56 protein-coding genes and 1 tRNA gene (2 of these 57 cut by a window edge) are annotated in these 55,580 nt (G+C 70.5%); 18 read left to right on the top strand and 39 right to left on the bottom strand.

From position 1 onward, the window contains the following. From N1032_RS03495 to N1032_RS03455, 9 genes are all read right to left on the bottom strand, one after another. Positions 1-340: the 5' end (the start) of an HpcH/HpaI aldolase/citrate lyase family protein gene (locus tag N1032_RS03495; RefSeq protein ID WP_259537461.1), read on the bottom strand. 530 nt of this gene lie to the left of the window's left edge; the window shows 340 of its 870 coding nt (coding positions 1-340); the start codon lies at positions 338-340; the stop codon falls past the left edge of the window. Then, positions 337-1,548: a CaiB/BaiF CoA transferase family protein gene (locus tag N1032_RS03490; protein WP_259537460.1), complete on the bottom strand. Its 1,212-nt coding sequence runs from the start codon at positions 1,546-1,548 to the stop codon at positions 337-339. The genes N1032_RS03495 and N1032_RS03490 overlap by 4 nt, the downstream gene beginning before the upstream one ends. Next, positions 1,545-3,788 (bottom strand): formylglycine-generating enzyme family protein, encoded by a 2,244-nt coding sequence (locus N1032_RS03485; protein ID WP_259537459.1) that lies wholly within the window; start codon positions 3,786-3,788, stop codon positions 1,545-1,547. Before N1032_RS03485 ends, N1032_RS03490 begins: the two co-directional genes overlap by 4 nt. Then, positions 3,785-5,239 (bottom strand): ADP-ribosylglycohydrolase family protein, encoded by a 1,455-nt coding sequence (locus tag N1032_RS03480; RefSeq protein ID WP_259537458.1) that lies wholly within the window; start codon positions 5,237-5,239, stop codon positions 3,785-3,787. The genes N1032_RS03485 and N1032_RS03480 overlap by 4 nt, the downstream gene beginning before the upstream one ends. Further along, positions 5,236-6,378, bottom strand: coding sequence for an ADP-ribosylglycohydrolase family protein (locus tag N1032_RS03475; protein ID WP_259537456.1), 1,143 nt, complete (start codon positions 6,376-6,378; stop codon positions 5,236-5,238). The genes N1032_RS03480 and N1032_RS03475 overlap by 4 nt, the downstream gene beginning before the upstream one ends. An 87-nt stretch (positions 6,379-6,465) precedes the next feature. After that, positions 6,466-7,758: an ABC transporter substrate-binding protein gene (locus N1032_RS03470; protein ID WP_259537455.1), complete on the bottom strand. Its 1,293-nt coding sequence runs from the start codon at positions 7,756-7,758 to the stop codon at positions 6,466-6,468. 34 nt (positions 7,759-7,792) lie between these two features. Then, complete coding sequence (locus N1032_RS03465) at positions 7,793-8,680, bottom strand: carbohydrate ABC transporter permease (protein ID WP_259537454.1); 888 nt, start codon at positions 8,678-8,680, stop codon at positions 7,793-7,795. Continuing rightward, positions 8,677-9,642: a carbohydrate ABC transporter permease gene (locus N1032_RS03460; RefSeq protein WP_259537453.1), complete on the bottom strand. Its 966-nt coding sequence runs from the start codon at positions 9,640-9,642 to the stop codon at positions 8,677-8,679. Before N1032_RS03460 ends, N1032_RS03465 begins: the two co-directional genes overlap by 4 nt. Further along, entirely contained in the window at positions 9,639-10,667 is a 1,029-nt protein-coding gene (locus tag N1032_RS03455; protein WP_259537452.1) for a LacI family DNA-binding transcriptional regulator, read from the bottom strand. The genes N1032_RS03460 and N1032_RS03455 overlap by 4 nt, the downstream gene beginning before the upstream one ends. 173 nt (positions 10,668-10,840) lie before the next feature. Between N1032_RS03455 and N1032_RS03450 the strand changes: the two genes are divergently transcribed. Genes N1032_RS03450 through N1032_RS03440 form a run of 3 tightly spaced genes read left to right on the top strand, consistent with a single transcriptional unit; the run spans position 10,841 to position 12,442 of the window. Continuing rightward, positions 10,841-11,434 (top strand): sulfite oxidase-like oxidoreductase, encoded by a 594-nt coding sequence (locus tag N1032_RS03450; RefSeq protein WP_259537451.1) that lies wholly within the window; start codon positions 10,841-10,843, stop codon positions 11,432-11,434. Beyond that, positions 11,428-12,159: an FAD-binding oxidoreductase gene (locus tag N1032_RS03445; protein ID WP_259537450.1), complete on the top strand. Its 732-nt coding sequence runs from the start codon at positions 11,428-11,430 to the stop codon at positions 12,157-12,159. Before N1032_RS03450 ends, N1032_RS03445 begins: the two co-directional genes overlap by 7 nt. Position 12,160: 1 nt before the next feature. Next, complete coding sequence (locus N1032_RS03440; RefSeq protein WP_259537449.1) at positions 12,161-12,442, top strand: DUF6510 family protein; 282 nt, start codon at positions 12,161-12,163, stop codon at positions 12,440-12,442. Between the two features lie 12 nt (positions 12,443-12,454). Here N1032_RS03440 and N1032_RS03435 read toward each other — a convergent pair whose 3' ends face one another. Genes N1032_RS03435 through N1032_RS03420 form a run of 4 tightly spaced genes read right to left on the bottom strand, consistent with a single transcriptional unit; the run spans position 12,455 to position 16,012 of the window. Continuing rightward, complete coding sequence (locus N1032_RS03435; RefSeq protein ID WP_259537448.1) at positions 12,455-13,735, bottom strand: ATP-binding protein; 1,281 nt, start codon at positions 13,733-13,735, stop codon at positions 12,455-12,457. Positions 13,736-13,740: 5 nt separating this feature from the next. Next, on the bottom strand, positions 13,741-14,493 hold the full coding sequence (locus N1032_RS03430) for an SDR family NAD(P)-dependent oxidoreductase (RefSeq protein WP_259537447.1): 753 nt from the start codon (positions 14,491-14,493) through the stop codon (positions 13,741-13,743). Positions 14,494-14,540: 47 nt separating this feature from the next. Next, a complete protein-coding gene (locus tag N1032_RS03425; RefSeq protein WP_259537972.1) occupies positions 14,541-15,467 on the bottom strand; it encodes an alpha/beta hydrolase in 927 nt (308 codons plus the stop codon). 14 nt (positions 15,468-15,481) lie between these two features. After that, positions 15,482-16,012, bottom strand: a complete 531-nt coding sequence (locus N1032_RS03420) for a beta-class carbonic anhydrase (RefSeq protein ID WP_259537446.1) — start codon at positions 16,010-16,012, stop codon at positions 15,482-15,484. Positions 16,013-16,449: 437 nt separating this feature from the next. Here N1032_RS03420 and N1032_RS03415 point away from each other — a divergent pair, with 437 nt between their 5' ends. Continuing rightward, positions 16,450-17,598: an FAD binding domain-containing protein gene (locus N1032_RS03415; protein WP_259537445.1), complete on the top strand. Its 1,149-nt coding sequence runs from the start codon at positions 16,450-16,452 to the stop codon at positions 17,596-17,598. A gap of 115 nt (positions 17,599-17,713) precedes the next feature. Here the strand turns inward: N1032_RS03415 and N1032_RS03410 are convergent, their stop codons facing one another. Both N1032_RS03410 and N1032_RS03405 read right to left on the bottom strand, forming a co-directional pair. Next, positions 17,714-18,085: a fluoride efflux transporter FluC gene (locus tag N1032_RS03410; RefSeq protein ID WP_259537444.1), complete on the bottom strand. Its 372-nt coding sequence runs from the start codon at positions 18,083-18,085 to the stop codon at positions 17,714-17,716. Continuing rightward, a complete protein-coding gene (locus tag N1032_RS03405; RefSeq protein WP_259537443.1) occupies positions 18,082-18,588 on the bottom strand; it encodes a fluoride efflux transporter FluC in 507 nt (168 codons plus the stop codon). The genes N1032_RS03410 and N1032_RS03405 overlap by 4 nt, the downstream gene beginning before the upstream one ends. Positions 18,589-18,764: 176 nt before the next feature. Between N1032_RS03405 and N1032_RS03400 the strand changes: the two genes are divergently transcribed. From N1032_RS03400 to N1032_RS03390, 3 genes are all read left to right on the top strand, one after another. Then, positions 18,765-19,925, top strand: a complete 1,161-nt coding sequence (locus N1032_RS03400) for a helix-turn-helix domain-containing protein (RefSeq protein WP_259537441.1) — start codon at positions 18,765-18,767, stop codon at positions 19,923-19,925. 109 nt (positions 19,926-20,034) lie between these two features. Then, positions 20,035-20,856: an alpha/beta fold hydrolase gene (locus N1032_RS03395; protein ID WP_259537440.1), complete on the top strand. Its 822-nt coding sequence runs from the start codon at positions 20,035-20,037 to the stop codon at positions 20,854-20,856. Then, a complete protein-coding gene (locus tag N1032_RS03390; RefSeq protein WP_259537971.1) occupies positions 20,856-22,523 on the top strand; it encodes an MFS transporter in 1,668 nt (555 codons plus the stop codon). Before N1032_RS03395 ends, N1032_RS03390 begins: the two co-directional genes overlap by 1 nt. Positions 22,524-22,611: 88 nt before the next feature. Here the strand turns inward: N1032_RS03390 and N1032_RS03385 are convergent, their stop codons facing one another. Both N1032_RS03385 and N1032_RS03380 read right to left on the bottom strand, forming a co-directional pair. Further along, on the bottom strand, positions 22,612-23,727 hold the full coding sequence (locus N1032_RS03385; protein WP_259537439.1) for an FUSC family protein: 1,116 nt from the start codon (positions 23,725-23,727) through the stop codon (positions 22,612-22,614). Positions 23,728-23,740: 13 nt separating this feature from the next. Beyond that, the gene (locus N1032_RS03380) at positions 23,741-24,448 is read right to left on the bottom strand and encodes a DUF1275 family protein (RefSeq protein WP_259537438.1); all 708 of its coding nucleotides are present in this window, start codon (positions 24,446-24,448) and stop codon (positions 23,741-23,743) included. A 160-nt stretch (positions 24,449-24,608) separates the two neighbouring features. On the opposite strand from N1032_RS03380, the gene N1032_RS03375 reads away from it, so the two are divergent. Then, positions 24,609-25,820, top strand: a complete 1,212-nt coding sequence (locus N1032_RS03375; protein ID WP_259537437.1) for a cupin domain-containing protein — start codon at positions 24,609-24,611, stop codon at positions 25,818-25,820. 48 nt (positions 25,821-25,868) lie between these two features. Here the strand turns inward: N1032_RS03375 and N1032_RS03370 are convergent, their stop codons facing one another. Then, complete coding sequence (locus N1032_RS03370) at positions 25,869-26,048, bottom strand: hypothetical protein (protein ID WP_259537436.1); 180 nt, start codon at positions 26,046-26,048, stop codon at positions 25,869-25,871. 218 nt (positions 26,049-26,266) lie between these two features. Here N1032_RS03370 and N1032_RS03365 point away from each other — a divergent pair, with 218 nt between their 5' ends. Continuing rightward, complete coding sequence (locus N1032_RS03365; RefSeq protein ID WP_259537435.1) at positions 26,267-27,103, top strand: alpha/beta fold hydrolase; 837 nt, start codon at positions 26,267-26,269, stop codon at positions 27,101-27,103. 91 nt (positions 27,104-27,194) lie between these two features. On the opposite strand, the gene N1032_RS03360 is transcribed toward N1032_RS03365, so the two are convergent. The 8 genes from N1032_RS03360 to N1032_RS03325 form a co-directional block, all read right to left on the bottom strand. Next, entirely contained in the window at positions 27,195-27,722 is a 528-nt protein-coding gene (locus N1032_RS03360) for an MmyB family transcriptional regulator (protein ID WP_259537433.1), read from the bottom strand. 70 nt (positions 27,723-27,792) lie between these two features. Further along, positions 27,793-28,647, bottom strand: a complete 855-nt coding sequence (locus N1032_RS03355; RefSeq protein ID WP_259537432.1) for a helix-turn-helix transcriptional regulator — start codon at positions 28,645-28,647, stop codon at positions 27,793-27,795. Between the two features lie 41 nt (positions 28,648-28,688). Next, entirely contained in the window at positions 28,689-29,555 is an 867-nt protein-coding gene (locus N1032_RS03350) for a helix-turn-helix transcriptional regulator (RefSeq protein WP_259537431.1), read from the bottom strand. 46 nt (positions 29,556-29,601) lie between these two features. Beyond that, positions 29,602-30,600, bottom strand: a complete 999-nt coding sequence (locus tag N1032_RS03345) for an amidohydrolase family protein (protein ID WP_259537430.1) — start codon at positions 30,598-30,600, stop codon at positions 29,602-29,604. Beyond that, positions 30,597-31,049: a cupin domain-containing protein gene (locus tag N1032_RS03340; protein ID WP_259537429.1), complete on the bottom strand. Its 453-nt coding sequence runs from the start codon at positions 31,047-31,049 to the stop codon at positions 30,597-30,599. The genes N1032_RS03345 and N1032_RS03340 overlap by 4 nt, the downstream gene beginning before the upstream one ends. A gap of 46 nt (positions 31,050-31,095) precedes the next feature. After that, positions 31,096-32,379 (bottom strand): FAD binding domain-containing protein, encoded by a 1,284-nt coding sequence (locus tag N1032_RS03335; RefSeq protein WP_259537428.1) that lies wholly within the window; start codon positions 32,377-32,379, stop codon positions 31,096-31,098. Between the two features lie 2 nt (positions 32,380-32,381). Continuing rightward, a complete protein-coding gene (locus N1032_RS03330; protein WP_259537427.1) occupies positions 32,382-33,785 on the bottom strand; it encodes an MFS transporter in 1,404 nt (467 codons plus the stop codon). A 44-nt stretch (positions 33,786-33,829) separates the two neighbouring features. Further along, positions 33,830-35,314: an aldehyde dehydrogenase gene (locus N1032_RS03325; RefSeq protein WP_259537425.1), complete on the bottom strand. Its 1,485-nt coding sequence runs from the start codon at positions 35,312-35,314 to the stop codon at positions 33,830-33,832. A 144-nt stretch (positions 35,315-35,458) separates the two neighbouring features. On the opposite strand from N1032_RS03325, the gene N1032_RS03320 reads away from it, so the two are divergent. Next, the gene (locus tag N1032_RS03320; RefSeq protein ID WP_259537424.1) at positions 35,459-37,225 is read left to right on the top strand and encodes a helix-turn-helix domain-containing protein; all 1,767 of its coding nucleotides are present in this window, start codon (positions 35,459-35,461) and stop codon (positions 37,223-37,225) included. Positions 37,226-37,330: 105 nt separating this feature from the next. On the opposite strand, the gene N1032_RS03315 is transcribed toward N1032_RS03320, so the two are convergent. Further along, positions 37,331-37,669 (bottom strand): hypothetical protein, encoded by a 339-nt coding sequence (locus tag N1032_RS03315; protein ID WP_259537423.1) that lies wholly within the window; start codon positions 37,667-37,669, stop codon positions 37,331-37,333. A gap of 92 nt (positions 37,670-37,761) precedes the next feature. Here N1032_RS03315 and N1032_RS03310 point away from each other — a divergent pair, with 92 nt between their 5' ends. From N1032_RS03310 to N1032_RS03300, 3 genes are read left to right on the top strand one after another with little or no spacing between them, the layout of a single operon-like run. After that, a complete protein-coding gene (locus N1032_RS03310; protein ID WP_259537422.1) occupies positions 37,762-38,094 on the top strand; it encodes an ArsR/SmtB family transcription factor in 333 nt (110 codons plus the stop codon). Then, complete coding sequence (locus tag N1032_RS03305) at positions 38,085-38,810, top strand: cation transporter (RefSeq protein WP_259537420.1); 726 nt, start codon at positions 38,085-38,087, stop codon at positions 38,808-38,810. The genes N1032_RS03310 and N1032_RS03305 overlap by 10 nt, the downstream gene beginning before the upstream one ends. Then, positions 38,743-39,201, top strand: coding sequence for a DUF488 domain-containing protein (locus N1032_RS03300; RefSeq protein WP_310795913.1), 459 nt, complete (start codon positions 38,743-38,745; stop codon positions 39,199-39,201). Before N1032_RS03305 ends, N1032_RS03300 begins: the two co-directional genes overlap by 68 nt. 68 nt (positions 39,202-39,269) lie before the next feature. Here the strand turns inward: N1032_RS03300 and N1032_RS03295 are convergent. The 7 genes from N1032_RS03295 to galU form a co-directional block, all read right to left on the bottom strand. Continuing rightward, positions 39,270-39,345: transfer RNA gene (locus tag N1032_RS03295), tRNA-Ala, on the bottom strand. A gap of 29 nt (positions 39,346-39,374) precedes the next feature. Beyond that, a complete protein-coding gene (locus tag N1032_RS03290) occupies positions 39,375-40,715 on the bottom strand; it encodes an acyltransferase family protein (RefSeq protein ID WP_259537416.1) in 1,341 nt (446 codons plus the stop codon). 67 nt (positions 40,716-40,782) lie between these two features. After that, a complete protein-coding gene (locus tag N1032_RS03285) occupies positions 40,783-41,052 on the bottom strand; it encodes a DUF7218 family protein (RefSeq protein WP_259537415.1) in 270 nt (89 codons plus the stop codon). Between the two features lie 47 nt (positions 41,053-41,099). After that, positions 41,100-41,981: an SDR family oxidoreductase gene (locus N1032_RS03280; RefSeq protein ID WP_259537414.1), complete on the bottom strand. Its 882-nt coding sequence runs from the start codon at positions 41,979-41,981 to the stop codon at positions 41,100-41,102. 159 nt (positions 41,982-42,140) lie between these two features. After that, positions 42,141-43,217 (bottom strand): hypothetical protein, encoded by a 1,077-nt coding sequence (locus N1032_RS03275; RefSeq protein WP_259537413.1) that lies wholly within the window; start codon positions 43,215-43,217, stop codon positions 42,141-42,143. A gap of 78 nt (positions 43,218-43,295) precedes the next feature. Beyond that, positions 43,296-43,949: a GNAT family N-acetyltransferase gene (locus tag N1032_RS03270; RefSeq protein ID WP_259537412.1), complete on the bottom strand. Its 654-nt coding sequence runs from the start codon at positions 43,947-43,949 to the stop codon at positions 43,296-43,298. 14 nt (positions 43,950-43,963) lie between these two features. Further along, positions 43,964-44,854, bottom strand: a complete 891-nt coding sequence (gene galU, locus N1032_RS03265) for a UTP--glucose-1-phosphate uridylyltransferase GalU (RefSeq protein WP_259537411.1) — start codon at positions 44,852-44,854, stop codon at positions 43,964-43,966. Positions 44,855-44,939: 85 nt separating this feature from the next. On the opposite strand from galU, the gene N1032_RS03260 reads away from it, so the two are divergent. The 3 genes from N1032_RS03260 to mscL are packed head-to-tail and all read left to right on the top strand — an operon-like array spanning position 44,940 to position 46,456. Next, the gene (locus N1032_RS03260) at positions 44,940-45,524 is read left to right on the top strand and encodes a 5-formyltetrahydrofolate cyclo-ligase (protein ID WP_259537410.1); all 585 of its coding nucleotides are present in this window, start codon (positions 44,940-44,942) and stop codon (positions 45,522-45,524) included. Positions 45,525-45,574: 50 nt separating this feature from the next. Continuing rightward, positions 45,575-45,940 carry an FmdB family zinc ribbon protein gene (locus N1032_RS03255; RefSeq protein WP_259537408.1) on the top strand — a complete coding sequence of 122 codons (366 nt, stop codon included), beginning with the start codon at positions 45,575-45,577 and terminating at the stop codon, positions 45,938-45,940. Between the two features lie 54 nt (positions 45,941-45,994). Further along, positions 45,995-46,456, top strand: a complete 462-nt coding sequence (gene mscL / locus N1032_RS03250) for a large conductance mechanosensitive channel protein MscL (protein ID WP_259537407.1) — start codon at positions 45,995-45,997, stop codon at positions 46,454-46,456. A gap of 53 nt (positions 46,457-46,509) precedes the next feature. Here the strand turns inward: mscL and N1032_RS03245 are convergent, their stop codons facing one another. The 3 genes from N1032_RS03245 to N1032_RS03235 all read right to left on the bottom strand — a co-directional run bounded on the left by N1032_RS03245 (position 46,510) and on the right by N1032_RS03235 (position 51,131). Continuing rightward, a complete protein-coding gene (locus N1032_RS03245; RefSeq protein WP_259537405.1) occupies positions 46,510-46,773 on the bottom strand; it encodes a hypothetical protein in 264 nt (87 codons plus the stop codon). 19 nt (positions 46,774-46,792) lie between these two features. Beyond that, positions 46,793-50,434, bottom strand: a complete 3,642-nt coding sequence (locus tag N1032_RS03240; RefSeq protein WP_259537403.1) for an AAA family ATPase — start codon at positions 50,432-50,434, stop codon at positions 46,793-46,795. Between the two features lie 208 nt (positions 50,435-50,642). Next, positions 50,643-51,131, bottom strand: coding sequence for a YbaK/EbsC family protein (locus N1032_RS03235; RefSeq protein ID WP_259537402.1), 489 nt, complete (start codon positions 51,129-51,131; stop codon positions 50,643-50,645). 56 nt (positions 51,132-51,187) lie between these two features. On the opposite strand from N1032_RS03235, the gene N1032_RS03230 reads away from it, so the two are divergent. Then, on the top strand, positions 51,188-52,285 hold the full coding sequence (locus N1032_RS03230) for an LLM class flavin-dependent oxidoreductase (protein WP_259537401.1): 1,098 nt from the start codon (positions 51,188-51,190) through the stop codon (positions 52,283-52,285). A gap of 13 nt (positions 52,286-52,298) precedes the next feature. Here N1032_RS03230 and N1032_RS03225 read toward each other — a convergent pair whose 3' ends face one another. Both N1032_RS03225 and N1032_RS03220 read right to left on the bottom strand, forming a co-directional pair. Further along, positions 52,299-53,033, bottom strand: coding sequence for a VIT1/CCC1 transporter family protein (locus tag N1032_RS03225; protein WP_259537400.1), 735 nt, complete (start codon positions 53,031-53,033; stop codon positions 52,299-52,301). 33 nt (positions 53,034-53,066) lie between these two features. After that, on the bottom strand, positions 53,067-54,899 hold the full coding sequence (locus N1032_RS03220) for a cell wall-binding repeat-containing protein (protein WP_259537398.1): 1,833 nt from the start codon (positions 54,897-54,899) through the stop codon (positions 53,067-53,069). A 94-nt stretch (positions 54,900-54,993) separates the two neighbouring features. On the opposite strand from N1032_RS03220, the gene N1032_RS03215 reads away from it, so the two are divergent. Then, positions 54,994-55,580: the 5' portion of a TetR/AcrR family transcriptional regulator gene (locus N1032_RS03215; protein WP_259537397.1), read on the top strand. It continues 1 nt past the right edge of the window; 587 of the gene's 588 nt are visible here — the first part of the coding sequence; the start codon lies at positions 54,994-54,996; only part of the stop codon is in view: it crosses the right edge, with 2 bases visible at positions 55,579-55,580.

Here is a 55,580-nt window from a genome sequence, read left to right as displayed (position 1 = left end):
GCAGGCGCAGCTCGACGCCCGCCCGTGCGGCCGCGCCGAGTGCCGCGAGCGCGGCGAGGTCGGCGTCGTCGCCGTCGTTCACGCGCACCTGCACGATCGGCCGGGTGGCGGCATCCGGGGCGGCCGGGGCATCAGCGGCGGGGGCATCAAAGGCCGGGGCATCCGGCGCCGTCGCCTCGAGCCACGCCATCACGTTGTCGCGCGCGGCGGCCTTCGCGGGCCCGGCTACGGCGTCTTCGAGGTCGAGGATGACGACGTCGACCCCTGTGGCGACCGCTTTGCCGAACCGGTCGGGGCGGTCGCCCGGCACATAGAGGGCGGTGACCGGTGCGGCGCTCACACGATCCCCCGCTCGCGCAGGGCGGCCAGCTGTTCGGGCGTGACGCCGATCTCGGCGAGCACCTCCGCGCTGTCGGCGCCGTGCTGCCGGCCCGCCCAGCGGATGCCGCCCGGCGTGCCCGACAGCCGGAACAGCACGTTCTGCATGCGGATCGGTCCGAGCTCGTCGTCGTCGACCGTCTGCACCGTGCCGATGGCGGCGTACTGCGGATCGGCGAGAACACCGCTCACGTCGAGCACCTTCGCCACGGCGGCCTGGGCCTGTTCGAACAGCCGCACCACCTCGTCGGTCGAGCGTGCGGCGATCCAGGCGCCCACGGCGTCGTCGAGTTCGTCGGCGTGCTGCGCGCGCTCGTGCCCCGACCCGAACCACGGCTGCGCCACCAGATCGGGGCGCCCGACGAGCGTCAGCACGCGTTCGGCGATCGACTGCGAACTGGTCGAGACCGCCACCCAGTCGCCGTCGGCCGTGCGGTAGACGTTGCGGGGGGCGTTGTTGACCGAGCGGTTGCCCGTGCGGGGCTGCACGGTTCCGAGCTGGTCGAACGCGGTGATCTGGCCGCCGAGCAGCATGAGGATCGGCTCGATGATGGCCAGGTCGATCACCTCGCCCCGGCCGGTCGCCTCGGCCCCTCGAAGCGCCACCATGACCGCGTAGGCGGTGGCGAGCGCTGCGATGCCATCGGCGAGACCGAACGGCGGAAGGGTCGGTGGCCCGTCGGGCTCGCCCGTCAGAGCCGCGAATCCACTCATCGCCTCGGCCAGACTGCCGAATCCGGGCCGGTTCGAGTAGGGGCCGAACTGGCCGAACGCCGTGACGCGGGCGATCACCAGTCGCGGGTTCGCGTCGTGCAGCACCTCGGGCCCGAGCCCCCAGCGCTCCAGGGTGCCGGGCCGGAAGTTCTCGATCAGCACGTCGGCCTCGGCCACCAGCGCGAGCAGCAGCTCGGCGCCGTCGCGGCTGCCGAGGTCGATCGTGACGGTGCGCTTGTTGCGCCCCAGCGTCTTCCACCACAGGTTGACGCCGTTCTTCGCCGGCCCGTGCCCGCGCGCGGCATCCGGTTTTCGCGGATGCTCGACCTTGATCACGTCGGCCCCGAAGTCACCTAAGAACGTGGCGGCCAGCGGGCCGGCGAAGAGGGTCGAGATGTCGAGCACCCGCAGGCCGACGAGCGGGGCGGATGCCGCGGTGGAGCTGTTCTCGGTCATGAGGTCTGCCCTTCCGCTCCGGCGGCGCCCGGCTGCCCGAGGTCCCACGCCAGCCGAAAGCCGATGCTCGGCGACCGCTCGAGACCGAGGCCGGGCAGCAGCAACTTCAGGCTGAACTCGGGCGAACGCGGGCCGCCGTCGGTGTACCAGTCGCTGCCGAGGCTCTCGTGGTCGCTGCCGCCCTTCAGCATCACGAACCGGGTGATGCCGTCGTCGTGCTCGCTCTCGGTCCAGTTCCATACCAGGGGTTCGGCCCGCTCGAACCCGGGTTCGCCCGCTGCCGCCTGCCACTCGAACTCTGTCGGCAGGCGCGCTCCGGCCCAGGCGGCGAAGGCGCGGGCGTCGTCGAGGCCGACGTGGGTGACGGATGCCGCCCCCTCGCCGGGCGGCCGGCCGTCGGCGCTCCACGTCGTCAAGAACCGGTTCGCGGTGGCCGGGCGGTAGCCGGTCGCCGCGAGGAACGCGGCGAACTCGGCGTCGGTGACCTCGCGGGCGGCGACCGCGACGTCGCCCAGCCGCACCCGGTGCGTCTCGGTGCGGGGGTCGTGCAGGCGCGGGGCGAGCGGCTTCCACTCCTCCACATAGGGCGCGCCCTGGTAGGAGCCGGTCTCCCGGCGGCGGTAGGTCATCGGCAGTTCCCGCTCCCCGGCGGTGAGGCGCACGGCGTCGGCGGGCGGCTCCCCCGTCGACCGCTCGGGCACCCGCCGCACGGCCTCGCGCGCCGGAAAGGTGGCATCCGTCGCCGAGGAATCACGGGAGGCATCCGCGGCGGTATCCCCAGCGGCATCCGCCAGCAGCTGCGCCAGCCAGCCCGGCTCGTCTCCGCGCACGCGAACGACCGCGGCCACCCCGCGCGCGGGAACCACCAGGTTCGCCGATGTGCCCAGCCGCACCCCCGAGGTCACGTCGAACACCGCCACCCCGTCGCCTCCCGCGCCCGAGGTCGCGTCGGAGGGAATCGTCTCGGCCGGGAGCAGGGCCGCCGGGTCGAGGGCCTCGCCCGTGAAGGCGTGCTCGCCGCGGTTGACGAGCGTCCACACCGTCACCGGGCCGAGCTCGAACCGCGAGGCGTACACGCCCGCGGCGAGCGCCGACCCGGTCGCGTCGACCAGCGGCGTCCACTCCCCGCCCGAGAACACGTCGGCGAGTGCACGCTGCACCCGCAGCATCCGTCGCAGCGTGGTCTTGTCGCGCTCGTTCCAGCCGACCCAGACGCCGAACACGGTGTCCCACACGAGCATGCCGGTGCCGTTCAGGAAGGCCGACTGCAGTTCGTCGCTGTGGTCGCGGTTCCACCGCCGCGTCGAGTGCATCATGTGCCGCTGCTCGAACCAGTGCGCGCGCATCACGCCGGGCGCACGGCTGTCGGCGAACCACTGCGCCCAGCTGAGTTGATGGTCTTCGATGCGCTGGTTGGGCACCCGCGACTCGCCCTCGAGCACGAGCGGCGGCTCGGCGTTCGACAACGTGTCGATGAGTCGCGAATCGCCCTCTTTCATGGTGTCGAGAAACACCCCGTCGACCCCGAGTTCGCCGGCCACGAGGGCCAGCTCGGCTGCGTCGTCGCGCGCGGCTCGGCGGGTGCCGGTGTCCCACGGGTTGTAGTCGACGAACACCCGGATGCCGCGGCCGTGCAACTCGGCGACGAGCTCGACGAGGCCCGGCACGTCGCGGTAGAAGTCGAACTGGTTGCGGTCGTCGATGCCGATCACCGGGTAGGCGTGCCACAGCACGACGCCGTCGAACCCGCCGAGGTCGGCGGTGGCGTCGAGAAGACGGTCGACCGAGAAGCGGCCGGTGGCGCGGTCGAAGAGCCGTTCGTCCCAGAGCCAGACCTGGGCGACGCTGTAGCACGACCGGGTCCACGAGGTCTCGGCGCGGTCGTAGATCGTCCCGTCATAGCCGAGCCGGGCGTGGGCCTCGTCACGCCATCGCGCGAGGGCCTGCCGCCAGGCGGGCCACTCCGCGGGGTCGTCGGGCGCGGCGAAGATCTTCGCGATGTCGCCCACCTCGGGCTCGAGATCCCCATCGAGTGGCAGCACGGTCGGCAGGTCGATCGGCCGCGGCACGAGCGGATTCCGCTGATTCGTGTTCGCCTCGTCGACATCGACCTCAACCTCGACCTGCGCCTCGACGGCCGCGTCCGGCACGCCGGCGTGCCGCTCCTCCGCGACATCCACGACGTCAGCGCTCAGCCGGCCTCCCGTCTCCGTCTCGGTCGGCCGCGTTCCCGCGCTCATCGCCCGCTCCCGTCCGCGCCTCGCGCACCGCCCGGTGCCGCACCGCCCGCGGGTTCCGCGAGCACTGCCACGGCCACCGTTCGCCGGGCCAGCTCGTCGAACCCGACGCCGTCGAAGCCCGGCACGCTCGTCGCGAGACGGTTGTGCAGCGGATCGATCCACCGCGCCGGCAACCCGGATGCCCCGGTCAGCGCGCCCGCGATCGACCCGGCCGTGGCTCCCACCGAGTCGGTGTCCCAGCCGCCGGTCACCGCGAGGGTGATCGTGCTCTCGAAATCGCCCGCACCCCGCGTAAGCGCGAACGCCAGCACGGCCGCGTTGTTGAGCACGTGCACCCAGTGCAGCTCGCCGAAGGCGGCATAGATCGCGTCGAGCGCCTGCTCCACCGGCAGCTCGCCCCGGCCGAGCTCCGCGCCGAGCGCGATGGCTCGGGCGTAACGGCTGCCCGCGGGCACCACCGAGAGCCCCGCCTCGAGCACGGCGTCGATGCCCGAGTCCCCGGACCCCGCGGAAGCCTCGCCCACAACGACCGCCGCCGAGCACGCCGCGGCCGCGAACAGCGCGCCGTAGAGCCCGTTGCGCCCGTGCGTCAGCCGCGCGTCGGCGAACGCTGGCCGTGCCGCCGCCCGGGGGTCGCCCGGGTGCGCCCAGCCGTAGACATCCGTTCTGATCTGCGCCCCGATCCAGTCGCGGAACGGGTTGCGCACCGCCCCGGCGATGTCGGGCTCGTAGCCGTCGAGCAGGTTGCGGTAGGCGATGCGCTCGGCGGTGAACACCCGCCCGCCCGGCAGGTTCGCGAGCCACGACAGGGCCACGTCGTCGGTCGTCAGCCCGTCGCCGACCCGCTCGAGCAGGTCGAGCGCGATGAGCGGAAAGTTGAGGTCGTCGTCTTCGGGCATGCCGTCGATGTTCTCGACCAGGCTGGTCGGCCGGCTGCGGCGATTCCACGGGTAGCGGGCGGCGAGCGCGGGGTCGAGCCCGATCTCGGTGAAATACGACCGGATCGGCCAATTGCCCGTGCTCTGCGCGATGGCCCGGATGCCCTCGCGCGGAATCTTCTCCACCGGCTTGCCGAGCAGACAACCCGCCGCACGCCCGAGCCAGGCGCCGTGCACCCGGTCGAAGACGTCGTCGCGACCCGGGTCGCCGACGTGCACCGGCGCATCCGGAGCCAGGTCGAGAATCTCGTCGAGCTCGTCAGGTTCTGCGAGCCGGAGGGCATCGGGAACCGCACGCTCGTCGAGACGGCTCAGGATGTCGCGACCCCGCTGCCGCAGCGCTTCCGGCGCGGGTTCGGGGGTCGCTCCGCTCACGGGGGCGCTCAATGTGCCCCCCGCGGCCACCCACTCCGCCTCGAGGTCGTCGACCGGCACACCATCGAGGCGCGCGGCCCGCAGGCCGTGCGGCACGAGGTCTTCGGGCTGGGTCCAGCTCAACCGCAGCACCGTCACTCGGCTCCGACGAGATCGCCGAGCAGCGCGGCCCGCTCGTCCCAGCGGGCGCGGTCTTTGCGCCAGACGTCTTTCGCCACCGAGGCCATCACGGCGCCGGGGGCGGTGATGTCCATGCGGCTGGCCTCGCTGATCTCGCTCACCCAGGCATCCGGAACCACGGCCCGCCCGCCCAGCGCACCGGCGATGGAACCGCCCATCACCGCGATCGAGTCGGAGTCGCGGCCGTAGTTGACCGCGCCGAGCACGGTCTCGCGGTAGTCGCCCCCGGCGAGCACGAGCATGCCGAGCGCGACCGGCAACTCCTCGATCGACTTGGTGCGGCTCGGAATGCGGGCGTCACGAGCGGGCGTCCGGTAATTCGGGCCCACGGTGTCGAAGGGCGCGACGGCCTCGCGGATGCCGGCGAGCGACGATCGCCACTCTCCGAGCGACGAGGCCGCGGTGACCACGGCGTCGATCGCGTCGCGGGTGCCGTCTTTGGCCAGGGCGAGGGCGACATCGATCACCGAGGTGACCGTCGCGCCCGGGCGCATCGCCTCGGCGACGCACGCGGCGTAGACCCCCGCGGCCTCGCGGCCGTAGCTCGACTGGTGCGCGCCGGCCACGTCGATCGCCTCGGTGTAGGCGCCGAGCGGCGACCCGGCGTTGGCGATGCCGACCGGCGCCATGTACATGGTGGCGCCGCAGTTCACGATGTTGCCGACGCCCGCCTCGCGGGGGTCGATGTGCCCGTAGTGCAGTCGCGCCACGAGCCACTTCTCGGCCAGGAAGAGCCGCTGCAGCAGGATGGCGTCGGTCTCGAGCTCGGGAATCCAGCGCCGCTCTCCGATCAGCAGCGGCACGAGATGATCGGCGATCGCGTAGGCGTCGAGGTGGTCGCGCACGGTGTCGTAGACCTCCACCAGCGCCGTCGTCATGAGTGTGTCGTCGGTGACGTGGCCGTCGCCCTTGTGATAGGGCGCGATGGGCCGAGCATTCCGCCAGTCGGCGAGGAACGGCGGCACGATCCCCTCGATGAACCCGGCGTAGCGCTCTTGGATGGCCTCCGGGGTGTTGCCCTCCGCGGCTCCGCCGAGGGAGTCGCCCACGGCGGCCCCGGCGAGCGCTCCGGTTGCCTTGTCCTCGAGCAGGTCCATGTGCGTTCTCCTTCGTGAACTTCAGTCGTGTGGGGTGGTGCGGGATGCCGCGTGCCGGCCCATGCGGCGGGCACGCGGCATCCGGGGTCAACCGATCGAGTCCCAGCCGTCGGTCAGCTGCTTGCTCAGGTCGTCGAGACTGATCGAGTTCGCGAAATACTGCTGCAGACCCGGGGTGGCGTACTGGTCTTTCCACTGCGGGTAGTTCGACGCCTTCTGGAACGGAGCCCCCGAGAGGTCTTCGCCGGTGGCGAGGATGGGCGCCCACACCGGGGTGTCGGCGGTCTGCTCGGCCACGACGTCGCGGGCGGCCGACGAGGTGGGGATGAGCCAGTCGCCCTGGGCGAGCTTCGCCTGGTTGTCGGCCCCCATGAAGTAGTCGATGAACTTCGCGGCCTGCTCGGGGTATTTGCTCTGGGCCGACACCGACATGGTCTGCGGGTTGGCGGCCTGCACCGGCCCGTCGCTGCCGGCCAGCGGGGGCAGCACCGTCCAGTTGAAGCCGTCGGGTGCCGACTCGGTGATCTGCTGGGCGAGGAAGTTGCCGCCGATGTACATGGCGTACTTGCCGCCGAGGAAGCCGGGCAGCACGTCGGAGCCCGACTGGGTCAACGTCACGGGGTCGAGCGAGGCGTCGTCGTAGGCCATGGCGTGGATCTTCTCGGGCACCGCGAGCTCGGGCTCGCCCACCGAGATGGTGGCCGATCCGTCGTCGGAGACGTCGAAGAAGGTGCCGCCGAAGCCGAGGGCGGTGTTCATGACGGCCGCGGTGGGCTGCTTGAGGCCCCAGCCCACGCCGAAGTTGCCTCCCGAGGTGAGCTGTTTCGCGTCGGCCTGCAGGTCGTCCCAGGTCAGCTCGTCGCCCGTCGGCACCTCGACGCCGGCGGCGGCGAAGGCGTCGGTGTTGGCGAAGGCCACGTAAGTCTGCAGCAGGGTCGGGGCCGCCACGATCTTGCCGTCGGAGGTGGTCACCGTCTCCCACACGTCGTCGGAGACCGCGCTCTTCACGTCGTCGCTGAGGTAGGGGCCGATGTCGGCCAGGTAGCCCTGGTTGGCGAAGCCCAGGATGTCGCTCGACTCGTCGTGGATGATGTCGGGCGCGGTGCCGCCCTGGAACTGGGTGACCAGCTGGTCGTGCACGTTGTCCCAGCTGCCCTGCACCAGGTCGACCTGGATGTCGGGGTTGTCGGCGTTCCACGAGTCGACGATCTCCTTCGTCGCCGCGACCGTGGAGTCCTGGTAGGCCAGGCTCTGGAACGTCAGCGTCACAGGGCCTTCGGGGGTGCTGCTCGTGGCGGTGCCTCCGCCGCCGAACGCGCAGCCGCCCAGCAGTCCGGCGACAGCGAGGGCTCCGATGCCCAGCAGTGCCTTGCGTCTCATTGTTCTCTCCTTTTTGTTTGCGTGATGCAGGTGGTCAGCCCTTGACCGCACCGCTCGTGAGGCCCGAGGTGAGCCGTCGTTGGATCAGGGCGAAGAAGACCAGGCTCGGAATCGTCGCGAGCAACGATGCGGCCGCCAGTTGCCCCAGCTGCACCTGGCCCTCCGCCCCCACGAACCGGGCGAGGGTGAGCGGCAGCGTCTGCAGACTGGGGTCTTGAATCAGCACGAGGGCGAAGAAGAACTCGTTCCACGACGAGATGAAGGTGAACAGGCTCGTGGCCACGAGCCCCGGCGCCAGAAGCGGCAGCACGATCGAGCGCAGCACCCGGATGCGCGAGGCGCCGTCCATCGACCCCGCCTCCTCGAGCTCGATGGGCACGCCGGAGACGTAGCCCTGCAGCATCCAGAGCGCGAACGGCAGCGACCAGACCGTGTAGACGAGCACCAGCCCGAAGAGGTTGTTGATCAGGCCGATCTGCTTGAGCACCAGGAACAACGGGATGATGATGAGGATGAACGGGAAGACCTGGCTGAGCAGGATCCAGCCGGTGGCGATGCCGCGCAGCATGGTGCGGAACCGCGCCAGGGCGTAGGCCGCCGGCAGCGAGATCACCGTGACGATCACCGTGGTGAGCACGGCGACGAAGAGGCTGTTGCCGGCCGCCTGGATGAGGTTCGCCTTCTCGATCGCCGCGAAGAAGTTGTCGAGGTTGGGCTGCTGCGGCAGGAACGCCGGGTTCGGCGACTGCAGCTCCTGCGGCGTCTTGAACGCCGTGATGAGCAGGAACAGCAGTGGAAAGCCGAGGAACACGACGTAGGCCGCGAGGGCGATGTACTGCAGCGGGCGGGTGATGCGGCGGGTGCGCTTAGCCGACGGCGTGAGGCGCGTGCCGCGACCGGCGGATGCGATGGCTTGGGTCATGACAGACGGCTCCTCGCCTGGCTGCGCAGATAGAAGAACAGGAACGCGGCGATGACCACCACCATCACGTTGCCCATGGCGGCGGCGTAGCCGAAGTTGCCGTAGCGGAACGCCTCGTTGTAGGCGAACAGCATCGGCAGCATGGTCTGGCCTCCCGGCCCGCCCGCGGTCAGCACGTAGACGAGGGCGAAGGAGTTGAAGTTCCAGATCAGGTCGAGGGTGGTGATGGCCACGATCACGGGCCGCAGCGCCGGCAGCGTGATGTGCCAGAAGCGCTGCAGCGCGTTCGCGCCGTCGATCGCGGCGGCCTCGTGCAGGTCGGCCGACACGTTCTGCAGCCCCGCGAGCAGGGTGATGGTGGTCTGCGGCATGCCGGCCCAGACCCCCACCACGATGACGGCGGGCAAGGCCGTCGAGAAGTCGCCGAGCCAGTTGGTGTCGCCCGGCAGGCCGATCGCCCGCAGGAACCCGTTGATGGGCCCGTAGGTCGGGTTGAGCATGAGGCGCCACATGATGGCGATGATCACGGGGGGCATGGCCCACGGCACGAGCGCCAGGGTGCGGGCGAGCCAGCGGAACTTGATGTCGAGGTTCAGCAGCAGGGCCAGCCCGAGAGCGGCGAAGAACTGCAGGATGGTGACACCGAAGGCCCAGATCAGGCCGATGCGGAACGAGTTCCAGAACAGCTCGTTGCCGAGGAGCTTCACGTAGTTGTCGACCCCGTTGAACGTGACGACCTGCCCGAGGCCGGCCTTCGCGTCGGTGAAGCCGAGCAGGATGCCCTGAACGAGCGGGTAGACGCTGAACAGCACGACCGGAATGAGGGCCGGCAGCACGAGCAGCCAGGCTTCGCGCCCGCCCCGGCCGATGTTGCCGAGCGACTTGCGCCGTGGGGTCTTCGGGGGCTTGGGCGCACGGGTCTCGCGTTCGCTCACCATCGCCCGGGTGGCCTCGGTGGTCACAGTTCCGCCTCCCTCGCTCCTGTCACCGACGACGCGCGCACGGTGAGCTTCGGTTCGATGACGATTTGCTCGACGGGGGCCTGCGGGTTCTCGAGCCGCCGCAGCAGCAGCTTCGCCGCCGCCCGCGCGCGCTTCGTCGACCGCAGGTCGACGCTCGTGATCGACGGCTGCGCCAGGTCGGCGATATCGGTGTCGTCCATGCCCACGATCGCGATGTCGTCGGGCACGCGCAATCCGCGCTTCGAGATGACCTTCATCGCGGCCACGGCCAGCAGGTCGTTGGCGCACACGATGGCGTCGGGCGTGGTCTGGTCGAGCAACGTGGCGGCCGCCTTGAGACCGGCCCGGTAGGTGAAGTCGCTCGCGCCGACCTGGGCGTCGGCGTTCTGCGGATGCCCCTGCTCGGTCAGGGCGCGCAGGTAGCCGTTGAGGCGCGCGGCCCCCGGAACGGTGTCGACCGGGCCGTTGATGAAGGCGATGCGCCGCCGGCCCTGGGCGGCCAGGTGGTCGACGGCGAGGGCGATGCCGCGCACGGAGTCGGCGCGCACGTTGTCGAGCTCGACGCCCGGCGGCAGCGACCCGATGATGACGATCGGCAGGCGGCTCGCGCGCAGTTGCTGCCCCAGCTCCTCGGTCACCCGCAACGGGCTGAGGATGAGGCCGTCGGCGAAGCCGCGGTTGAGGCTCGTGAGCAGATCGATCTGGTCGAGGGGGTCGCTGCCGGTCGACGAGAGCACGAGCCGGTAGCCCGCTTTCGTGACCACACGCGAGATCTCGTGCATCATGCCCACGTAGACCGGGTTTCCGACATCGGCCACGGCGAGGGCGATCTGCTCGGTCTTACCCGCCTTGAGCGAGCGGGCCGTGGCATCCGGAACGTAACCGAGTTCGTCGGCGGCGGCACGCACCCGGTCGATGACCTGCTGCGACGCCGGCAGACCGTTCATCACGCGGGAGACGGAGGCGATAGAGACGCCGGCTCGCTCGGCGACCAGCACCAGGGTGGACTTCTTCGTCAGGGGCACGGGGTTCCTTGCGTCATTGGAAGGCGTCGTATCGGCGTCTTGGGCTGTAAACGTTCTCGTAAACGTTTACAGCCATCACGTTAACGCATGACCCGACTCTGCGTCAATTGTCGTTAGGCCCCGGCCGCCTGCGTCTTATACGGTGGAACCACATTCTCTAGCGGAGGTGCACGATGGGCGTTTTTTCCCGTGGATTCGGCGATCGGCGGCGTGAGTCCGACCCCAAACTGCCCCCGGGGCAGTATCTGACCGAAGATTTCCCGGTGCTGTCGGCCGGCCCGACGCCGCGCGTCGACACCGCCGACTGGAGCTTCACCATCGTGACCGAAGACGGCACGAAGAAGTCGTGGTCGTGGGCCGACATGATGGCGCTCCCCATCGACGAGATCGGCACCGACATCCACTGCGTCACGCGCTGGTCGAAGCTCGGCACGCACTGGCGGGGGGTGTCCCTCGACCACTTCTTCACAGACATCAGCACGAGCGATCAGTACACGATGGCGCACTCCTACGGCGGCTACACCACCAACGTGCCCCTCGAAGACCTGCTCGGAGGCAAGTCGTGGATCGCCTTCGAGTTCGAGGGCGCTCCGCTCGACCCCGAGCACGGCGGGCCGGCGCGCCTGCTCGTTCCGCACCTCTACTTCTGGAAGAGCGCGAAGTGGGTCAACGGCATCACCATGCATGCCAACGACGACCCCGGCTTCTGGGAGCAGAACGGCTACAACCTCTATGGCGATCCCTGGAAAGAACAGCGCTATTGGTAGAGCCGATCGTCGCCGGCTGGCTGCCGGGAACGGTCGCTTCGGCGACCCGGATGACGCCACACGGCCGCATCCTCGAACTGCAGGTTCCGTCGTGGCCGGGTAACCTGCCGGGTCAGCACCTCGATCTGCGCCTGACGGCCGAAGACGGCTACCAGGCCGTGCGGTCGTACTCCGTGGCCTCGTTCGGCGCCGGCACGTCGATCGAGCTCGCGGTCGAAGAGGTCGCCGACGGCGAGGTGTCGCCCTATCTGGTCGACGACGTGCAACCGGGCGACCAGCTCGAGGTGCGGGGGCCGATCGGCAACTATTTCGTCTGGCGCGACTCGCAGACCGATCCGGTGCAGCTCATCGCCGGCGGCTCGGGATCGGTGCCGCTCGTGTCGATCGCGCGGGCCCACCAGAGGTCGAAAAGCACGACCGGATGCCGGTTCATCTACTCCGTGCGCACGCCCGCCGACGCGCTCTACGCCGATGAGCTGATGGGGCTCGTGAGCAGCACCTTCACGCTCGACTGGGTCTACACGAGGCAGGCGCCGCCCGAATCTCCCCGCAAGCCCGGGCGCATCGACCGATCGATCATCGAGACCACCGCGTTCACGCCCGCCGAGAAGCCGATGGTCTACGTCTGCGGGCCGACGTCGTTCGTCGAAGCCGTCGCCGGCATCCTGGTCGACCTCGGCCACGACCCCATGCGCATCAAGACCGAGAGGTTCGGAGGTGTCTGACATGCCGCAACGCCATCCCGCCGGCAGAGTGCACGACCGGGTCGACGGCAACGTCGCCGCCGGGCCCCTGAGCGATGTCTTCGGCATCGACATCACGATGGTGGTGGGCACCTGCCGTCACTGCGGTGCGAGCGCTACCCTCGCCGAGGCCGTGGTCGAGATCGACGACGAGGGGCTCATCCTGCTCTGCCGCACCTGCGAGCACACCATGCTCACCTTCGTCTCCCGACCCGACGGGCGCTACCTCGAGCTGCCGGGTCTGTTCGGGCTCTCGTTCGCCTGAGCTCGCGCCGGCCTACAGCCGGGCGATCGACTCGATGTCCTCGAGGAACTGGGCGGCCACCTCGTCGGAGACCGTTGCCCTGGTCTCGGCGATCGCGTCGAGGTAGTTCGACAGCTGCGGCCCGCTGTCGTCGTCGTGGGGCTCGCCCGAGAACAGGGCGGCCTCGAGTGCCGTCTGCGAAGCCTTGCGCGCCGCGTATTCGATGTCGGCCGGCGAGAACCCCTCAGACCGCTCCACCAGCAGCGACACGTCGACGTGCTGCCGGGCCGTCTCGGGCAGGTAGCGCGACCAGATCGACGCGCGCGCCTGGGCGTCGGGGAGCCCGATCGGAATGACGTAGTCGAACCGGCCGTGGCGCAGGAAGGCGGTGTCGAGCGCCCGGATGAAGTTGGTCGCGCACACCAGCAGCCGGTTCGGCTGATCACGGAAGGCCGGGATGATCTTCAGCAGTTCGTTCGTCACCCCCTGCAGGGCCGAGGGCGGTTCGCCGCCGCGCTGCACCGCGATCTCCTCCACCTCGTCGATGAACACCACGGCGTGCTCGAGCTCGTCGATCTTGACGAACGTCTCGCGCAGGGCACCCGCTAGCCCGGCCGGGTCGGCCGCCAGGCGCGAAGGGAACACCTCGACGAACGACCACTCCAGCCGCGAGGCGATGGCCCGGGCGAATGTGGTCTTGCCGGTGCCGGGCGGCCCGAACAGCACGACGGCGCTCGGCGGCACCACGCCGAACTGGGCCGCGAGGTCGGCGTTGGCGAGCGGCATCACGAGCCGCCGCTCGAGCAGCTCCTTCTCGGCCTGCATGCCGCCGATGCCGTCCCAGAGCCCGCGGGGCAGCACTCGGCCGCCGAGCTCGCTGAGCGTGTCGAGCTCTTTGCGCTGCACGGGCAGTTGGCGCTCGAAGTAGCGCAGGTTCTTCTTGGCCACGAAGCCCTGGTCGCTGAACGCATCGACCCGCACCGCCGACTCGGGCAGCAGCACCGAGAGCTTCTGGAGCCCGAGCCCCGCCATGCGGTGCTCGAGGGCGGCGAGCATGGTCTTGCCCACCCCTCGGTCCTGCCAGTCGCTCTGGGTGGCGACGAACACGATCCACCCCTGCGCGTGGGCGGCGCGGCCGACCGCGGCGCCGATGATCTTCTCGTCGTGCACGGCCACCACCGCGTGGTCCTGCTGACACGACGAGATTACCTCGGAGAGCCCGTAGACCGGCTCGCTCTCGGCGCGGGTCTGCTCCCAGAGGCGCAGGATCGCGTCGATGTCTTCGGGGTGGAAGTCGCGCACCCGAAAGGTCACGGGGCTCACCAGGCGGTGAAGCCCGCGTCGGCGTGCACGACCTGGCCCGTGATCGAGCTCGCCGCATCCGAGGCCAGGAAGGTCACGACCCGGGCGATCTCCTCGGGATCGATCAACCGGCCCTGGGGAATCTGGCTCAGCCACGACTTCATGATCTCGGGATTGTTCGCGCCGACGTCTTTCAGGATGTCGGTGTTCGTGTAGCCCGGCGCCACCGCGTTCACCCGCACACCCGCGGTCGCCCACTCCGACGCGAGCACCTTCGCCATGTGGGCGACGCCGATCTTCGCCACGTCATAGGCCACATGGTGCTCGGGGCGGGTGGCGCGGTAGGCCGCGATCGACGAGATGTTCACCACGGCGCCGCCGCCGTGGGCGCACATGTAGCGGCCGGCCTCGCGGGCGCCGTAGAACGTGCCCGTCAGGTCGACGTCGATCGTGCGCTGCCAGACGTCGTCGGCGAGATCGAGGGCCAGGGAGTCCTCGACGATTCCGGCGTTGTTGATCCAGATGTCGAGGCGGCCGAACTCCGCCGCGACCGACTCGACCAGCTCGCGCACCGAGGAGCTGTCGGTGACGTCGACGTAACGGCCGTGCACGCCTGGCGCGAGGCGTCGGGCGGCCTCCTCCGCGGCATCCTGTCGCACGTCGGCGATCACCACCTGTGCTCCACAGGCGACGAGCTGGGAGGTGGTCGCCGCGCCGATGCCGCGAGCGCCTCCGGTCACGACCGCGATCTTGCCAGACAGATCAATCATCAGTACTCCTTTGTCGTGGTGATTGTCGTACAGGTGCACTTTACAGTTCAAGCGTCGCTAAACACAGAGGTGCTCGGCAGGTGCTCGCGCAGGAAAGCGCCGATACGGCGCGTGGCGTCGGCGGCCTCGGGGGTGCCGAGCATGAGCTGGTAGACGTGGGGCAGGCCCTCGCCCACCTCCAGCCGCACGTCGACTCCTGAATCCCGCGCCGCGTCGGCCAGGCGTTCGGCGTCGCTCAGCAGCAGGTCGGCCGTTCCCACATGGATGAGCAAGGGCGGAAGCCCCGCCAGGTCGGCGAAGAGAGGCGAGGCCAGCGGCGTGCGCGGGTCGGCGCCGGCCAGGTAGTCCTCGGCCAGCCGGCGCAAGAGTGCGGGCGTCGAGATGACGTCGTCGTCGACCCGCTCGGTCATCGACCGGCCCGAACCGGTGAGGTCGACCGTGGGCGACATCAGCACGGCCGCGGCCGGCAGTGCTTCACCGGCGTCGCGCGTCGCCACCAGCAGGGCGACCGCGAGCCCACCCCCGGCCGAGTCGCCGGCCACGGCGATCGAGCCTGCCTCGACACCCTCGTCGTGCGTGAGCCACCGCCACACCGCCACCGCGTCGTCGATCGCCGCGGGGAACGGATGCTCCGGCGCCAGCCGGTACTCGGCGAAGAGCACCCGCAGGCCGCCCGCCCGCCCGAGGCGGGCTGCCAGCTCGCCGTCGCTGCGGATCGACCCGAACTCGTAGCCGCCGCCGTGAAAGAACACGAGCACCCGGTCGCGGTCGACGCCGGGCGCGTCGAGCCAGTGCGCCGGCACGCCACCGGCGATGACGTCGCGCACCCGCACGTCGGGCGGGAGCGGATGCACCGGCCCGCCGGGCGCGAAGGTGGCACGTGTCTCGGCCACCGTCGGCGGCGGCTGGCCCTCGGCGATCCGCCGGCGCTCGCGCAACGTGTCGAGCAGCTGCCGCATCTCGGCGCTCGGCATGGCAGGCACCCGCGTCAGTGCACTCGCGCGGCGACCGCCGCTTCGAGCGGCATCACCTCGCTGAGCAACCCGGTGTGCACGTCGAAGACGAATCCGCGCACCGGCACCTCGGCGGCGATCCACGGATGCGACCGCGCCTTCTGCATCTGCTCGCGCGTGTTCTGCTCGGTGTCGGTGAAGCTGTAGAAACGGGAAGGCGCGATCGGCGACATCCCGGTCTCGTCACGGAGCCGCTGCTGCAGTTCGTCGTCGGTGAAGGTGGTGACGCCGCACTCGTTGTGGTTGATGATCATGATCTCGCGCGTTCCCAGCACCCGGGTCGAGATGACGAGCGAGCGCACCGAGTCATCGTCGATCACGCTGCCGACGTTCCTGATCATGTCGACGTCGGCATCGGCGAGCCCGAGCAGCGGCACGATGCCGCTCAGCCGGGGGTCGGCGCAGGTGACGATGGCGACCTTCGGTGCGGGTCGCCCGCTGTGCGAGCTGTCGTAGCTCGCCGCGAGGGCTGAGTTGGCGCTGATCGCGTCATCGATGAGGCTCATCTGCATCTTCTTCCGATCGGGGTGACGGCCCGGCAGCGCGAGTGCGGCGCAGGCTCGTCTCCACCCCGACGATAGGCATCGCGGGCGGCGGGCATAACGTCGGGTTCCCGCCATCCCGCCGCCGGGTCTGTCGGAAGACCGCCGCCTCTCGGCCGGGGCGCTCCCGGGTGACCGCGAGCACCGGGAGGAGAGCTCAGCGGCGCTTCGCGACGATGAAGGTGGCACGCGTCTCGGCCACCGACGGCGGCGGCTTGCAGGGCCTTGCGACAGGGGGTGCGGAAAGACTCGTCGTGTGTCGCACTGCGGCGCCCGGAGGGGTCACTACATTCGTCGGCTACAGAGACCCGTCGGCGAAGGAGTCCTCATGCAGCCCGCGTCACTCCGCCACGGAGGTCGACGACCTCGCCCGGCAAGAACACCGGGCCGAAGGATCAGCGATGAACCGAGACCGAGATCCCGCCATGCCTGACCGGCTCCGGATCGCCGTGGTCGGCGGGTCGATCGGCGGCCTCTTCGCCGCGACCCTGCTCACCCGGGCTGGACACGACGTGACCGTCTTCGAGCGCTCCACGCACGGTCTGGCCCGGCGTGGCGCCGGGCTCGTGGCGCAGCAGGAGCTGTTCGAGCTGCTGCGCCGCCTGGGCCGTGAGGACGCCGGCCGGGTGGGCGTGATCGCCCACGAGCGCATAACGCTCGACCGCTCCGGCCGGATCGCCTCCCGCGATCCCTCCCCGCAGACCCAGCTCTCGTGGGATCACCTCTACGAGGTGCTGCTCGAGCTGCTGCCCCCGGACGCGTACCGGCTCGCCAGCCCGGTCGAGGGGGTCGACTCCACCGAGCAGCACGCCACCGTGCACTTCGCCGACGGTCGGCACGAACAGGTCGACCTGGTGGTCGGGGCCGATGGGCTCAACTCCGTCGTGCGACCCACCGTGGCGCCCGAGCATCACGCGAACACCTATGCGGGCTACGTGACCTGGCGCGGCCTCGTTCCCGAGCGCACTCTCCCCGAGGCCGCCGGCCTGCTGCTCGACCGCTTCGCGTTCTTCAACGGGCCGAACGCCCACATGCTGGGCTACCTCGTTCCCGGCGCCGCAGGCGAGGTGCAGCGCGGCAGCCGGCGCTACAACTGGGTCTGGTATCGCCCACTCACCCCGCAGCAGCTCGACGCGCTCATGGTCACCTCGGGGCGCGGCCGCGGCGGAGTCTCGCTGGCGCCGGGCCAGCTGCCCACCGGCCTTCGCACCGAGCTGGTGGATGCCGCGCACCGCGAGCTGCCCGAGCCGTTCGCGGTCGCCGTCGCAGCCGAGGGCGAGCCCTTCTTGCAGGCCATTTTCGACTACGTGCCCCCGCGGATGGCGCGGGGCCGGGTCGCCCTGCTCGGCGACGCCGCGGTGATGGTACGGCCGCACACGGCGATGGGGGCGGCCAAGGCGGCGGGTGACGCCATGACCCTAGCGGCCCTGCTCGGCGAGCTGCCCCTGCCCGAGGCGCTCGCCCGCTACGACCGGGAGCGGCTGCCCGTCGGTCGCTGGATCTCCGACTACGGGCGCCGGCTCGCAGCCTCGCTCCCGTTCACCTCGTGACCAGAACAGCCAGGTGAGCGACTGGATCGGCCGGCGCCGCGTGCTGCTGGTTTCCTCATCGGCTACGCCGGGCTCGCGCTACCGGCGCTCGCTATCGGGTCCGCGTCGTTCTCGGTCAGAGCGAGTAGCCCATCGCGGCGGCCGCGAGGGCGAGCAGCCCCACCCCGGCGGCGTTCAGCAGGGCGCGCCACGGATGCCGGCCCCGCACGAGGTCGGCCGTGTCGACGCTCGCGGTGCTGAAGGTGGTGAAGCCGCCGAGGAACCCCGTTCCGGCGATGGCGAGCCAGGCCGGGCCGAACGAGGTCGTGGCCGCGCTCATGACGAGCCCGAGCAGGAACGAGCCGCACACGTTGACAACGGCGGTGCCGATCGGGAAGGTCCACCCCGACCACTGCTGGATGTGCCCGCCGATCACGAGACGCAGCACGGCTCCGAGGCCTCCGGCGACAGCGATGCCGAGGACGGTGAGGGGGAGGAAGGAGGTCATTTCGCCCGCTGGTCCGCCAGGGGCGTGGCCCGGGCGGACCGGGTCAGCCGCTCCACCACCCAACGACCGAGGAGGGCCGCGATCGCCCCGAGCAGCAGGCTGCCCACGGCGTAGAGCACGGCGTCGCCGACCGAGCCGTGCGACCCGGCAACCACGGTGGCGACGGCGAACGACCCGTACGTGGTGAACCCGCCGAGGAATCCGGTTCCGGCCAGCAGCCGCACCCGCCGGGCCGCGACGGCGCCCGTGTGCCGCGCCTGGAGCGCGGTGTAGGCGACCGCCAGCGCGAAGGATCCGAGGAGGTTGATCGCGAATGTGGTGTAGACGAGCCGATCGGCGGGCGTCAGCAGGTCGAGAGACTCCCGCGCGACCGTGCCGAGGGCGCCGCCGGCAAACACCATGAGCGCAGCCGACCACGAGCGGTGGTCGGCGAGCGTGCCCGTGCGGGCGGGTGCCATCGTGCCGACGGGTGCCTGCGGCTGCCGGGCCGTTCTCGTCGTCATGGTCGCTTCATTCCTCCTCCGTCGTGCCACGAGACTAGGCGCCGTGCCGCGCCCGACACAGGGACTGTTGATGACTCCCGTTGCGACGAACGTCGAACGGGCGAACCGTCGTTCCGAGGGTATGAACGGGAGGGCCACGCGCCCGCGCGTTGCCCGCCCGTAGCGTGGGCCTCGACATGAACATCCAGGACATCGTCGACGAGCTCGCCACCGCTCTCGGTCGATCCGTCGTGATCAGCGACCTGAACCACCGGCCGGTCGCCGCCAGCGCCCAGGGCGAGGTCATCGACGAGATCCGGCTGCAGACGTTGCTGCAGCGGCGCACACCGCCGGAGGCCCGCGCGCTGGTCGAGGGTCTGCGGGTCGCCGAGGCCCGCCAGCCGGTGAGAGTCGACCTGGAGCCGCTCGGCGGGCTCGAGCGGTTGGCGATCCCGGTGCGCGACGAAGCCGGCCCGCTGTGCATCCTGTGGCTGATCACCGGATCGCTGCCGCCGCTCACGGCGGCGCACTACGCCGCCCTCGACGCAGCGTTACTGCTCGTGCGCGAGGAGCTCTCCTGCCGGCTGCCGGCCGATGACAGCAGCGCCCGGTCGGCCGTCATCGGCCGACTGCTCTCCGACGACCCCGCGACCGCGCACCGGGCCTTCAAGGATGCGGTGACGAACCTGTGGCTCGAGCGGGGCCCGGGCACCTTGGTGGTGGCCGTGATGCTCGACTCCGGATCCGGTGCCGTCGAACGGGTCGCCTTCGGCCGGCAGCTCGACGCCCGGCGCACACAGGGCATCTTCTATCTCGGCGAACGCGGCGTGACCCAGCTGTTCGCCGTGCGGGCGGCCGACTCGGCGGCCGTGGTCGAGCAGATCACGACCGAGGCCGCCGCCCGCTCGCTGACGGTGCGGGCGATCGGCACCGCTCGGCACGCCCGGCAGGCCGACGATCTGCGCGGCACCGTCGACCAGGCGGTCACCGCTGCCGAGACGGTGCTGCCGCTTCCCCAGTTCGGCGGGGTGGCCGACATCAGCGAGCTGGGCACCTGGCTGATGCTCTCGTCCATTCGCGCCGACGGCGCGCAGGTGGCGCTGTTCTCCCCTGCCGCGTACACGCTCTGCGCGGATGGCGACGCCCTGCAGCGCCAGACGGTCGAGACCTACCTGGATGTGGGATCCCAGGTCAAGCACGCCTGCGAGCGCCTGCACATCCACCGCACGACCCTGTACTACCGGCTCGAGAACATGCCACCGGTGGTGAAGGAGGCGCTGAACGACGGCGTCGCTCGCAGCACGCTGCATCTCGGGCTGAAGCTCATCCGGTTCCTGGAGACCACCGGGCGGTTCTGAGCACTCGACAATCGACGCAAGAGGTGTGGACGGGCGGTCGTACCCGCGGTGCCCGCTCGCGCCTAGCGTCGAGGGAAACCGGCCGCTCGAACAACCGCGGAGACGCTCTATGCCCTACATCACCATCACCGACGGAACCCGGATCTACTACACCGATCAGGGCGAGGGCCGGCCCGTTCTGCTCAGCCACGGCTGGCCCCTCTCCTCCGACGCGTGGGCGCGTGAGATCAAGCTGATCGCGGATGCGGGCTACCGCGCGATCGCCCACGACCGGCGCGGTCACGGCCGCTCCTCGAAGACCTATGCCGGAAACGACTTGGACACCCACGTCGGCGACCTCAGGGAGCTCGTGCTGACGCTCGACCTCACCGACCTCACCCTGATCGGCCACGGCGCCGGCGCCGGCGAGGTGGTGCGGTACGCCGCCCGGCACGGCCAGGGCCGGGTGGTGAGCATCATCACCGTCGGCGGGGTCGCTCCGCTGCTGCTGCAGACCGTGACGAACCCCGACGGTGTTCCGCTCGACGCCCTCGACGCCATGCGCGAGGCCGTGCTGGAGAACGCCTCGCAGTACTGGATCGACCTCGCCGGCCCCTTCTTCGGCGGCGACCGTCGGGGCGCCACCGTCACCCGCGGCGACAGCGACGATCTCTGGCGGCAGGGCCAGAACCTGAACCTGGCCGCCGCGTATGACGGCATCCGGGCCTTCTCGGAGACGGACCTCACCGACGACCTGCGGGCGCTCGAGGTGCCCGTGCTGCTCGCCCATGGGGCCGACGACCGGATCGTACCGTCGGCCGCGACCTCCGAGATCGCGATCACCCTCCTCGCGCAGGGCACCCTCACGATCTATCCCGACGCTCCCCACGGCATCGTCGGTGCCTACCGGCGGGCCCTCGACGACGACATCATCGCCTTCCTCTCCTCGTGATGGAAGCGACCGCCGCGACTCCCTCCGGGTTCCTGGCGCCCTTCCGGGTGGGGGCGTTCCGGGCGCTGTGGCTGGCCGGCATCGTCAGCAACATCGGCGCGTGGATGCAGACCGTCGGGGCGCAGTGGCTGCTCGTCGAGGCGCACAGTCCCGCCTGGGTCATCGCGCTCGTGCAGACCGCGGCCGCGGCCCCGGTGCTGCTGCTGGCGATCCCCGCCGGGGTGCTCGGCGAGTTCCTCAACAAGCGGTTGCTGCTGATCGTGGTGCAGACCGGGCAGCTGATCGTGGTGGGCCTGCTGACCGCGCTCACCGTCGCCGGGCTGACGACGGCGCCCGTGCTGCTCGGGCTGACCCTGCTGCTCGGGGCCGGCTCGGCCCTGCAGCTGCCGGCGTATCAGGCGATCGTGCCCGAGATCGTGCCGGTGCGCGACATCCCGAGCGCGGCCTCCCTTTCGTCGACCGGGGTGAACATCGCCCGGGCGATCGGTCCGGCCGTGGCCGGTGTGGTCGTCGCCCAGTTCGGTGTCGCCGCGGTGTTCCTGCTCAACGCGCTGAGCTTCGCCGCGTTCGTCGCCACCCTGCTGCTCTGGCGCTCCTACCGGCCGCGCCGGTCGCGCCCCGAGACCTTCATCGACGCCACGCTCGCCGGGCTGCGCTATGTGCGGCACTCGGTGATCATCCGCTCGATGTACCTGCGGCTGGGCCTGTTCCTCATTCCCGCGTCCGGGATCTGGTCGCTGCTGCCGGTCGTGGCCAGCACCTCGCTCGGGCTCGGCTCGGCGGGGTACGGGGTGCTGCTCGCCGCCCTCGGCGGGGGATCGATCCTCGGAGCGCTGCTGCTGCCGGCCGCGAGCGCACGGCTGAAGCAGAACACGGTGATCCTGATCTCGGCGGCAGTGTTCGGGGCCGGAAGCATCGCCCTGCCCTGGGCGCCGAACGAGTGGATCGCGGCCGCCGTGCTGGTGCCGGTGGGCGTCGCGTGGCTCGGGGTGATCGCCACGATCAACGGCGGGGTGCAGTCCTTCCTGCCCGCCTGGGTGCGCACCCGCGGGCTCTCGCTCTACCAGCTCGTGCTCTACGGCTGCACGGCGCTCGGCTCGCTGCTCGTTGGCGCCGCCGCCGACGCCGCGGGCCTTGCGACCACCCTGGTGACAGCCGGCATCCTGATCGTCGCCGTCGCGGTGTCGCTGATCATCCGGCCGTTCGCCGACCCCACCGGGATGGGCCGGGCCGCCGTGCCCCTTCCGCTGACCGATGCCCCGCCCGTGCGCGCCGAGTACGACGTCGACGAGGATCAGGTACTCGTGCTGGTGCGGTACACCGTGCCCGAGGCCGACCGGGAGCGCTTCACCCGGCAGATGGAGCCGGTGGAGGAGAGCCGCCGCCGCACCGGTGCGCGACGCTGGGAGCTCTACACCGACCGCGACGACCCGGCCGTTCTCGTGGAGGCCTTCGTCGTCGGTTCCTGGCAGGAGCACCTCGACCAGCACGCCGACCGCATCACGCAGTACGACGACGAGCTGCTCGAGGCCGCAAAGGCGTTCAGCACGACGCCGCCCAGCGTGCAGCACTTGCTCGCGGCGCCGCACAAAACGCGGTACCTCTTCGCCAATCGTCGCAGAGCGATCCGAAAGCAGCCTCATCACAGGGAGGCCGGCGATCCCTAGCGTGGCGGCATGGCGCCCATGGCACCGCTGACGATCGGGCTGACGCTGACGACGATCCTCTTCGTGGCGCCGCCGATCGACAACGCCTCTACCCGCGGCCACCGGGACGCGGGGTCGACATCGGCGCGGCCCGGACGGCGGCGCGGCGGCGAAGGCGCCCGGCGGCGCCGAGCCTGCGCTGGAGCGTGACGCCGACGACCACCAGGAAGGCGATCCCGGCCCCGGTGGCGGTGTCCTCCACCCGCACACCCACGATGTCCATCAGCGGCTGGTCCGCCCCGGCGGCGGCGATCACCAATGCCATCGGCGTGATCGCCACCAGAGACAGCCCCAGGTTCCTCGGCACGAGGATCTCGAAGAGGTACATCAGCACCCCGATCAGCAGCACCAAGGGGATCCCGGTCGGGTTCCAGAGCGCGATCAGGTAGAACAGCAGCAGCGCCACCGCGGTGCCGAGCACACGATGCAGGCCCCGCAGCACGCTCAGCCGCACCTGGCTGTCCTTCTGCAGGATGGCGATGATCGCCAGCAGCACCCAATGCACGCGGTGCAGCCCGAGTGCACCCCCGGCGGCCACCCCCAGCACGGTGGCGATGGTGAGGCGGGTGAAGATGCGCCGCACGTCGGCCGTGTAGGCGAACCGCCACGGTCTGCGCGCCCGGTATCGCACGGCATCCCGCCGACGCCCGGCCGGCACGAGCAGCGGCGCCAGCACCACGAGATACCCGGTGACCATCCCGATGGTGAGCATGAGCAGCGCCAGCCATGGGTCGACACCCGCCCCCTGCGCGGAGACGGGTGCCACCAGCGCCCCGATCGCGCCCGTGATCAGCACATAGAACATCGACCCCGGCGACCCGACGCCGAGGCCGAGGCCCACGAACGAGCTCACCACCGCTACCACGAGCATCGCCGCGAGGTTGCCGAGCAGGGAGGTGCTGGTCAGGATGCCGGCACCCGCGGCCACGAGGAACCCCACCATGATCACCGGAAGCTCCAGCGCCCGCTCCCGCCGGCTGCGGTCGGGCAGGTGCAGCACGATGAACGAGCCGAGCGAGGCCGTCAGCCCGAGGGTCGCCTGCCCCGCCAGGGCGAAGACGAAGGGCGGCAGCATGATGGCGACCGCCGCCTGCAGTCCCAGCGGCCACTGCGGCGGCGCCTTTCGCAGGGTGAACAGGTCGCGGGTCGCGGCTCGCCAGGACACCGGAGCCCCGCCGTCACGCCCCGGCCGGAGCCGGTGCCGCGGCACCGGCCGGAGCCGGTGCCGCGGCCGGTGGCTCGGCGGCGAACGCGATCGCCGTCGCGACTCCCGAGATCACGAACGGCAGCAATGGTCCCACCCATGGCACCAGCTGCAGCAGCGCAGTGCACGCCAGCGCCCCGGCCGGCAGGGCCACGATCGAGAGCACCCGGATGCCCTGCCCCCGGTCGCTCCGCTCGGCCAGTGCCTGCATGGTCGTGGTGAGGGTTCCGGTGACGTACGTGGTGGTGATGCCGTCGATGTCCGTCAGCTTCTTGGCCGCCACGGTCTGCAGCGCCAGCGCCCCTGCCGAGAGGGCGATCACCACGAACTCGACGGCCAGCGGCAGGTGACGCCACACCAGGAGCCAGAGCGCCACCACCACCGCCTGGGCCAGCAGCGAGGGCACGAGCAGCTGCCGGATGGACATCCGCTTCGACGCCTCCGCCGACTCGGCGTTCTTCGTCCACCGGAACCCCGAGTAGAGCACCACGGCGAACGCGGCGATGGCCACCAGGGCGCAGAGCAAAGTGGTCACGTACGCCGGCTTCGTGAACAGGGCGGCGAGCACGAGGTTGCCGGTCATATTCGCCGTGAAGGTGCCGCTCAGGGCGAGGAAGGCGAACGCATCCGCCGCCCCCGCTCCGAACGACAGCAGCACGAGCGCCACGTGCAGTCGTCTCATCCGCCGCCCCTCCCGATCACGAGTCACCCTACGGACGCCACGACCGCCGCCGCTCCATCCGGAGTCGAGGGCTCTTGCGCAATTCTGAGGAGCGGCGCCGTCGGTGCGTGCAGTGTCATCGAAGGAGGTACAACCCCTCGAGCGATAAGGAGAAGGAGCCATGACAGTGAATGACGAGAGCGCGCCCAACCACGAGGCGCCGGTCTTCGGCAACCCCGACCAGCCCGCGGAGGGCGAGGTCAACACGATCGGCGATCCCACCAGCCTGGTGATGACGGGGCCGCAGAATCCGGCGTTGGAGAAGCTCTTCCCCAACCAGATGGATGCGCCGCCCACCGACATCAGCACGCAGCCGTTCTTCTGGTCGTCGTTCAACATCTCGCCCCGGCGGGTGCAGCGCGGCGGCTGGGCACGCGAGCTGACACAGCAGGACTTCGCGATCTCCGACGAGATCGCCGGGGTGAACATGTACCTCGAGGCCGGCGGCATCCGGGAGCTGCACTGGCACCAGACGGCGGAGTGGGCGGTGATGACGCGGGGCAGCTGCCGCATCACCACGCTCAGTCGTGACGGCCTGCCGAGCGTCGACGACGTGCACGAGGGCGACCTCTGGTACTTCCCGCCCGGGCTGCCGCACTCCCTGCAGGGCCTCGGCCCGGATGGCGCCGAGTTCGTGCTGGCGTTCGACGACGGCGCGCAGTCCGAGAGCAACACGCTGCTGCTCACCGACTGGTTCGCGCACACCCCGCCCGAGGTGCTGGCGAAGAACTTCGGCGTCGCCCAGGAGGTGTTCAAGGACATCCCGCTGCACAACCTCTGGATCTTCCCCGGCGACGTTCCCGGCGACCTGGAGACCGATCGCGCCGCGGCGGGCGTGCAGCCCGACACCGGGGCCGTGATCTTCCGACTGTCGCAGTCGGAGCCCGTGCACCAGAACAGCGGCGGCAAGATCCAGATCGCCGACGGCGGCAACTTCCCGATGTCGCAGACGGTCGCGGCGGCGCTGGTGGCGCTCGAGCCCGGTGCGATGCGCGAACTGCACTGGCACCCGAACGCCGACGAATGGCAGTACTGGCTGAAGGGCTCCGGCCGCATGACGGTGTTCAACACCGGCCCGCACGCCAACACCACCGACTTCAACGCCGGTGACGTGGGAGTGGTCGGGCGCAACTTCGGACACTACATCGAGAACACGGGCACCGAGCTCGCCATCTTCATCGAGACCTTCCGCGCCCCCCGCTACGAGGAGGTGTCGCTCGCCAACTGGCTGGCGCACGTGCCGCCGGAGCTCGTGTCGGCACACCTCAACATCCCGAGGGAGGTACTGGCCACGTTCCCACGCACCACGCAGGGCATCACGCCCTTGCGCTGAGCGGGCCGAGCACGCCCTTGGCTCCGCCCGTGCTCCCGACCCCTCTCGTCACGGGATCGCCCTCGGCTGCTCGGCGGCGAGCGCCTCCGCGACGAGGTCGGCGATGACATCCGCGCCCGTCACCCGGCGCAGGTACGCCCGCGCGCGGTCGTCAACGCATCCGCGGCGCCGTGCGTCGAGCACGACCTCGCGCACCGCTTCGCGGCGCCCGGGTGACAGTGCTGCCATCTGGCGCGCAACTGCGGCAGCCTGCCCCTCGTCCATCGCCCCATCCTCGCAGTTCAGGACACCCTGGGGCGTACGTCTGCGGGTAGGAAGGGGGGCTGCGCGTTCCTCGGCGAATGTCGGAACCACCCGGTCGGGGCCGGCGTTAGCTTTGAGGCCGTCCGCGCCTCACCGACGGCTGAGGAGGGCAGCTTTGTTCGACACTGACACGGAGGTTCATCATGGCGTTTGTGACCACAGAAGACGGCGTAGAGATCTACTACAAGGATTGGGGCAGGGTCGACGCGCAGCCGATCGTGTTCCATCATGGCTGGCCGCTCTCGGCCGACGACTGGGACGCCCAGATGCTGTTCTTCCTCGACAAGGGCTACCGCGTCATCGCCAGCGACCGCCGCGGTCACGGCCGCTCCTCGCAGATCGGCACCGGCCACGACATGGACCACTACGCCAGCGACGTCAACGCCGTGGTCGAGCACCTCGACCTGCGCAACGCGATCCACGTCGGCCACTCGACCGGCGGCGGCCAGGTCGCCCGTTACGTCGCCAAGTACGGCGAGCCCCAGAGCCGCGTCGCGAAGGCGATCCTCGTCTCTTCCGTGCCGCCCCTGATGGTGCAGACCGACGCCAACCCCGAGGGCACCCCGATTTCGGTGTTCGACGGGTTCCGTAGCGCGCTGGCCGCGAACCGCGCCGAGTTCTACCAGGCCGTGGCCGAGGGCCCCTTCTACGGCTTCAACCGGCCGGACGCCAAGGTCTCCGCGCCCGTCGTCGCCAACTGGTGGCGCCAGGGCATGATGGGCGCGGCGAACGCCCACTACACCGGCATCGCCGCGTTCTCCGAGACCGACCAGACGGAGGACCTCAAGGCCATCACCGTGCCCGTGCTCGTCACCCAGGGCGACGACGACCAGATCGTGCCCTACAAGGACGCCTCGCTGAAGCAGCACGAGTTGCTCCAGAACTCCGAGCTGAAGATCTACGAGGGCTACCCGCACGGAATGCTCACGATCCACGCCGACGTCATCAACCCCGACCTGCTCGCCTTCATCCAGAAGTAGTCGCGCCCCCGCAGCACCTTCGAGGCGCACCCCGCTCACCCGGGGTGCGCCTCTGGCGTCTGCGCCATCGCCCGGATCGGCAGGCAGGACCTCAGGCGCTCGCGAGGAGGCGGGCTAGGGCGTTGGCCGAGGCCTCGTCGGCGGGGCCCCAGACGAGCAGCGAGTCGTCTTCGCTGCCGGGCACGCGCAGCACCTGGTAGCCCATCTGGATGAGCCCGACGGGCGTGTCGGCGAAGTCGATGACACCGCTGGCCCGCGCGGAGAGCGATTCGTCGGCCCACGCCGCGGCGAAGTCGAGGCTCAGCACCGAGAGGTCGCCGACGATCGCCCGGAAGGCTGCGTCGCCGTGGTGCTCGTCGAGCGACTCGCGTAGCAGCGCCGCGACCTGGTTCGCCGCCGCGTCGTACATGTCGTGATCCCGGTTCACCTCGGGCTCGAGGAAGGTGAAGCGCGCCAGGTTCACTCCCTCGGCGAACCCGGGCGAGAGAGCCCGGGCGGCCGCGTTCGAGGCGAGCACGGTGAGGTGGCGATCGCACAGCAGTGCAGGCACACCCGACCACGACGACAGCATCGCTGTGATGCCGGCCCGTGTCTCGTCCTGCGAAAGTTCGGCTGTCATGTGATCACGCTAACGCGGCGACACAGGTGTTGAACAGCGCTTCGGGCAGGGTTCGGATGAATGTCGGAACCTACAGCGCCGGCCATCCCCGAAGCGGTCCGCGGATGCCCCGCCCGGTCATCCTGGACTCCCGCAGATGGGTCATCAGCTCGTCGGCACGGGTGCCCTCCTCGACCGGCCAGACGGTCATGAAGAAGCCCCCCGGAACCTCGAGCACCTGCCACGGGAACTCCACCATCTCGCTCCCCTCGACGCTGATCATGATGGTGCCCTCGGTGAGCGGTCGGGCGTCGTGCTCCGACCAGATGCGCCGGAACAACGGCTCGCTCACCGAGAGCTCCCCCACGAGCTCCCGCAGCCGCGGGTTGCCGGGGTCGCTGTGGAAGCGCAGGGCCGCCGCGGCGTCCCGCGCGGTCTGCCGGTAGTTCTCGACCTCGGGATAGGCCCGCAGCACCGCGAAGGCCCCGATCGCGATGTTGTCGCCGTACATCGCGTAACCAGGGCTCAGGATGTCAGCCATCTCGTTGATGGCGATCACGTCCTGGTTGCTGTCGAAGACGTACGCCGGCAAGTGAGACCAGCTCTCGAGCAGCGTCAGAACCTGGTCGCTGATCGGCACGGGTGCCGCAGAACGGGCCGCCGCGGGAAAGCCCGCGTGGACGATCCGGTTCAGGTATCTGCGTTCGTGGCCGTCGAGCCGCAGTGCGTCGGCCAGGCTGTTCAGCACCTGATCCGACATCCGATGGCCCTGACCCTGCTCCAGCCGGGTGTAGTAGTCCCGGCTGATGCCGGCGAGCTGGGCGAGCTCCTCGCGCCGCAGACCGGGCACGCGCCGGCCGTCGTCGGCGAAGCCGAAGGCGCGGGGGTCGAGCCGAGCCCGCCGGCTGCGGAGGAACTGAGCGAGAACCGATTGTCGGGAGTCCACGGGCGTGCCCATTGTCGTCGGGTGTCGACGCCGCTATCGCACTACGTCGCCGGCCAGCCCGCGAGGGGGCCACGGATGCCACGACCGGTCATCTTCGTCAGACGCACCTGCTCGAACAGCTCGTGAGCCCGGCTGCCCTCCCGCACCGGCCGGAAGGACAGGAAGAAGCCCCCAGGCACCTCCAGAACCTGCCAGGGCACCTCCACCGGTTCGCTCCCGTCGATGCTGATCCAGGCCGATCCGTCAGAGAGCGGCCGGGCATCGTGCTCCGACCACATCCGCCTGAACAGCGGATGCTCCACCGAGAGCTCGCCCACCAGCTCGCGGTAGCGGGGGTTCGACGGATCGCCGTGGAACCGCAGGGCGGCCACCGTGCTGCGCGCCACATCCAGGTAGCCGGCGAAGTGCGGGTAGTCGCGAAGGATGCCGAACGACGCCAGCACGCTGTTGTCGCCGTAGGCGGCGTAGAGGGGACTCAGATAGTCGCCCATCTCGTTGATGGCGACGATGTCGAGGTTGCTGTCGAAGAGGTAGGCCGGCACGTGCGACCAGCTCTTCAGCAGAGTGAGCACCTGGTCGCTCACCGGAACCGGCACCGTCAGGGGCTCTACCGAGCGAGTCGCCCGGTCGAGCCCGGAGCGGGCGATCCGCCGCAAGTAGGTGCGCTCGTCACCGTCGAGCTGCAGCGCCTCGGCCAGGCTGTTCATCACCTGGTCGGACATCTGGTGCCCCTGCCCCTGCTCGAGACGGGTGTAGTAGTCGCGACTGATGCCTGCCAGCTGGGCGATCTCCTCGCGTCGGAGCCCCGGTACGCGCCGGCCGTCGTCGGGGAAGCCGAAGGATCGGGGATCCATCCGGGCGCGACGACTTCGAAGGTACTGTCCAAGGACCGGTGTTCGGGAGGTCACGGGGGGCCCATCGTCGTCTGTCGAGAAGAGATACGCTATCCCACGGTCAGCGCGAGACCGTGGGGTCGGATTCCGACAATCCGAGGAACTCGCGCCCGTCGCGCTCGATCTGCTCCGCGGTCAGACCGCGCTCGAGCGCGTGCCGCACCGGGTCGCCGTCTGCCATGTCGAATGGATAGTCGCTGCCGAGCAGCACCCGGCCATCACCGGCCTTCGCGGCGAGCAGGGTGAAGGCGTCGTCGTCGTGCGTGACGGTGTCGAGGTAGAGCGCGCGGAAGCCGTCCTCGGGCGGGCGGGTGGAGGCGGCGCGCACGTCGGCGCGGGCGTGCCAGGCGTGGCTCCAGCGGCCGAGCAGGTCCGGCGCGCAGCCGCCACCATGCACGAAGCAGACGCGCAGGGTGGGCAGACTCTCCTGCACGCCGCCGAGCAGCATCGAGGCGATCGCGGTGGCCGTCTCGACGGGGTTGCCGATGAGGTTGACGAGATAATGCTTCGACAGCGAGGGCGAGGGGAGCTGCATCGGATGCACGAGCACGGCGAGGCCGAACTCGTCGGCTTGTCGCAGCACGCCCTCGAGCGGCTCCGAGTCGAAAGAGGTGCCGTGAAGCAGGGGTGGCAGGGCCACCCCGACGAGTCCGGGGGTGCGGGAGATCGTCTGCAGCTGGCGGGCCGTGGCCTGCGGATCGGCCGGCGTGACGCAGCCGAAGCCCGCAAACCAGCCCTCCCCGTCGCGCACCACCTGCGCCAGCCCGTCGTTGAAGGCGTCGACGTAGTCAGCGGCGCCCTTCTCGGTGCCGAGGGCGAACGCGAACGGCGGCGCGGAGAGCACGCGCGAGCCCACTCCCGCCCGTTCCATATCGGCGCGGATCTCGGAGACGTCGCTCATCAGCCGGGTCTCGATCGACAGCGGCACCTCGCCGAGGAACAGCCGGCCGTCGCGGTCGGTGATGCCGCCGAACGGCGCCCCGGGCGGCAGGCCGAACAACTCGCGCGGCAGCCAGTGCGCGTGCACGTCGACCGGGCCGGGCCGGAGCTCGAAGCTCATCGCGCATCCTCGACGTCGTGGGCGGGCAGCGGCAGCGCGTCGTTGTCGGAGTCGAGGTGCTCGACGGTGGTGAATACCAGCGTGCTCTCCCCCACGTTCTGGATGTCGTGCAGCAGGTACTCGCCCGGCCTGAAATGGAAGTGCCGGGTCTCGCCGGCACCGTAGGAGACGTCGCGGGTGGTGCCGTCGAAGGTGTGCTGACGGCTCGTGCCCGCGTTCACCGCGGTCCAGAAGTAGTCGAGCACGTGGCGGTGGGCGTGCCAGCGCTCGCCGGGCTCGAGGCGGATCTCCCACACCCGCACCCGGTCGTTCTCGCTCAGCAGGCGCGAGCCGACCTCGCCGTCGAAGGCGTGCTCGGCGAACTCCGCGCGGAGCTCCGCGCTCCAGCCTTCGAAGTCGGTGCCGATGAGGGTGCCCGCCAGGGGCAGGTCGGCCAGGAAGCTCGACATGATGGTTCTCCGTTCGGTGGTTCGGTGGGTCGGGTGGGGGTCTGGTTCAGGAGGCCGTGGCCTGCGGCTGACGATGCTGCGCCCGGATGTGCTCGGGGTACAGGATGCCCGGCCCGTAGAGCCCGAAGCGCAGTGACGGGTCGCCGGGCACCCAGGTGTTGTGGAACTGGGAGCGGTCGCCCATCTCGGTGACCCGCGAGAGCAGGGCCTGGCTGAGCTCGAGCTGAGCCGGCTCCCAGGCCTCGAGCGCCCGTGCGATGTCGCCGTCGCTCTCGAGCAGTGCATCGTGAAGCGCCCAGGCGTCGGCCGCGGCCTTGGCGGTGCCGGCCGCCGCATGCGGGCGGGCACTGCAGGCGGCGTCGCCGACGAGCGCGGTGCGCCCCTGGGCCATCCGGCGCGAGCGCACGTCGAGCACCACCTGCAGGTAGGGCTCGGCGGTAGCGAGCACGACCTCGGCTGCCGCCGGGGCGAGAAGCGCCGCAGCGGTCTCGCGCAGCTCCCTCACGAAGCGGTCCTGCACCTGGCCGGGGTGAAGCGAGACGGCGCCGACGAAGGCGTTCTTGCCGGTCAGCAGTTCGGTGAGGTCGGGGCCGGCCGGCACGTTGCGGTACCAGACGTAGTTCATCAGCTGGTCGTCGGCACCCACGCCCTCTTCGCCCGGGATGGGGTAGAGGGTGATGTGCGAGTTCGGCACCACCGAGTAGGTGATGGCGTCGCTCATCAGCCGCCGGGTCGGCGCGCTGAGCTCGCGGAGCGGGACGGTGCCCCGCCAGCCCACGTAGCCGGAGTACGTCGGCTCGGCATCCGCGTCGAAATGAGCCCGGGAGGGCGAGTTGATGCCGTCGGCGAACACGACCAGGTCGGCGGTCTCGACCCGGCCGTCGGCGAAGCGCACGGTGACCGAGTCGCCGTCGTCGTCGAAGCCCGAGGCGTAGGCGCCGAGGTGGTAGTGCTCGGTGCCGAAGTCGGAGAGCAGAGCCCGGTAGAAGGTGCCCCAGGAGGTGTACTCCCAGCGCCGCTCCTCCTCGGTGATGATGCGGTTCTCTCGGTCGAGGTACTGAACCCGCTCGGTGGAGGTCTTGAGCGCGGCCGCATCGAGGCCGCTGCGCTCCTCGAACCAGCGCAGCGTGTCGGGCTGCAGCACGATCCCGCTGCCGCGGCCGTGCAGCGGAGTGGCGGTGCGCTCGTAGACGTCGACCTCGAAGCCGACGTCGCGGAGCAGCAGGGCGGTGGTGAGGCCGCCGATGGAGCCGCCGATGACGAGGGCACGGGCACCGCGGTAGGGCTGCTCGGGGGTCGGGATGTCGCGGGTGGAGCTGTCGCGGGTCATGATCAGGCCTTTCGCAGATCGGGTGTGACGCCGGGGGTGATGGGGGTCGTGGCATCCGGTGCCCCGTCGTCGGTCGGCAGGGCGTGGCCGCGGGTCTCGCGGGCGAAGAGCACGCCGACCAGGCCGATGATGCCGACTGAGGCGATGACCGCGGTGGCGACGCCGAGGTTGCCGCTGAACCACGAGCCGGCGATGACGCCGGCCACGAGCGGGCCCGCCGCGGTGAAGAAGCGGCCCACGCTGTTGCAGAAGGCGATGGCCGAGGCCCGCACGCTGGTCGGGAACACCTCGGGGCTGTAGATGAACGCGCCCGAGAGCGAGCCGAACAGGGCGAAGCCGAGCACGGGCATCACCACGAGGTAGGTGGTGATGTCGCGCTGGAAGGGGAAGAGGAATGCGATGGCCAGCGCCCCGAGCCCGAAGGTGAGCAGGAAGGTGGGTCGGCGGCCGATCTTGTCGGCGATGAAGCCCCAGGCCGCGTAGCCCACGATGCCGCCGGCGTTGAACAGGATCGACGCGAAGGCCACGTGCGAGGCGATCTGCTCGGGCGACCACGCCTCGGCGGCGCCCATCTCGCGGATGATCTGCGGGTACCAGGTGCTCACACTCCAGAACGCGATGAGCGCTCCGGTGGCGATAGCCGTGCAGGTGAGGGTGGGGCGCAGCAGCGGGCGGCGGAAGAGCCGACGCAGCACGAAGTCATCCTTGGCGAGGCTCTTGCCCGCCCTCTTGCGCTCGCGGCGCTCCCGGATGGCGTCGGCCGACTCCGGCGGCTCCTTCACGAAGCGTCGGATGAACCAGACCAGGATGGCGGGGATGACGGCGAGGGCCATCATGAAGCGCCAGCCCATGCCGCCTGCCAGGGCGAACACGATAGCCGCGATGAAGAATCCGGCCGCGTAGCCCGACATCATCACGCCGCCGGCGCGCGCCCGGTAGCGGTTCTTCCAGCTCTCGGCGATCAGCGCTGCGCCCACCGGCGCCTCGACGCCCGAGCCGAGTCCGGCGATGAAGCGCAGGATGCCGAGTTGCCACCAGGTGTCGGCGAACGCGGCAGCCGCGGTGAAGACGGCATAGGTGAGGATGCCGATGGTGAGGATGCGGGTGCGGCCGAAGTAGTCGGCCAGCACGCCGAACACGATGCCGCCGAGCGCCCAACCGGCCAGGAAGAGGGCGATGGTGAGGCCGCCGTAGAGGCCGATCGTGGCCGGGGCCACGTCGATGCCGCTGTTGGGCAGCAGCTCGGCCATCGCCGGGCCGAGCACGAGGGTGTAGAGGCTGCCGGCGAAGCCGTCGAGCCCCCAGCCGAGCATGGTGCCGGTGAGCACGAGCCACTGGGCCTTCGTGATCTCCTGGCGCCAGCCTGATCTCAGGGCGTTCCGTGTGTTGCGAGTGTCAGTCACCATCGACGTGCTCTCTTTCTGGAAAGGGGTGGGATGCTGCGGATGCGTCAGTTGAGGCGTTCGGTGCCCGCGCCGCCGTACCAGTCGACGGAGTCGGGCGCGATGCGGGTGACCACGGTCTTCAGCCAGGAGAACTCGTCGAACGACTCGATCCCGGCGTCCTTCCCGATACCCGACTCCTTGATGCCGCCCCAGGGCAGCGAGGGCTCGAGGCGGTGGTGGTCGTTGATCCACACCATGCCGGCCTTGATGCGGTCGGCGACGCGGTGTCCGCGGTCGAGCCGGTGCGTCCACACGCCGGCACCGAGGCCGTAGGGGTTGTCGTTCGCCATCGCCACCGCCTCGTCTTCGGTGTCGAAGGGGATGACGACGGCCACCGGGCCGAAGATCTCCTCGCGCGCCACCCGCATCCGCATGGTGGCGTCGGCGATGACGGTGGGGCTGTAGAAGAAGCCGTCGGCGAGTTTACCGGGGAGCTCGGGCACGGAGCCGCCGGTGGTGATCCGGGCGCCCTCGGGGCGGCTCGAGTCGACCAGGTCGGCCACCTTGCCCCGCTGCCGGGCGCTGATCAGCGGGCCCATCTGGGTCTCGAGGCTGGTGGGGTCGCCGACCCGGATCGCCTCGGCGCGGGCGGTGAGGTGCTCGACGAACTCGTCGTAGACGTCGCGCTGCACCAGGAAGCGGGAGCCGGCCACGCAGGACTGGCCGGCCGCGACGAAGGCCGAGAAGGCAGCGCCCTCTGCGGCCTCGCGCGGGTCGACGTCGTCGAACACGATCACGGGGGTCTTGCCGCCGAGCTCGGCGGTCATCCGGGCGAAGCGGCGCGCGGTGGCGACGGCGGCCGAGCGGCCGGTCTCGGTTCCGCCGGTGAGCGTGATCTTGGCGATGTCGGGGTGCTCGGTGAGTCGACGGCCGGCCTCCGCAGCTCCGGTGATCACCTGCACGACCCCGGCGGGAACACCGGCGCGCTCGAGCACGGGCAGCAGCGCGAGGGAGGTGAGCGGCGTGAGCTCGGAGGGCTTCACCACCACGGTGTTGCCGTTCGCCAGTGCGGCCGAGAGGCTGCGGGCGAGGATCAGCATGGGGTGATTGAACGGGGTGATGATGCCGCAGACGCCGAGCGGGGCGCGGCGCTGGTAGGTGAGGTAGGGTCCGTCGCTCGGCAGCACCCCGGTGCGCTGCGCGGCGAGCAGCCCCGCGTTGTAGCGGAACCACTCCGGCACCCGGGCGAGCTGCGCGCGGGTCTCGGTGACCGGGCGGCCGTTGTTGAGGGCCTCGAGTCGGTAGAGCTCCTCGGTCGAGGCCTCGATCTCGTCGGCGATGCGCAGCAGGATGCGGGAGCGGTCGCTCGGATGCATCGTCGCCCAAGGCCCGGTCTCGAAGGCCTCGCGGGCGGTGGTCACGGCCCGGTCGACATCGGCGGCGCCGTGCTCGGGAACGGTGCGGATGACCTTGCCGGTGGAGGGGTTGAGGATGTCGCGGGTGGGCGTCTCCGAGGGGGCCTCGGCGGTGCGGCTGTCGGTGATCGTCATTGATTCTCTCCTCGTGTCGGAACCGGTACCGGGTGGAAGAGGGACGAAGGCTCCGATGCCGCTTCCGGTGCTGACCAGTGTGCCCACGGCCCTCGGCCCGCACAATGTTCTGAGCCACACACTTGCTCTGATCTCATGTTCGTGATGACATCAACCATGGAGAGCGAATTGATGATGTGGCTGGGCCGACTGCGCGAACTGAGCTCGATCGTCGGCTCGGGCCTGCCGGTGGCGGAGTCGCTCCGGCTCGTCGCCACCACGGCCAGGGAGCTGCTCGGCTTCGACTTCTGCGGCGTGCTCGTGCCCGACGCCGAGTCGAGCGCCCTCGTCATCGCCGGTTGGAGCGGCCTGTCGCGCCGCTACGTCGACAGCGTGAACAGCTCGAGCCCCGTCACTCTGGGCGGCACGGCCCCCTCGAGCCGCGCCTACTTCAGCGGCCAGCCCGTCACTGTCTCCGACATCGCCACCGAGAGCGGCTTCGCGCCGTGGGGCGGCGTGGCTCTCCAGCAGGGCTACCACTCGATGATCAGCGTGCCGCTCCGGGCCGCGGGCGGGGTGCTCGGCACGCTGAACGGCTACCACGCGGTCACCCACGAGTACTCGGCCGCCGAGATCGAGCGCCTCACACTGCTCGCCGGCTACGCGGCGGCGGCCTTGCACTCGGCCTCCCTCGTCGACGACCTGCGCCACGCTAACGAGTCCCTGGTGACCCAGCGCGACCTGCTCACCCGGTCGGAGGCCATCCACCAGCGAATGCTGCGCGTCTCGCTCGAGTCGGGCGGCATCGCGGGAGTCGTCGACACGCTCGCCGAGCTCATCGGCCGGTCGGTGCTGATGCGGGGAACGGCTGGCGAGTTGCTCGCCTGCTCGGGGGCGGATGCCGCGGATGCCGTGGACGGCTCCGCCCCGGTGTCCCGCCCCGTGACCCTCGGCTCCGAGACCGTCGGCTTCCTGCTGATCGGAGCCCGGGCCGGGACGGCAGACGGTCAGCCCGACGCCCGCGACGGGGCACCCGGTGGCGGCACTCCGATCCCGCCGGAGTTCGACCCGATCGACGCCCGCGCAGTCGACCACGCCACCGTCGTGATCGCCCTCGAGCTGCTGCGCCGGCGCACGGCGCAGGAGACCGAGTACCGCATCCGGGGCGAGCTGGTGAGCGACGTGCTGCTGTTCGGGGTGAGCGAGCAGGCCGAGCGGCGCGCCCGCGCCCTCGGCCACGAACTCGCCGATCTCCGCCTGGCGGTGGTGGCCGAGGTGCCCGGCCGGGGCGGGCGTGACGAGCACCGGCGGCTGCTCTCGGCCCTGTCGGCGGTGTCGACCGTCCGCCTCGCCGGAGAATCACCCGACCACGGGGCGCCGCTCGTGGCAGAGCACCAGGGCCGGGTGGTCGCGCTGTGGCCCGTCGGCCCGGCGGGTGCGGCCGAGATCGCGGCCGACCGGGTGCACGCGGCCCTGCGCGCCGCCTTCCCCGGCGAGCTCGTGCTGGCGGCCTCCTCGGGCGGGCTGCGCTCCGACCTGGCCGACGCATACCGCGTGGCGGCGGGCGCGTTCGACCTGGCCCGGGCATCCGGCCGCACTCACGGAGCGGTCTCGCCCGCATCGCTCGGCATCCTGGGCGTGCTGCTGCAGGTCGACCGGCCCGATGCGCTGCTCGAATTCGCCCGGCGGCAGCTCGGCCCGGTCATCGACTACGACGCCCGGCGCGGCAGCGACCTGCTCGGCACGCTGCGCGCCTTTCTCGACAGCGGCGCCGACCGCTCGGCGGCAGCGACCGCGCTGCGCGTGCATCCGAACACCGTGCTGCAGCGGCTGCGCCGCATCGAGGCCCTCACCGGCTCGCCGTTGCGCACCGGGGCCGACCTGATGTCGTTCTCGTCGGCGCTGGCCGTGTGGCAGGTGGCGTCGCTCTGAGCGCATCGCGGCCACGCTACGGCCGAGGAGACGAGCGACGCCCCGCCGCAGAGCAGGATCGCCGGTCGGGTGTTCGGGCGTGACGATCTGGCGCGAATCGAGAGCTCAGCGGCGCTTCGCAACGATGAGCGAGATCGCCCAGCCGAGAGTGCTGAGCAGCGGGATGGCGAGCGAGAGCAGCGCGATCGAGTTCGCCCGGAACCGCACACCATTAGGGCCCTCGACGTAGGCGCCGAGCGGAATCGCGACTCCCCCGCCTCCGCCGCCTGTGCCGTAGGTGGGTGAATCCTCCACCCCGCCGAACCCGTAGCTGACGAAGGCGACCGGAATCACGGTGGAACCGCCCACGGTCACCGGGTCGCCGTAGGCCAGCCCGATGCCCCGGTCGCGCACGCCCGACGCGAGCGTGCGCGTGATGTCGTCTCGAGTCGGGTCGTCGGCCATGGCTGCTCCTCCGCGGTTAACACGACATCATGCCAACCCGGTCGAGCCGGTGCAAGCATCCGATAGTTCACGACATCGTGTACTGTCGCGGTATGTCCACCGCCACGCTCACGCACACCGCCGCGTTCGCGCGGCTCGGCCGCGCGCTGGCCGATCCCACTCGCGCGGGCGTGCTGCTGGCGCTGCGGCGGCATCCCGCCTACCCGTCCGACCTCGCCGACGCGCTCGGCGTCTCGCGCCAGGTGATGTCGAATCAGCTCGCGTGCCTGCGCGGTTGCGGCCTGGTCGAGGCGGTGCCCGAGGGGCGGCGCACGCACTACCGCCTCAGCGATGCGCATCTGGCGACGGCCCTCGACGAGCTGCTGCGCGTGACGCTCACGGTCGAGCCCGACTGCTGCGACGGAGACGGCTGCACATGCGCGTGACCACCGCGAACCCTGCGGCGTCCGGCGAGCACCGCCGGGTGCTGCAGCGGCGCATCCGCTGGATCGTCGGCGCGACCATCGCCTACAACCTGGTCGAAGCGGTCGTCGCCATCACCGCCGGCTCGATCGCCTCATCGACGGCGCTGATCGCTTTCGGTCTCGACTCGGTGATCGAGGTGCTCTCGGCCGCGGCGGTGGCCTGGCAGTTCACCCGCCGCGATCCGGAGCGCTGGGAGAAACCGACCCTCCGCGTCATCGCGATCGCGTTCTTCGCCCTCGCGGCCTACGTGGTCGTGTCGTCGGCCTTCGCCCTCGCGGGCCAGGAGGAGGTGCAGCACTCCCCGCTCGGCATCGTCGTCACCGCCGTGAGCGTGGTGGCGATGCCCGCCCTGTCACTCGCCGAACGGCGAGCGGGGCGCGAACTCGGCTCGGCCACCGCGGTGGCCGACTCGAAGCAGACGCTGCTCTGCACCTACCTGTCCGCCGCCGTGCTCGTCGGGCTGGTGGCGAACAGCCTCCTCGGCTGGTGGTGGGCCGATGCGATCGCGGGGCTCGTCATCGCGGCCTTCGCTGTGCGCGAGGGCGTCGAAGCGTGGCGGGGCGATGCCTGCGCGACGTCGGTGGGGATGCTGCTCGACGACGAGCACGATGAGCACGACGAGCACCAGGAGGGCGCCGGTCGCGGCGACCACGATCACCACGACCACGACGCGTGACGTGCCGCCCGCGACGGAGGAAGATGAAGCCGTGGTGAGCGAACAGGTGACGGTTCGCCGGGTCTACGACGAGCCGGCGCAGACGGATGGCGCACGCGTCCTGGTCGACAGACTCTGGCCCCGCGGCGTGAGCAAAGAGCGCGCCCACCTGACCGAGTGGTTGAAGGGCATCGCCCCGTCGCCCGAGCTGCGGGAGTGGTACGGACACGTGCCCGAGAGGTTCGACGAGTTCGCCCGCCGCTACCGGGCGGAGCTCGACGACGCCGAGCGAGCCGCCGATCTGCAGCACCTCCGCGATCTCGCGGCGACCGGCCCACTCACGCTGCTCACCGCGACGAAGCAGCCCGACATCAGCGAAGCGGCCGTGCTCGCGGAGGCCATCCGGTCGTGAACGGCGCCATCCCGCTGCCGCACAGAAAGGAACCCCCCGAGATCGGCCTGATCTCGGGGGTGCTTCGGTGGTGGAGCTACGGGGATTCGAACCCCGGACCTTCTCATTGCGAACGAGACGCGCTACCAACTGCGCCATAGCCCCGCTGACGCCGAAACGACAACCTCGATAGTTTACGACGAAATCCCCGCCGAATGCGAATGCGGTGCCGGCAGCGCCTGCCGGGGACCTTTCCACCGCCCGAGCAGCAGGATCGACGCCGACAGCAGGAGGCTGCCAACGACGGCGATCGGCAGGTCCATGAACCACTCCATCACCGCGAACGGCGGGATGAAGGCCAACACCGTGGCCACCGCCACCACGCCCGTCGGCGGCGTCACGCCGACCTCACGTGGCGCCTCCCACCGCCCCACGATGAACGACAGGCCGAACACCGCAGCGAGCACGACCACGAACACGAGCGGCCGCGACCACCACCAGGCGGGGCTCGCCGGAGCCGGGCTCGCCCCCGGGATCAGCAATGCCGCTCCCGACACGATCAGGATGACCGGCAGGTGCCAGAGGTAGATCGTCATCAGCCGCGTGCCGATCACGAACACGAACGCCCGCGCCGCGTGGGTGTTCATCAGTCGCGCCAGCGCCGGTCGCAGCAGCCGCAGGATGCAGGCCTGCGCCACCGCGAGCGCCACCAGTGGCAACGTGGGCGGATTGAGGTTGGTCAGCATGTCGTCGGAGTACGGCCCCCACACGGTCATCGGCACGAGCGAGGCGTAGGCCACCACCGCGATCAGCACGAGCGTGAACCAGCGACGCGCGGCGAACCATCCGTCGGCATACCAGAAGCCGAGTTGCTGCACCAGCAACCACACGAAGAACAGGTTCGCCAGACCGATCTCGTCGATGCCGGTCGCGAAGCGCAGGCCATCGACCGCGACGGCGCCGGCCAGCAGCACGGCGAGGGTGGCGCGGGGTGCCCGCGTGTGCCAGCCCGCCATGAGCGGCACGAGCGCCTGGCAGAGCGTGTAGGCGGCGAGGAACCAGAGTGGCGACGCCGCTCCCACCACCGCGAGGTCGACCAGCTGCGGGTCGATGCCGATCAGCCTCGCGCCGCCGATCACCACGACGTAGAAGACGAACAGGGGCAGCGCGGGCTGCGCGAGCCGCAGCACCCGGTTTCGCACGTAGTCGTCGGCGGTGCCGCCGCGGCGACCGAGCGAGCGCCACGCGGTGATCGACGCGAACCCGCCCACCACGAAGAACAGGGGCATGATCTGCCCCGCCCAGGTGACGGGCGCGAACCACCACTGCGACTCCAGGGGCCGCGACACCTCGACCGCTCCGTCGGCCCCGAACCCGACGCCGACCATCAACAGGTGGATCACGACCACGAGCAGCACGCAGAACACGCGCGCGAGGTCGAGGGTCAGATCGCGCTTCGACAGGTCGATCGACGATGCGCTGTTCGCGGCCGTCGACCGGCCCGATGACGTTCGGACTGCAGCGGCCTCGCTCATGCAGTCATCCTAGGAGCCCGGCCCATTCCCCGAGCGGCATGCGACGGATGCCGCGGCCCGCGTCGCCTCAGGAATCGCGCAGTGCCTTCACCAGCTGCGGCTTCGTCTTCTTCGAGTAGCCCGTCAGGCCGATCTCCTTGGCGCGCTTCTTGAGCTCGGGCACGGTCCAGTCGTCATAGGAGCCCGACTCGCCGCCCTTCCGGCCCACCGACGTGCTGCCGCGGGCGGCGACGGCGTTCGAGATGCGTGCAGCCTTCTGTTTCGAGTCGCCCTCGTCGCGCAGTTTCTCGTAGAGGCCGGGGTCTTTCAGCTGGGGTGGTGTGCTCTTGCCGGGCATGGCGTCCTCCGTGTTCGGTGTTCGGTGTTCGGTGTTCGCGGCGTTGTTCAGAGGGGTTTCCCCCCGGTCACGGGCACGATCGCGCCCGAGACGTACGACGCCTCCGACGAGGCGAGGAAGACGTAGGCCGGGGCGAGTTCGGCGGGCTGCCCGGCCCGGCCGAGCGGGGTGTCCTGCCCGAACGTCGGCAGTTTGTCGGGCCACGACGTGGCCGGGATGAGCGGGGTCCAGATCGGGCCGGGCGCCACCCCGTTCACGCGGATGCCGCGGGAGCCGAGCTGCTGCGCGAGCGCCTTCACGAACGCGACCTGCGCCGCCTTGGTCATCGCGTAGTCGATCAGCGCGGGCGACGGCGTGAACGCCTGCACCGAGGTCGTGACGATGATCGACGCCCCGGGTGACAGGCGCGGGATGGCCTGCCGAGCGATCCACATGATGGAGTAGAGGTTGGTCTTGAACACGCGATCGAACTCCTCTGTCGGCACGTTCTCGAGGCCGTCGCGGTTCTCTTGATAGGCCGCGTTGAGCACGATCACGTCGAGGCCGCCGAGCTCCGCGATGGTGCGGTCGACGAGGCCGGTGGAGTAGGCCTCGTCGCGTGCGTCGCCCGGCAGCAGCAGAGCGCGCCGTTCGGTGGCACGGATCCAGCGGGCGGTGTCGTCGGCATCCACCTGCTCCTCGGGCAGGTACGAGATCGCGACATCCGCCCCCTCGCGCGCAAAGGCGATGGCGACCGCACGGCCGATGCCCGAGTCGCCGCCGGTGATGAGCGCCCGCCGGCCCTTGAGGCGGCTCGTGCCGACGTAGCTCTCTTCGCCGTGATCGGGCCGCGGGTCGGTCTTGCCGATCAGCCCGGGTTGCTCCTGCTGCTGTTTCGGAAAACCCTCGGTGTGGTATTTCGTGACCGGGTTCTCGTCGTCGTCGACCATGGCAATCCCCTCGCTCGGATGTGCGATCGCCACGTTACGCCCGCCGCGCACGACCGGCAACGGATGCCGCGGCTCACCCCGCGCGCGGGCTATCGCCCGGTGCGCTCACGCCCGTTACGGCCGCGTCTTCGACGCCGCCGGGGGGCGGCAACCGCGCGCTCAGCCCGCGCGGCGGGCGGCGAGAACAGCGTCGAGGTCGAGGTGCGACGTCGTGTCGTCGTCGACGATGCCCATGCGCGCGAAGCGCGACGGCGCGGCCGGTGCCGGCTCGGCAACGGGCTTGGGGGCCGGCAGTTCGGCGACCGTCTCGTGTTCGGCCGCCAGACGGGCGCGCAGCGCTTCCTCGGCCTCGGCGGCGGCGCGCAGCAGCGACTCCTGGTGGGTGCGAGCGGCGGCGGCAGTCGCCTCGGCGTCGGGGTCGGCTTGCGCGTCTGCAGCCGAGTCTGTCTCTGCGAAGCCGTCGGCCGCGGCACGGGCAAGTGAGCCGGCCGACGTGGCATGTGCGGCGGCATCCGGTGTCTGCTCGGCCGAGAAGGACGTGCTCTCGAGCCCCAGCGGCGCAGCGGCTCCGCCGGCGAGGTAGAGCGGTCGCGGCACGGCCACGGGAATCCACGACGACACCGGGCTGCCCTCTTCGAGCTCGTCGCCCTCGGCGTCGACATCGGCCCCGTCGAACTCGTCGAACTCGTCGCGTTCGTCGTACTCGTCGCCGGTCTCCGCGTGGTCGACGAACGCCGGCGCGGCCTGCAGCGCGGGCCGCGGGAGCTTGAGCCGCCGCCCCGCGGTCGAGAGTTTCACCAGCACCGCGATGGCGACCACCGACGAGATGACGCCGCCGACCAGGATGATCCAGGCTCCGGTGTAGACCGCCTGCATGCCGCCGAGCACCGCGACGGCGATCGACAGCGCCAGCACTCCGGCCGTGACCGCGCGCGAGCGACGCAACCGGTCGGCCGTGCGCACCGCCGCCGGAATCGCCTCGGCCTGCTGCTCGGCGACCCGGTGCTTCAGGATGCGTTCCTGCTCGGCGATGCGGCGGGCGCTCGCCTCGACCCGCACCTCGTCGGGCATCTCCGACGTCTCGGCCAGGATGCGGAGAGTCTGCTGCAGCCGCACGGCGTTGCGCTCGGTGGCGAGATATTGCCGGCTGCGGAACCACGAGGGCACCAGATAGACAAGCCAGAGCACCGCCGCGAGGGCGATCATGAACCCTCCGCCGAGCCATTCCGTTGTCATGCTCCCTACGGTATGGGCGGCGCGCCCATCAGCCCCGGCACGGCGGGCGCGTGTCGATAAAGAGCGGCGAAGATGCCGTCAGCGCGGCTGCACGGGCAGCGGGCGCAGGGCGGCGATGCGCTCGCTCTCGGGCACCGATCCGTCGCCGGCCGGGATGCCGCCCTCGCGCCACCGGCGCAGCACGCCGACGGGCAGCTCCTCGCGCACGAGCGCGAAGCAGAAGTGGTCGCGCCAGTCGCCGTTGATGTGGATGTAGCGCCGCCGCAGGCCCTCGTAGCGGAACCCGAGCTTCTCGACCACGCGCAGGCTCGGGGCGTTCTCGGGCCGGATGCAGATCTCGATGCGATGCAGCCCCACCGAGTAGAAGCAGTAGTCCGAGGCCAGCGCCACCCCGATCGGCGTGATGTTCTTGCCGGCGAACCGCTCCGACACCCAGTAGCCGATCGACGCCGACGCCACCGAGCCGTAGCTGATCGACGACACGTTCAGCTGGCCCGCGATCTCGCCCTCGTGCTCGAGGATGAACGGCAGGCCCAGCCCCGCTCGCGCATTCGCCTGCAGCGAGCGGATGCTGGCCCGGGTGTCGAACGACATCGGCCCGTTCGGGTTGGTCGCCTCCCACTTGCGCAGCCACGACCGGTTCTCCACCAGCTCGCGCTCGAGCGGCTTGGCGTCGCGCACGCGGATGGGGCGCACCACGACGGCGCCCTCGGAGAGTGTGGGAACGAACATTGCCGAGCGTGCGGTCAGAGACCGCCGACGAAGTCCTTGAGCCACGGCCGCAGGTCGGGGCCGAGGTCGGAACGGTCGGTGGCGAGCTGCACGATGGCCTTGATGTAGTCGAGCTTGTCGCCGGTGTCGTAACGACGCCCGCGGAACACCACGCCGTAGACGCCGCCCGCGATCGAGTCGTCGTCGGCGAGCGTCAGCAGCGCATCCGTCAGCTGGATCTCGCCGCCCTTTCCGGGCGGAGTGTTCTCGAGCACGTCGAACACCTCGGGCTGCAGCACGTAGCGGCCGATGACCGCGAGGTTCGACGGAGCGGTGCCCTTCTCGGGCTTCTCGACGAGGCCGGTGACCTTCACCACGTCGTCGTCGTCGGTGGCCTCGACCGACGCCACACCGTAGAGGTGGGTCATCGAGGGGTCGACCTCCATCAGCGCGATGACGGTCGCGCTGCGGCTCTGCTGCACCTCGAGCATGCGCTTCAGCAGCGGGTCGCGGGCGTCGATGATGTCGTCGCCGAGCAGCACGGCGAACGGCTCGTGGCCCACGTGCATGCGCGAGCGCAGCACGGCGTGACCGAGACCGAGCGGGTCGCCCTGGCGCACGTAGTGCATCTCGGCGAGGGCGGTCGACTCGTTGACCACCCTCAGCATGTCGCCCTTGCCCTTCTGCTCCAGCGTCGACTCGAGCTCGTAGACCCGGTCGAAGTGGTTCTCGATGGCGGCCTTGTTGCGGCCGGTCACCACGAGCACGTCGTTGAGGCCGGCGTCGACCGCCTCCTCCACGACGTACTGGATGGCCGGCTTGTCGACCACCGGCAGCATCTCCTTCGGCATCGCCTTGGTGGCAGGAAGGAATCGCGTGCCGAGGCCCGCCGCCGGAATTACTGCTTTCGTCAGATGTGTCCCCATGACGGTCAAGCGTATCCACGTTTGATGACCACCGGATGTCGGCCACGAAACACTCCTGTCACCGCACGCACTTACAATTGCAGCCATGGCTTCCGACGTCTCCCACGACAAGCGGGCACTCCGCGCCGAACTGCGGGAACGCCGGCGCACTCGGCCCGCCCACGTGGTCGACTCGGCCAACCTCGGCTTCACCGCGAACCTCGTCGAACTGGCGCGCGAACTCGACGCCCGCACTATCGCCTGCTACCTCTCCACCTCGTTCGAGCCCGACACCCGCGAGTTCCTCAACTGGGCCCTCGCCGACGGCCGGCGGGTGCTGCTGCCGATCGCTCGGCAAGACGGCTTGCTCGACTGGGCCGAAGGCGACGGCGAGACCGAGACCGAAGGCCTCTACGGCCTGCCGGAGCCGGTCGGCGGCATCCTCGGCCCCATCGCCATCAACGACGCCGACCTCATCCTCATCCCCGCCTCGGCCGTCGACACGCGCGGCACCCGCATGGGCTGGGGCCGCGGCTACTTCGACCGCACGCTCGGGTCGATGGAGAAGTGCCCCCCGGTGTTCGCGGTCGTCTTCGACGACGAGGTGCTCGACGAGGTGCCCCGCGAGATCCACGACGCCCCCGTCGACGGAGTCGTCACGCCCACGAAGATCATCCGCTTCACCCGCTGAGCCCGCTCGGCATCACCGCTTTCGATCCACTCTGCCCACTGGAGGCCTTCTTGCCCACCTACTCCTACCGCTGCACGGAATGCGACAACGCCTTCGACATCCAGCAGGCCTTCACCGACGACACCCTCACCGTGTGCCCGGTCTGCGGCGGCAAACTCCGCAAGGTGTTCAGCCCCGTGGGCGTGACGTTCAACGGGTCGGGCTTCTACCGCACCGACTCGCGCGCCGGCCAGAAGTCGGGGTCGGGATCGGGCGGCTCGGGATCGGGCGGTTCAGGGGCGGCTTCGTCCGACTCGTCGTCGTCATCGGGTGGCTCCGGCTCCGGCTCCGGCTCATCCGATTCCTCGGGCTCGAAGAGCACCCCGGCATCGAGCCCCGCCCCGGCCAAGACGAGCCCCTCAACCAGTTCGTCCTAGGCTGGTGGAGGCCCGGCCGGGCCGCGACACGATCCAAAACGGGGAGATGACGGCATGTTCAAGGGATTCAGGGAGTTCATCCTCCGCGGCAACGTGATCGACCTCGCGGTCGCCGTCGTCATCGGCGCCGCGTTCACCGCCGTGGTCAACTCGATCGTCAACAACATCTTCAACCCGCTGATCAGCGCGGCCTTCAAGTCCGACAGCCTCGACAACGCGGGCATCGTCGAGATCAACGGCTCGCAGCTGATGTTCGGAGCCGTGCTCGGCTCGATCATCCAGTTCCTGATCGTGGCGGTGGTGGTCTACTTCGTGTTCGTGCTGCCCATCAATCACTTGAAGAAGGCGGCGTTCGCCATCAAGAGCACCCCGGCGGAGTCGATCGAAGACACCAAGGAAGAGCTGCCGCCGACCGAGACCGAGCTGCTGATCGAGATCCGCGACCTGCTCTCACGTCAGAACGCCGCGGCCGCTCTCGAGTCCGCGCCCGGCGAGGGCCACACGCCCAAGCACTAGCTCTTCCAGTGCGGCGGCCCTACCCGTGCGGCGGCCCTACCAGTGCGGCGGCCCTACCAGTGCGGCGGTTTGTCGCGCTTCAGCCGGTCGTCGTTGGGCCCGGATGCCGCCGCCCCAGGCGGTCGGTCGCCCCACGCCTGCTCGGTGTCCTCCGCCGCCCGCACGGGCCTGCCGTCGGGCGTGGCCTGCGGCGTGGGGTCGCTGCCGGGAACGGGCGCCGTCGAGGCACGGCGGCGGCCCGTCTTGCGCACCCTCGGGGTGGTGCCGTCGCCCGACGCGTGAGCCGCGGCATCCGGGGCGTCGTCGTCGGGTGCCACGGTCAGTCGGATGCCACTGCTAGATGTGCACCGAGATCGGCGCCGTCTCGACCAGCGACAGTTCGCGCACGCCGATCACCGACGCGATGCGGGCCGCGACCGCCTCGGGGTTGGCGAACAACTCGAACGAGTGCACGCGCAGGTAGTGCCAGCCGAGGCGCCGCAGCATGTCGGGCCGCAGGCGCAGCGACTCGCGCAGGCTGGTGTGGTGCACCACGGCGTCGGTTTCGATCGCGATGGCCCGGCCGTCGTGCGAGGCCACGAGGGTGAGTTTTCCGCGGTGCTCGAAGGCCACGTCGAGGCCGCGCGAGCCGAGGCGGCGCGCCAGGTCGATCAGCAGGGCGTCGCCGGGGCTCGAGAACGTGTCGGGCGTGGGGCCGTTCTCGGCCTCCTGCAGAATCTGGCGCAGCGCGACGACGCCGAAGTTCATGCGCTCCTCGTCGATGTCGGAGGGCATGAAGCAGCTCACGATGTCCATCGACCGACGGGCACGGGTCATGCCCACGGCGAGCAGACGCTCTCCGCCGGGCCGCGCGAGGCCGCCGAAGTTCGTGAGCACCCGGCCGTGGGCGGTCTTGCCGTAGCCGACCGAGAAGATGACCCGGTCACGGCTCTGCGCCACCGACTGCTCGAGGGTGGCCACCATGAACGGCTCGGCGCGCTCTTTGAGGATGAAGTCGGCGAGGTCGCTGCGCTTGGCGAAGGCCGCGAGCACCGCCTGCTGCACGCGCACGGCGTGGCGGGGCGACGCCGTGATCACCATGAGCGACTCGCGCGGGTAGTTGATGGCGTGGTCGAGCACGAGCGACACCACCTCGTCGACCTCGGCGTCGACGCTCTCGACGGCACCGGTCTCGGAGTCGGGCATGCCGCCGCGGCCCTCGACGTAGTGCAGCGCGAGGCTGCCGTGGCCGAGGAAGGTGCCGGCCCAGGGCAGCGAATCGATCTTGCCGCCGTAGAAGCGGTGGTTCACGAGCTCAGCGAGGTCTTCGCCGCCGGCGCGGTAGCTGCGGGTGAGCGACAGGGTCGGCACGATGTCGGCCAAGCGGGCGAGCGCCGACTCGGAGTGCAGTTCTTCGACCGCCGAGGCGTCGACCGTGGGCCGCACGCGCTGCTCGTCGACCGGACGGATGGCGATCTCGAATCGCGAGGGCGTCTGCGTGACCGGGTCGCCGAACGCGACCACCTGGCGGGCACGACGGATCGCGCCGACGTTCTCGGAGAGCGTGGTGGCGCCCGCGTCGACGATGATGACCGTGTCGAAGGTGATGGCGTCGGTGATCTGGGCCACCTCGTAGGGCGAGGCGAGCCAGACCGGCGCGAGCACCTTGCCGAGGTGCGGCGCGGCCTCGTGCAGCGAGACCGACGAGACGCCGTCGCTGCGCAGCAGGGCCTTGAGCGCGGTCGCCTCGAGCGGGTGGTCGACGAGCCCGACGCTCCAGGTCTCGGCGAGCTGCCAGGCCAGCAGCTGCCCGTTCATCGAGGCGTGGGCCTCGTCGACGAGCCTGAAGTCGCCCTCGAGGCGGTCGAGCACACCAGTGTTCGCGCCCAGCAGGGCGCGGTCGTTCGCGAGCATGAGTTCGAGCACCGACTGCCACCACGCCAGCTCGAGTTCGTCGGCCACGGCCGCTTCGGGCACGTGCCGGTTCGAGAGGTCGACGAGCAGCGGGTCGAGCGCGTGCTCGCGCAAGGAATCGAGCAGCGACGTGCGCTCCTGCAGATTGGCAAGCACCTCGGAGTCGGCGGCCAGGCCCTCGACCATGCCGATCAGCTGGTCGATCGGCAGGGCGGCGAGCTGCCGAGCCGTGCCCACGTTGCCGAGCGGCAGGTCGAGCTGCGCGAGGTCTTCGGTGACGCGCTGGAAGGCGATCTGCACGTCGTTGATGCCGACGGGGATCTCCGGCGGGATGCCGGCCGCGGCGAAGCGGTACCACAGCGTGCGCTGCTGCTGGATGCGCCGCAGGGCGTCGTTGATGTCGCCGACGTGCACGCCGGGGCGCACGTATTCCTTGGCGAGCGCCTTCAGGCGGCGGCGCGAGGTCGACGACATCTGCGGCGCGTCACGGCGCGGCGAGGTGGCGGCGATGAGGTCGGTGAGCGAGCGGTCGAACACCACGGGCAAGAACTTGTCGAGCGTCTCGCGCAGGTCGGCCAGCAGGCGCAGGTAGGTGCCGAGCTCGTTGAGCGAGGTGAACGGCCGCATGCGCGTCTGCCCGATCAGCTCGTAGGCGCCCGTGAGCAGCCGGGGCAGGTCGCTCGAGTTGAGGCGCTTCGCCAGCTGGTGGGCGTGGTGGGCGTCGTCGCTCGACGAGAATTGCGCGCCATACCAGGGCGAGTCGTCGGGCCCGTAGCGGAACTGCCCGAGCTCGGCCGAGCGACTGAGCGTCTTCGCGGCCTTCGCGCGGCCCGAGGCGAGCGACTCCAGCGCGGAGCGGTCGAGGCGTGCGGTGGTGGCCGGCGGGTTGGGCAGCAGGGCGAGGCGCGCGAGCTCGCGCAGGGCGTCGAGAACCGAGACCTTGAGCATCGGGTCGACGCGCGACATCGAGCTGCGGTAGTCGAGCAGCACGCTCCGCAGGCGCACCAGCGCCTCGTCGACGTCGGCGACGCGCGGCTGCTTCGCCTTCTCGTTGCGCCCGATCGACTGGATGAGGTCGCGGCGCAGGGTGCGCGGTGACACGGCGACACCGGGGAGGCCGACATCCGAGAGCCGGCGATTGATGCCGCCGAGGCTGAGGCGGCGGGGGCTGACCACCAGCACCCGCTTGTTCTGCGACACGAGGGCGCCGATGGCGTTCACGATGGTCTGCGTGCCGCCGGTGCCGGGGAGGGTCTTCACGACGATGGAGTTGCCGGCCGAGATCTGCGCGATCACGTTCTCCTGCTCGCTGTCGGCGTCGAGCAGCAGGGTGTCGGTCGAGGGGGCCCGGTGGTCTTGCGGCGACGGCTCGACCGGGCGGTAGCCGTCTTGCACGGCACGGCGCGAAGTGAGATTGCCGGCGAGGGCGTCGAGCACCGGGTGCGAGATCGAACCCGAGTCGGCGAGCATGCCGCTCGCGACGTCGGCGAACGACGACACCACCAGGCGCGGCTGCACCTGGAACCACGGCAGGTGCGAGGTGAGGCTGCGCAGGCGGTCGATGGCCGGCTGCGGCTTGAACACGCCGTTCGACGCCGCGAGTGCGGCGAGCGCCTCGGTGTCGACCGTGATCTGGAACTGCTCTTGCAGCACCCGCGACAACTCGGGGTTCACGAACGTCGCGCCCCGCAGCTTCAGCTCGTAATCGCGGCCGTAGCGGCGCACCGAGATCGGGCGCAGCAGCACGGGGGCACGGAAGGTCTGCTCGACGCCGTCGCGCTCGATGCGCCATTCGGCCAGGCCGATGGCGAGGTGCACTGAATCTATGCCGCGCACCGATCGCAGTTCGACGCCCTTGTCGGTGATGGCTCCCGCGGCGATGCGGGCGTTGCGCAGGGCCAGCTCGTCGCGGATGAGGCTCGACAGCAGCGTCGAGTTGCCGGTGATGAACTGGGCGAGGCCGCCCGGATGCGTGGTGCTGAGCTCGATGCGCGATCGCGGGGAGTCGTCAAAATGCAGCAACGGCGATTCGCCGCCGATGGCGGAGATCTCCTCACGCCAGCGGTCACGGGTCGGTTCGACCATGCTCTCCGTCGAGAAAACCTGGCCTATCGGGCTGTTGGACGAGGACTGGCCATTGCGACCCCACGCCGACTCGACGGAGTCGGCTGCAGACGACATGTCGTCTGAGTCTCGTTTCTTATCGGCGCGCCACACATCGCCACAGTACGTGCGCGGGCGCGTAAAGGCAGGCATTCACCGCGGGTTTCGCAAACTTGCGCGGATTTCCGCCTCAATCCGTGCTGGAAACCACAGCCGAGGCGGTGCCGTTCGTCACCCGCAGCAGTTCGTCGAAGGTCGTCGGGTAGACGGTGTGCGCGTGACCTGCGGCCGCCCAGACCTGCTGATGCTCCACGAGGGCCACGTCGACCACGGTGCGGATCGGAGCGGGATGGCCGACGGGGGCGACTCCCCCGATGACCTGGCCCGTGGCATCCTTCACCTGACTCGCGCTCGCACGCCCGATCGTGCCCCCGAGTCTCTCGCCGAGCCAGGCGGTGTCGACGCGGTGGGCGCCGCTCGTGAGCACCAGCAGCGGCTCGCCGTCGAGCAAGAAGACCAGGGAGTTCGCGATGGCGCCGACGTCGACGCCCAGTGCTGCTGCCGCGAGGGCGGCGGTGCTCGCCGCGTCGTCGAGCCACACGATCTCGCCGGTGACGCCCCCGGCATCCAGTGCCTGGCGCACCCTCAGCACGGCGGGGTGGGAGCGGTCGACGGACATGCCTCGATCCTATTTCGTGGAATAAAGCACCCGCCGCCGTCGCTGAGAAGAAGGTCATGACGCACCTCTCTGTTCTCGACCTCATTCCCGTCCGCACCGCCCAGAGCTCGGGCGACGCCATCGCGGCGAGCCTCGCGCTCGTGCGTGCCGCCGAGCGACTCGGCTTCACGCGCTACTGGGTGGCCGAGCACCACAACATGCCCGCCGTCGCCTCGACCTCGCCGTCGACGCTGATCGCGCATTTCGCCGCGCAGACCTCGCGCATCCGGCTCGGATCGGGCGGCGTCATGCTGCCGAACCACGCTCCGCTCTCGATCGCCGAGCAGTTCGCGCTGCTCGAGGCCATGCATCCGGGGCGCATCGACCTGGGGCTCGGGCGCGCGCCCGGCTCCGACCCGGTCACCGCCTACATGCTGCGCGGCCAGCGCACCACGACCGACGCCGACCCCGCCGAGACCTTCCCCACCGACGTCGAGACGGTGGCCGCCCTGCTGGGCTCCGACCGCGCGACCGCGACCGAGCCGTTCGGCGACGACGACCAGCCCGGCGTGGGGCTCAACATCCGGGCCCGGGCCTATGAGCTGAAGGCCACGCCGAAGATCGTCACCGCACCCGAGATGTGGCTGCTCGGCTCGAGCAACTTCAGCGCCACGCTCGCCGCCAGCCTCGGCCTGCCGTTCGTGTTCGCGAACCACTTCGGGCAGCCCGGAATCGATCAGGCGCTCGAGATCTACCGCGCGAACTTCCAGCCGTCGGAGGCGCTCGCGGCGCCGAAGACCTTCCTCACCACGAACATCTCGGTCGCCGAGACGGCCGAAGAGGCCGAGCTCGTGGCACTGCCGCAGCTCATCACCATGGCCCGCCTGCGCACCGGCGGCGCGCTCACCACGCAGCTCACCGTCGACCAGGCGCGCGCGACCGAGCTGACACCGGTCGAAGAGCAGTCGGTGCAGGAGCAACTTCGCCACTGGATGATCGGCGCGCCCGACGACGTTGCGGCGCGCATCCGCGCGATGGCCGCGCAGTACGGCGTCGACGAGGTCATGGTGTCGCCGATCGCGGGCGCCTACGCGAGCGATCCGATCGACGCGACGCCGGCACGGGTCACCGCCCTCGAGCTGCTCGCCGGGCGGTTCCCCGAGCTCGCCGCCTGAGCCCTTCGCGGCGTCAGACGACGCCGCTCGTGCCGAGCAGTGAACCGATCGCGAAGGTGGCGGCGAGCGCGATCGCTCCGCCGATCACCACCCGCACGGTCGCTCGCCAGATGCGGGCGCCTCCGATCCAGGCGCTGACGGCGCCGGTGAGCACGAGCGCGAGCAGCACCACCGCGAACGTCGCCGGCACCCGCGCCGGTGCCGGCACGAGCAGGATCGTCAAGAAGGGCAGCAGCGCCCCGAGCGTGAACGCGAGAGCGGATGCCCCGGCCGCCTGCCACGGGCTCACCAGGTCGGTCTCGTCGATGTTGAGCTCGGCCGAGAGGTGGGCGGCGAGTGCGTCGTGCGCCGTGAGTTCGCGCGCCACCGAGAGCGCCGTCTCGGGGCTGAGCCCGCGCTGCTCATAGAGGCCGGCGAGTTCGGCGAGTTCTTCTTCGGGCATCTCGCGCAGCTCTCGCTGTTCCTTCGCGATCAACGACCGCTGACTGTCGGCCTGACTGCTCACCGACACGTATTCGCCGAGCGCCATCGAGATCGCTCCCCCCACCAGCCCCGCGACACCGGCGGTCAGAATCGGAGCGACGGATGCCGTGGCCCCCGCCACCCCCACGACGATCGCCGCCACCGAAACGATGCCGTCGTTGGCGCCCAGCACCCCCGCTCGAAGCCAGTTGAGGCGCGCGGCCAGGCCTTCGACGTGCGGTTCGTGAGGATGGCCCGAGAACGCCGGGCCCGCTGAATCTGACATGGTGTCAGACAATCACAGTCGGGCCCGGTCGCGTCAGCAGGCCTGCAGCTGCTCCACCCCGCTGCCGAGCGAGTTGGGGCCGCCCAGCAGGGTGACCTTCGTGTTGTCGAACTGCTGGAAGCTCGCCCGCACGGCGCTCGGCACGCAGTTCGACGGCACGACGATCAGCGGCGACCCGAGCTTGCCGGCCAGGGCCGATCCGGCGAGCGCGTCGGGAAAGTTGGTGCCGGTCGCCAGAAAGACGCGGTCGCTCGTGGCGTAGGCGTTCTTGTTGATGGCGAGCGAGGCCTCGAACCGGTCGGCTCCCGACATCCGCTGCACCGAGGTCACACCCGACAGGGCGTCGATCGACGAGGCGATGCCGGCAGAGACGGAGTTCGGTCCGCCGGCGATCGTCACGGTCTTCACCTTCAGGTCGACCAGCAGCTTCGCCGTGTCGGCGTCGACCGTGCCGGTGGCGCCGTTCACGAGCACGACCGGTTTGGCGTTGAAACCGCCCGCGCCGCTCGCGCTCAGGGCGTCGGAATAGGTGAGGCCGGTGGCGACATACGCCCCGGAAGCGCCGGACGGGAACGAAGCCCGCGCGACGTTCCGCGACACCTCGAACCGGTCGGCGCCGGTGAGGCGGGAGACGGTCGCGGTCGGGCGCAGCGCCTTCAACTGCTGTTCGACGGCCGGAGAGACCGAGTTCGGACCGCCGACGATCACGATCTTGCCGGGCTTGAGGGCGGTGATCTCGTTCGCGACAGCGGCCGGCAGAGAAGCCTGCGCGGTCAGCAGCAGCGGGGCGCCGTCGCGGATGGCGGCCGGCCCGGCCGAGAGCGCGTCGGCGTAGCCGGCTCCGGTGGCGATGTAGACGGCCTTGGCGCCCGACGGGTAGGCGGTCTGGGCGATCGCCACCGAGACGTCGAAGCGGTCGGCGCCCTGAATGCGGTCGACGTCGATGTGGGGGTAGCCGAACCAGTCGGTGTACGACACCCAGAAGTTGAGGTTGCCGAGGCTCGAGCAGTCGTCGCCGTTGCTGGAGGAGTCTTTGGCCGCCGCGTTGGGCTGGTAGGGCGTGTAGGCATACAGGGCCGCGGTCGCCAGGGTGCGGATCTTCACGCTCGATCCCCCGCAGCTGTCGTCGGGCGAGTAGGCGATCGTGGTCGACTGGCCCACCGGGAAGGCGGCGGGCGGGTCGAGCTGGTAGTCGCGCAGTTGGCGAGCCGCGTTGTAGACCTGGTTGAAGAAGCCCTTGTAGGCCGGGTCGCACGACGACGTGTCGGGGCACTCATAGCCGGTGGCTCGGTCGTAGAGCGCGTCGGTCGGGGCCGGCATCGCCACCACCGACGACTCCTTCTGAATGAGAGCCAGCAGCGCCTTCTGGCTGACGCCGCAGGCGACGCCGATGCGCGCGATCATGCTCGCCGCGGATTCCTGGGCTCCCGCGTAGGCCTTGCAGTCGTTGTTGGCGGGCTGGCTCGTCGAGGCCGGGAACACCTTCGTGGCCAGGCAGTTGCCGTTGGTGCATCCGGCGGATTGCGTGTCGAGGAACGCCTGCACCTCGTCTTTGCTCATCGCGTTGGGGTTCCACATCTTCTGGTCGGAGATGATGTCGCCGGCACGGAAGCTCGACACGTTGATGCCCACGAGGTTGAAGTGCACGTCGTCGTCGTCGTCGGCGTCGGGTGAGGGCGCCGGGGCCTCGGTGGCGGGTGCCGGTGCCTCGGTGGCCGGGGCCGGTACCTCCGACGTCGGGGGCGCCGGGCTCGGCACCTCCTCAGCGGCCGCGGGGCCTGCCGTTCCGGCGAAGAGTCCGAGGGCAAGCAGCCCCGTCGTCACCATCGCTGCTGTCGTGCGCGAGAACCTCGTCGATCTGGCCATTCCGTGATCGTAGCGGTGATCTACAGCTGTTGCGGTAATCGCGGGGTGAACTTTCAGCGCCGAAGAGAACGATTGTTCTATTACGATGGAGGGCGTGTCGAGCATCGTCGCCGCTCCGCGGAAAACCTCTGAAGCGCGTGAGCGCCTGCTCAGCATCGCCTCCGAACTGTTCTACCGCGAGGGCATCCACGGCGTCGGCATGGACCGCGTTCTCGCCGAGGCCCACGTCACCCGCGCCACGATGTACCGCCACTTTCCGGGCAAGGAGGCCCTCGTGGTGGCCTACCTCGAGCGCGAAGACGCCGATATCCGCAGCCGCTTCACCGACGCCGAGCAGCAGGTTCCGGATGACGCCACCGGCACCGATCGCGTCGACGCGCTGATCGCGCTCATCGCCGACGACATCGAGCGTCACCACACCCGCGGCTGCCCGTTCATCAACGCTGCGGCCGAATTTCCCGATGCCTCGAGCGACGTGCGGCGCGTCGTGCGGAGGCATCGCGAGTGGTTCCGCGACAGCCTGCGCTCGATGCTCGAGGGCGCGGGCGTCGCCGAACCCGACGAGGTGGCGGGCTCGCTGGTCATGCTGCGCGATGCCGCCCTCGTCGGCGGTTACCTCGATGGCGTCGAGGTCGCCCGGCCGGCGTTCGTGGCCACGGCTCGGCTCGTCGCGCACCGCTG

The organism is Herbiconiux daphne (genome assembly GCF_024979295.1).
In the GTDB taxonomy this organism is placed as follows: Bacteria; Actinomycetota; Actinomycetes; order Actinomycetales; family Microbacteriaceae; genus Herbiconiux; species Herbiconiux daphnes.
Note: the sequence above shows the minus strand (reverse complement) of the source record. Positions and strands in the feature narration are given on the sequence as shown.

Bases quoted from the DNA above. Each gene is read 5' to 3' on its own strand.
- N1032_RS03260 (WP_259537410.1), top strand. From the start codon at position 44,940: ATGGCTTCCGACGTCTCCCACGACAAGCGGGCACTCCGCGCCGAACTG.
- N1032_RS03305 (WP_259537420.1), top strand. From the start codon at position 38,085: ATGCGCGTGACCACCGCGAACCCTGCGGCGTCCGGCGAGCACCGCCGG.
- N1032_RS03370 (WP_259537436.1), bottom strand. From the start codon at position 26,048: ATGGCAGCACTGTCACCCGGGCGCCGCGAAGCGGTGCGCGAGGTCGTG.
- N1032_RS03315 (WP_259537423.1), bottom strand. From the start codon at position 37,669: ATGGCCGACGACCCGACTCGAGACGACATCACGCGCACGCTCGCGTCG.
- N1032_RS03420 (WP_259537446.1), bottom strand. From the start codon at position 16,012: ATGAGCCTCATCGATGACGCGATCAGCGCCAACTCAGCCCTCGCGGCG.
- N1032_RS03465 (WP_259537454.1), bottom strand. From the start codon at position 8,680: ATGACCCAAGCCATCGCATCCGCCGGTCGCGGCACGCGCCTCACGCCG.
- N1032_RS03395 (WP_259537440.1), top strand. From the start codon at position 20,035: ATGCCCTACATCACCATCACCGACGGAACCCGGATCTACTACACCGAT.
- N1032_RS03290 (WP_259537416.1), bottom strand. From the start codon at position 40,715: ATGAGCGAGGCCGCTGCAGTCCGAACGTCATCGGGCCGGTCGACGGCC.
- N1032_RS03415 (WP_259537445.1), top strand. From the start codon at position 16,450: ATGAACCGAGACCGAGATCCCGCCATGCCTGACCGGCTCCGGATCGCC.
- N1032_RS03330 (WP_259537427.1), bottom strand. From the start codon at position 33,785: ATGGTGACTGACACTCGCAACACACGGAACGCCCTGAGATCAGGCTGG.
- N1032_RS03360 (WP_259537433.1), bottom strand. From the start codon at position 27,722: ATGACAGCCGAACTTTCGCAGGACGAGACACGGGCCGGCATCACAGCG.
- N1032_RS03390 (WP_259537971.1), top strand. From the start codon at position 20,856: ATGGAAGCGACCGCCGCGACTCCCTCCGGGTTCCTGGCGCCCTTCCGG.
- N1032_RS03340 (WP_259537429.1), bottom strand. From the start codon at position 31,049: ATGTCGAGCTTCCTGGCCGACCTGCCCCTGGCGGGCACCCTCATCGGC.
- N1032_RS03375 (WP_259537437.1), top strand. From the start codon at position 24,609: ATGACAGTGAATGACGAGAGCGCGCCCAACCACGAGGCGCCGGTCTTC.
- N1032_RS03440 (WP_259537449.1), top strand. From the start codon at position 12,161: ATGCCGCAACGCCATCCCGCCGGCAGAGTGCACGACCGGGTCGACGGC.
- N1032_RS03470 (WP_259537455.1), bottom strand. From the start codon at position 7,758: ATGAGACGCAAGGCACTGCTGGGCATCGGAGCCCTCGCTGTCGCCGGA.
- N1032_RS03400 (WP_259537441.1), top strand. From the start codon at position 18,765: ATGAACATCCAGGACATCGTCGACGAGCTCGCCACCGCTCTCGGTCGA.
- N1032_RS03475 (WP_259537456.1), bottom strand. From the start codon at position 6,378: ATGGACCTGCTCGAGGACAAGGCAACCGGAGCGCTCGCCGGGGCCGCC.
- N1032_RS03490 (WP_259537460.1), bottom strand. From the start codon at position 1,548: ATGACCGAGAACAGCTCCACCGCGGCATCCGCCCCGCTCGTCGGCCTG.
- N1032_RS03240 (WP_259537403.1), bottom strand. From the start codon at position 50,434: ATGGTCGAACCGACCCGTGACCGCTGGCGTGAGGAGATCTCCGCCATC.
- N1032_RS03300 (WP_310795913.1), top strand. From the start codon at position 38,743: ATGAGCACGACGAGCACCAGGAGGGCGCCGGTCGCGGCGACCACGATC.
- N1032_RS03220 (WP_259537398.1), bottom strand. From the start codon at position 54,899: ATGGCCAGATCGACGAGGTTCTCGCGCACGACAGCAGCGATGGTGACG.
- N1032_RS03345 (WP_259537430.1), bottom strand. From the start codon at position 30,600: ATGAGCTTCGAGCTCCGGCCCGGCCCGGTCGACGTGCACGCGCACTGG.
- N1032_RS03405 (WP_259537443.1), bottom strand. From the start codon at position 18,588: ATGACGACGAGAACGGCCCGGCAGCCGCAGGCACCCGTCGGCACGATG.
- N1032_RS03325 (WP_259537425.1), bottom strand. From the start codon at position 35,314: ATGACGATCACCGACAGCCGCACCGCCGAGGCCCCCTCGGAGACGCCC.
- N1032_RS03310 (WP_259537422.1), top strand. From the start codon at position 37,762: ATGTCCACCGCCACGCTCACGCACACCGCCGCGTTCGCGCGGCTCGGC.
- N1032_RS03235 (WP_259537402.1), bottom strand. From the start codon at position 51,131: ATGTCCGTCGACCGCTCCCACCCCGCCGTGCTGAGGGTGCGCCAGGCA.
- N1032_RS03430 (WP_259537447.1), bottom strand. From the start codon at position 14,493: ATGATTGATCTGTCTGGCAAGATCGCGGTCGTGACCGGAGGCGCTCGC.
- N1032_RS03450 (WP_259537451.1), top strand. From the start codon at position 10,841: ATGGGCGTTTTTTCCCGTGGATTCGGCGATCGGCGGCGTGAGTCCGAC.
- N1032_RS03425 (WP_259537972.1), bottom strand. From the start codon at position 15,467: ATGCCGAGCGCCGAGATGCGGCAGCTGCTCGACACGTTGCGCGAGCGC.
- N1032_RS03380 (WP_259537438.1), bottom strand. From the start codon at position 24,448: ATGAGACGACTGCACGTGGCGCTCGTGCTGCTGTCGTTCGGAGCGGGG.
- N1032_RS03485 (WP_259537459.1), bottom strand. From the start codon at position 3,788: ATGAGCGCGGGAACGCGGCCGACCGAGACGGAGACGGGAGGCCGGCTG.
- N1032_RS03225 (WP_259537400.1), bottom strand. From the start codon at position 53,033: ATGTCAGATTCAGCGGGCCCGGCGTTCTCGGGCCATCCTCACGAACCG.
- N1032_RS03335 (WP_259537428.1), bottom strand. From the start codon at position 32,379: ATGACCCGCGACAGCTCCACCCGCGACATCCCGACCCCCGAGCAGCCC.
- N1032_RS03365 (WP_259537435.1), top strand. From the start codon at position 26,267: ATGGCGTTTGTGACCACAGAAGACGGCGTAGAGATCTACTACAAGGAT.
- N1032_RS03275 (WP_259537413.1), bottom strand. From the start codon at position 43,217: ATGACAACGGAATGGCTCGGCGGAGGGTTCATGATCGCCCTCGCGGCG.
- mscL (WP_259537407.1), top strand. From the start codon at position 45,995: ATGTTCAAGGGATTCAGGGAGTTCATCCTCCGCGGCAACGTGATCGAC.
- N1032_RS03320 (WP_259537424.1), top strand. From the start codon at position 35,459: ATGACATCAACCATGGAGAGCGAATTGATGATGTGGCTGGGCCGACTG.
- N1032_RS03270 (WP_259537412.1), bottom strand. From the start codon at position 43,949: ATGTTCGTTCCCACACTCTCCGAGGGCGCCGTCGTGGTGCGCCCCATC.
- N1032_RS03285 (WP_259537415.1), bottom strand. From the start codon at position 41,052: ATGCCCGGCAAGAGCACACCACCCCAGCTGAAAGACCCCGGCCTCTAC.
- N1032_RS03230 (WP_259537401.1), top strand. From the start codon at position 51,188: ATGACGCACCTCTCTGTTCTCGACCTCATTCCCGTCCGCACCGCCCAG.
- galU (WP_259537411.1), bottom strand. From the start codon at position 44,854: ATGGGGACACATCTGACGAAAGCAGTAATTCCGGCGGCGGGCCTCGGC.
- N1032_RS03280 (WP_259537414.1), bottom strand. From the start codon at position 41,981: ATGGTCGACGACGACGAGAACCCGGTCACGAAATACCACACCGAGGGT.
- N1032_RS03410 (WP_259537444.1), bottom strand. From the start codon at position 18,085: ATGACCTCCTTCCTCCCCCTCACCGTCCTCGGCATCGCTGTCGCCGGA.